The following is a 43,314-nucleotide window of genomic DNA, read 5'->3' on the forward strand; positions in this document are numbered from 1 at the left end:
GCCCCCGTGTTACCTTGAGCACCTTGAGGTCCAGTGGCACCCGTGTTACCTTGAATACCTTGAGGCCCAGTGGCCCCAGTAGCCCCCGTGTAACCATGAGCACCTTGAGGTCCAGTGGCACCGGTAGCACCGGTGTTACCGTGAGGTCCCGGAGCGCCAGTGGCGCCAGTAGCCCCAGTAGCCCCCGCAGGTCCTTGAGCGCCCGTATTGCCGGTAGCGCCTGTGTTGCCTTGAGGTCCCTGAGGTCCAGTGGCCCCAGTAGCCCCAGTAGCCCCCGCAGGTCCTTGAGCGCCCGTATTGCCGGTAGCGCCTGTGTTGCCTTGAGGTCCCTGAGGTCCCTGAGGTCCAGTGGCACCAGTAGCGCCTGCTGGTCCAGTAGGTCCGGTAGGTCCTTGGATGAACGAAGCAGAATTAACTAGAGCAGTTTGTAATGCTGCTATTAATTTAAGGAGCTCTTGAAGTGTGCAAGGGTCAATTCGGAATAATTTTGTAATGTATAGTAAATAGTTAATGAGATTTTGAAGCTCAATAAATACAGCGCTTGCTACAAAGGTTGGATTTCTTAATATAGTTATTAAGTTTTTAATAATAGCTAACCCTTGTGCTTTCAGGGAGGAAGTAGCGTCTAGTGAACAAATAAATTTACTTAGTAGGTTCAATGTATCGATTAGATCTTCAATATTTTGGGGAGATGGATTGGCGAAAAGTTTTGGGATTATTTTTGTTAAGTCAATAATAATCGCACGAAATGTTCTAAGTTGAGCTTTAGTAATTGGGATTGATGGAGTATTTGGGATTCGTCCGGCGCTACTTGGAAAGCATGGTTTGGAGAATTTGTTTTGATTGTCGTTATAACGAGACATTAAATCTCTCCTTTCTCACGAAAATGTGAACGAAACTCATCATAGTAGATGCAGAAATTAGTTAAATGGTCATAGTAAAATCGTTTGTTTAAAGAAAAAATAGAAAAAACACCTTACAATAAGGCGTTTTTTCTATTTTCTGCGTATTGATAATATCGCTTTAATGAAATTTTTGATTTGAATCCAGCGAGTTTTATAATTTCTGATTCAGGAGTTTCTTTTTTTATTAAGTTTAAAATATAGGTGTTACGAAAATGTTGTCCTGAAATTCCTTTACGTAAATTGGCTCTAGCCACTTCGAGGCGAATCATTTTTTGTATAGCAATTTCCGTTAATGCCTTTGGTGCATCATTTTCATATACCCACCTGTATGTTCCGCGGTTAAAATCGAATGCGACAAATAATGGATCATCACTATGGTATTTAGGGCGAACTGGTTCTGGGATGCTTTTGTAATAATTATATAGTTGTTTTTTGTCTTCTTTTGCTAATGTAATTGTTCTTTCTACACCTGCGGTTGCTGGGATTGACAATGTGTTAGTTTCAAAGTGAACGTGATGCATTGTTAATGCTGTAAGTTCCTGTAAGGATAAACCGTAGTCGATCAATAGATTTAAAATAGCGATATTGCGAGCCATTAATAAAGGGCGCACAGGAAGTTGTTTTTCTGAAAGTCCTTCTAATGAAGTGACTATATACTTTAATCTTTTTTCTTCATCAGGTGAAATGAAATCTTCGTTACGAAGTGTACGGTCTGGTTGAATGGATATTTCCATATTCTTCAATGGATTAGGGATGTTTAGAAAATGATGCATTCTATTTAGTACAATAAATACACGATGCATCGTTTTTTCTGAGTAATGTCGATTCGTTTTTAAATCGGAAAAGTAATCTTCGTAGTCTTTTGTACAAAGTGTAGCCCATATATTACTGGAAGGGAGCTTTTTGTTTTTTTCTAACCAATGTCCGAAGTCTTCAACGTCATAAACATAACGTTTAATAGTTGAGGGTTTTCGGCCTTTATTCAATAAAAAAATAGAAAAGGCTTGTATTGTATCATGGAATTCCGTTGTCTCCATAGTCCCACCACCTTAATTATTTCTTATATTATAGCAAACTTTTCTGAAAATAGGCATTTACAAGGGGGACAGGAATAATAATATTTGGTGAGTGGATAAAATGAGGTGATTGTATGGAACAATCGATGCGAAAGAAAAACAACAATCAAATTAATATTGTGTTAAACCATCGAAAGAAAATTTCTTTGCCAGCCGCAGAAAATAAAACGGTAATTTCAAATGAAACTGCAATTAAACATGAAATGCTGCAGAGAATTGAAGAAGAGATGGGGAAGCTTGTTGGGATGGATGATATAAAAAAGATAATAAAAGAAATATATGCTTGGATTTATGTGAATAAAAAAAGACAAGAGAAGGGATTGAAGTCTGAGAAGCAAGTACTTCATATGCTGTTTAAAGGGAATCCGGGTACAGGGAAGACAACTGTTGCTAGAATGATAGGAAAATTGCTGTTTGAGATGAATATTCTATCAAAAGGGCACTTGGTTGAAGCTGAACGTGCTGATCTTGTAGGAGAGTACATCGGCCATACAGCTCAAAAAACAAGAGATTTAATAAAAAAAGCAATGGGAGGTATTTTGTTTATTGATGAGGCGTATTCTTTAGCTCGAGGAGGAGAGAAGGATTTTGGAAAAGAAGCAATTGATACGCTTGTAAAACATATGGAAGATAAACAACATGGTTTTGTATTGATTTTAGCTGGATATTCAAGAGAAATGAATCACTTTCTTTCATTAAATCCAGGGCTGCAATCTCGTTTTCCATTTATTATTGAATTTGCGGATTACTCGGTAAATCAGCTATTGGAAATTGGGAAGAGAATGTATGAAGATCGTGAATATCAGTTATCAAAAGAAGCTGAATGGAAATTTAGGGATCATTTACATGCGGTGAAGTATTCGTCGCAAATTACATCGTTTAGTAATGGGCGGTATGTACGGAATATTGTTGAAAAATCAATTCGTACACAGGCGATGCGGTTGTTGCAAGAAGATGCATATGATAAAAATGATTTAATTGGAATATCGAGTATGGATTTGATGCTCGAAGAGGAGACGCACAGTACATAAACTGTGCGTCGATTTTTGTGTATAAGTTCGTTTACTCTTTTTTGGCTTTTTCTTGGTGTGTTTTATGGAAGTGTTCCATTTTAGCGCTCTTTTCGTGTGCTGAATTAGGATCGTGTCCAAATTGATTTACTGAGCTTTTTTGAGCTCCTTTATTAACGTGGTTTGTCATTTGTATTCACCTCACTTTAAAAATTAGTATAAACATTATATAAAGAAAAAATCGTTAGAAAAGAAAAACCTCTTTACGATATGTAAAGAGGTTAGAGTGCTATTTATGCATTGAACGTTCTTTCGTTTCGATACGTCTGTGCGGTAAATGCCATTTGTAATGAATAGAAACCATGCGGAAGCAAACAATTAAAATGAATAGAATGTAAAGAGCCCAATCGCTAACAATAATTTGAGCTCCAATTAAGAAACCTGCTAAAATTGTCCAAAAGGCATATACTTCAGCTCGAAGAACGAGAGGTTTTCTGCGGGCTAAAAGATCGCGAATGATACCGCCGCCGATACCAGTTAAAACAGCTGCTACAATTGTGGCGCTAATTGGTAAATTTAATTTTTGGGCATATAATGCTCCTTGTACAGCAAATGCCGATAAGCCAATAGCGTCAGTGATATTTTCCCACTTTTTCCAATGTCTAATTAACTTATTTGGAAAAAGAAAAATAATAGTCATTGATAAAAGTGCGATTTGGAATAACATGTCTTGTTGCCAAAACGCGACAATCGGATAACCGATTAATAAATTACGAAGGGCACCTCCCCCAAATGCGGTTGCCATTCCTAAAATATACACCCCGAAAATATCATAATCCTCTTCCATTGCAACAATGGCTCCGCTTAGTGCGAAAGCGATTGTGCCTATGATGCTAAAAATCTCCCATGCCATGAATTTTCTCCCCCGCTAACTAGATGAAATGTGCTTCCTCTGCTATTATATTAGAAGGTTTAAATTTCGAAAAGGATGAGTGAACATATTTGATGGAAGAAAAAGAAAAAGTCATATTAGTAGGCTGTCAATTGCCACAAGATGATGATGAAAAATTTATGCATTCCATGAAAGAGCTTGCATCACTAGCGAAGACTGCACGAGCAGAATTGTTAGTGTCAACAACGCAAAAACGACCAAAGTTTCATCCGGCAACTTACATAGGTAAAGGGAAATTAGAAGAGCTTACAATGTTAACTGAAGAGTTAGAGCCGGATGTTATTGTATTTAATAATGAATTAACGCCGAGTCAAATTCGGAATTTATCCTCAGTATTAGATGCGAGAGTAATTGATCGAACGCAACTAATACTGGATATTTTTGCGCAACGTGCGAAGTCGAGGGAAGGTAAGCTTCAAGTAGAATTAGCTCAGTTGCAATATACAATGCCGCGTCTTATGGGGCAAGGATTGTCCTTATCACGTCTTGGTGGTGGTATTGGAACAAGAGGACCGGGTGAGACGAAATTAGAGACGGATCGTCGTCATATTCGATCGCGTATTGATGAAATAAAGAAACAACTTGCAGTTGTTGTGGAACATCGAAAAAGATATCGTGAGAGAAGAAAAGATAATAAAGTATTTCAAGTGTCATTAATAGGGTATACAAATGCAGGGAAATCGACACTGTTTAATAGATTAACGGAAGCTGATACGTTTGAAGAAAACCTTCTGTTTGCAACATTAGACCCAACGACAAGGAAGATGCCGTTACCTTCTGGTTATACAGTATTACTAACTGATACTGTTGGTTTTATACAAGATTTACCCACTTCATTAATCGCTGCATTTCGTTCAACACTGGAAGAAGCGGGGGAAGCAGATGTCATTTTACATGTAGTTGATTCCGCGGATCCTAACTACATAAGGCATGAAAAAACAGTAAAAAGATTATTATCAGAACTTGAAATTAACCATATTCCTGTTATTACGTTATATAATAAAAAAGATGAATTACATCAAAACTTTATTCCGTTTCCGAAAAGTGATTTCTTAATGACTAGTGCTTTTGAAGAAAGTGATTTATTGCGTATAAAAGAAGCGATAGAAACGAAGATGAAGAAAGAAATGGATCGTTATCGAGTGGAAATCCCTCCGAGTGAAGGTAAGTTGTTAACGCTTTTAAAGACGGAAACTCTATTAGCAAAGATGGAGTTTCTAGAAGATAAATTTGTATATGATTGTGCAGGGTATATTTTTGCTCATTCATCACTTAATGTGCAATTAAAGAGATTTTTAGTGGAAGAAGGAGACAATAAAAATGTTTGATCGTTTGAAAAATGGAGAAAAAATTGCTCCAATCGTAAAAGAAGTAGAGAGTCAGATTACAGAAGTACATAAACGTGCGGATGAAGTAATTGAAAGCAATCAGTTTCGTGTATTAGAAAGTTTTCGTAAACATAAAATTAGTGACTCGCATTTTATCCCGACAACAGGTTATGGTTATGATGATATTGGCCGTGATACGTTAGAAAAAGTATATGCTGATGTATTTGGGGCGGAAGCTGGACTTGTTCGTCCGCAAATTATTTCAGGTACTCACGCTATCTCTACAGCGTTATTTGGTATTTTACGCCCCGGAGATGAGTTATTGTATATCACTGGGAAACCGTATGATACGTTAGAAGAAATTGTTGGTGTACGTGGGAAAGGTGTAGGTTCATTTAAAGAATATAATATCGGTTACAATGCAGTTCCGCTAACTGAAGCTGGGCTTGTTGATTTTGAGGCTGTTGCAGCAGCGATTCATAATAATACGAAAATGATCGGTATTCAGCGCTCGAAAGGTTATGCTACTCGTCCGTCGTTTACTATTTCTCAAATTAAAGAGATGATCGCGTTTGTTAAAGAAATTAAACCTGATGTTGTTGTGTTTGTAGATAACTGTTATGGCGAGTTTATTGAAGAGCAAGAGCCATGTCATGTTGGTGCAGATTTAATGGCGGGTTCGCTTATTAAAAACCCGGGCGGCGGAATTGTTAAAACTGGTGGTTATATTGTCGGGAAAGAACAGTATGTTGAAGCGTGTGCATATCGTTTAACATCTCCGGGAATTGGCGCTGAAGCTGGAGCGTCTTTATACAGTCTGCAAGAAATGTATCAAGGGTTCTTCTTAGCGCCACATGTTGCAGGACAAGCGCTGAAAGGTGCAATTTTTACAGCTGCGTTTTTAGAAAAGTTAGGAATGAACACGTCACCAGCGTGGAATGCACCAAGAACAGACTTAATTCAATCTGTTCAATTTGATGATAAAGACCGTATGATTGCCTTCTGCCAAGCGATTCAATATGCATCTCCAATTAATTCGCATTTTACTCCGTATGCAAACTATATGCCAGGTTATGAAGATGATGTAATTATGGCTGCGGGAACATTTATTCAAGGTGCAAGTATTGAATTGTCTGCTGATGGTCCAATTAGACCGCCATATGTTGCGTATGTGCAAGGTGGCTTAACGTATTCGCATGTTAAAATTGCGATTTGTTCTGCGATTGACGAATTGATTGAAAAGAATTTATTAACAATTTCTTAAAGGGAAGCTGTCGATTTCGGCAGCTTTTTTCGTATAAAAGTAATGATTTATGCGATTAGAAAAAAGAGTGAAAAAATTCATGAAAAAATTTATAAAAAATCATGTAAGAAAAGCTAACATCTATTGACACTAAACATAACATAGTATAAAATGAGAAGCAGTTAAGGCGAAGGAGGAACTGAAAAATGAAAGAAGATAGACGTTCTGCCCCGCTGTTTCCTATTGGTATTGTTATGGATTTAACACAATTGTCTGCACGTCAAATTCGCTACTATGAAGAGCATAATCTTGTTTCTCCAACCCGTACAAAGGGGAATCGTAGATTATTTTCATTTAACGATGTAGATAAGTTGTTAGAAATTAAAGATTTGTTAGATCAAGGCTTGAATATGGCTGGTATTAAACAAGTGTTACTAATGAAAGAAAATCAAACAGAAGCAGTGAAAGTAAAAGAAGAAACGAAAGAAATTTCAAAAACTGAGCTTCGCAAAATACTTCGAGACGAACTACAACATACAGGTAGATTCAATCGAACTTCATTGCGACAAGGTGACATTTCAAGATTTTTTCACTAAAGATAACTGATTCTGAAGGCGATTAGAGGGACTAAGGAGGAATTTATAATGTCTAGATACACAAAAGAAGATATTTTCCGTTTGGCGAAAGAAGAGAATGTAAAGTATATCCGTTTACAATTTACGGACCTTTTAGGGGTAATTAAAAACGTAGAGATTCCAGTGAGACAATTAACGAAAGCTCTTGATAACAAAATGATGTTTGATGGATCTTCGATTGAAGGTTTCGTACGTATTGAAGAATCTGATATGTATTTATATCCTGATTTAGACACTTGGGTAATTTTCCCTTGGACAGCTGAAAAAGGTAAAGTAGCTCGACTAATCTGTGATATTTACAATGCAGATGGCACTCCATTTGATGGAGACCCACGTAACAACTTAAAACGTGTGTTAAAAGAAATGGAAGCTTTAGGATTTTCAGACTTCAATCTTGGACCAGAGCCAGAATTCTTCCTATTTAAGGTTGATGAAAAAGGAAATCCAACATTAGAACTAAACGATAACGGTGGATACTTCGACCTTGCGCCGATGGATCTAGGGGAAAACTGTCGTCGTGATATCGTTCTTGAACTTGAAGAAATGGGATTTGAAATTGAAGCATCTCACCATGAGGTTGCTCCAGGGCAGCACGAAATTGACTTTAAATATGCAAATGCAATTCGCTCATGTGATGACATTCAAACATTCAAACTTGTTGTAAAAACAATTGCTCGTAAACATGGTCTACATGCAACGTTTATGCCAAAACCACTATACGGTGTGAACGGTTCAGGTATGCACTGTAACTTATCATTATTTAAAAATGGTGAGAACGTATTCTTTGATGCAAACGGTGACTTACAATTAAGTGATGATGCTCGTCACTTCATCGCAGGTATTTTAAAACATGCACCAGCATTTACGGCGATAGCAAACCCAACTGTAAACTCATACAAACGTCTAGTACCTGGATATGAAGCGCCTTGTTACGTAGCATGGTCTGCACAAAACCGTAGCCCGTTAGTGCGTATCCCTGCATCTCGTGGTATTAGTACACGCGTAGAAGTACGTAGTGTTGACCCAGCTGCAAACCCATATTTAGTAATGGCTACATTATTAGCTGCAGGTCTTGATGGAATTAAAAACAAATTAACTCCACCAGCAGCAGTAGATCGTAACATCTATGTAATGACAAAAGAAGAGCGCGAAGAAGCAGGTATTGTTGACTTACCAGCAACATTAGCGCAAGCATTAGTTACATTACAATCTAATGAAGTAGTATGCGGTGCACTAGGAGAACACTTACTTGAGCACTTCATCGAAGCGAAAGAGATTGAGTGGGATATCTTTAGAACGCAAGTTCACCAATGGGAACGCGATCAATATATGTCTCTATACTAAGAGGATTGAACCCTTGATACAACTCGTATCAAGGGTTTTTTAATTCCCAATTATTACACTTTTATGTGGTTATAAAATGAAAAACAGCCACATAAAAGCCACGAATTAATAACAAGTAGTGATATCATAGAAAAACATTATCAGATAAACGTAAGTTTTATATAATTTGTGAAATAAAAAAGCCTTGATACTACGGTATCAGGGCTTTTTTAGTGAAGTTATTGGATATATTAACTACTAGATAATGGATTGTTTTTGGTTATTTTAAATCATGTTACTAAGAAAATCTTTTCAAAAGAATTGATTTTATCTTTTTTTAAATCACTTGTGCTATAACTTAATAATTCTTTACTGCCTGTACAACGCGACCAATGATTTTTACATCTTCAGCTGAAAGGTCGTAAGTTTTTGGTTCGTGGATAGGGTCATTACTCAATGGTATTAAAGTAATGATGCTTCCAGATTTTGAAATCTTTTTCACGGTAGCATCATAACCATTGACTTTTACAACAGCAATTTGTCCGTTTTCAACATAAGGAGTTTCCTCTACTAAAACATAAGAACCATCAGGGAATTCGAGATTCATGCTAGTGCCTTTTACAGTAAGATAAAAATACTTTTTACGCTTGTTTAAAAATGTACTTAGCATGGGTAAATAGCCTTCGATATTTTCTTCAGCGAGTATTGGTGTACCGGCTGCTACAGAACCAATGATAGGAATGTAAATAATGTTTGATTGATCGTTTTGGATGGTTTCATAAATAGAAACTTCTTCTTTAACAGTATTGCCCTCTTGTGTTGCGAGTCTTTCTAAATCATCAGTAGTGATTCCTAATCCCTTACAAACTTTTATGACATTATCAACAGATGCTTTACCAATCCCTCTTGATAACATGGATTGCAGTGTTGTGGGGGGGAGACCTATTTTTTCGGCGAAGGCTCTTTTACTATAGCCAGCTTCTTTTATTAGGCGTGTTACAACCTCTGCTTTTTTCATTACTTTCACCATCTTTCGTATTAAAATGTATACGATATTGCGTATTCCTGTATATATCATAACCTAACTAAATTTGTTAGTAAATAGAACAATATACGAAATTGAGTATTTAAATGCGTTTTTTTGTTGACTAAATACGGAATTGAGTTTATATTTAAATGGAAATGAACGCAACATCGTACAAAAAAACAGGTGGTGAGTCGATGTATCCGAATTTGCGTGCAGAGATGGCGAGAAAAAGAATTATGATTACACAAATTTCTTCGCATCTGAAACTTCGCCACGCAACAGTGAGCGACAAAATAAATGGTAAATTTCGTTTTTATTATGATGAAGCTTTTGAAATTAAGAAAACTTTTTTTCCAGAACATAGTTTGGAATATCTTTTTGAATTTGAAGAAAACGAAGCGAATTGAAATCGGAGGAGATTTACTTAAAATGTAATGCTATAAGCGAATTATTGAATGATACTTTAATAAGAGGGTTCATATCAAAGTATTTAATTTAAATTACGATAATTAGTTAATCTGTAAAAAGAAAGTAACGAATTATGTGTAGTGCTAAATTATCTCAATGCAATAAAGATAGTTCAAAATTAGTAGTGAGGAGGAGATGAGGATGGGGCAATTAACTGACTCATCAGTACATAGTTCATTAGTATTTGAAGTTAATGGAAAAGTAGTAACGGATAGTTTGGTAATTGCGAAGATATTCAAAAAAAATCACTTCGACGTTTTGAAGGAAGTTCGAAAACAAATTGTATATGTAGGTGAAGAGTTTGGGGGAGAAAATTTTCACGAGTCCACTTATGTTAATTCAAAGAACAGGCGAACCTCTAAATATGATTTAACAGAAGAAGCATTCACGTTACTTGTTATGGGATATAACAGTAGAGAAGCGGTTGGAATGAAAATTAAATTTATGAAAGAGTTCAAACGAATGAAGCAGTATATACAAAATCAACAAAATGTGCCAAAGGATCCAATGGGGGTTTTAAAGTTAACATTTGCTGCGTTAGAAGGACATACTCAGGAGATACAAGAAATAAAGTCTGAGGTGAAGGGGTTGCGAGAAAATACTCCGCTTTATGCTATCGAGTGTGAAGAGATAACAAGGGCTGTAAAAAGGTTAGGTATTATGTTATTGGGAGGTAAAAATTCAAATTCTTATCAGGATATCGGTCTTAGAAGGAAGTTATATAGAGATATTTATAGTCAGTTACATCGGGAATTTGGTGTGAATAGTTATAAAGCTATTAAACGTTATCATTTGGATAGAGCAATACAAATTATTAATGAAGAATATTCAATTCCAACTGTTTTAAATGAAGAAATTACAGTTAAAAACTCACAAATAAATATGGCAGACATTCAGTAGGAGGAAAGAACATGCAAAGAAAGATTTTAGTAATTACTAGTAGTTTAGCAGGGTTACCAACTGTCAGTGAATTTAAAACAAAAGAAGATGCAAAAGAGCAGGTTAGAAAGCTTATTCAAAAAGGAATGAGTCAAAATGTGATTCGTATAACACAAGAAATTCCTATGAATATCGAAATTCAAGTGGATGTTGAATTTGAGGAATAAGAGAGGTTTAGAAGAAAATAGATATGGATAGCATGATTGTTTTGAATGAATGCATAAGAAAAGAATCCGTTGCAGCGGATTCTATAAGAAAAAATATCTCTAGATAAGTATAACATTGAATACCGTTTTTGAGAATTTATGAGGTGGCTAGTATGGGGATTATTCGAGTGAAAAAAGATAGTAATTATTCCGTTATAAATAATACTGGTTTAAAAGATGAAAGGTTGTCATGGAAAGCGAAAGGGATCTTAGCCTATGCGCTTACATTACCAGACGATTGGACTTTTCATATTAGCGAATTAGCTCGACATGCTAAGGATGGAGAAGATTCGCTCCGTACAGGTTTTAAGGAATTAAAAGAATTAGGTTATGTAAAACGTTATCCTGTTCGTGACGGGAATACGAAAAAAATTACAAAGTGGGATACGGAAATTTACGAAACGCCACAAAGGAACATGCCACAAGTGGAAAACCAAGATGTGGTAAAGCCATATGTGGAAAATCAGAAACTACTAAATACTAATAGACTAACTACTAATAAACGAAATACAAATATACAAAATACTAATCATTATGATGATATGGATAAATTAGAATCTCGTGTATTCATCAATGAGAGGGTTAAAGTAAGTTGTAACTTTATTAAGGGGATGGGCATTCCGTTAAGTGAAATTGCAATTGCAGAGTTGGGGGATTTTTGTAATTTGTTTAGTGATGAGTTAATTCAGCATGCAATTAATAAAGCTGTTGATGAGAATGCACCAAGATGGAACTACATTAAGGCTATATTGAGGAATTGGAAGGAGAAAGAAGTTAAAACATTAGTTGATGTGGCCATACTAGATAGGTGTTTCGAAATGAGTAAGAAAAAGAAATATAAAGGGACAGGTAGGAAGTATTCAAATAGAAAAGAGATTGTACCCAATTGGTTATATAAAGATGATGAATCAACAAATCTAGAAGAGGAAAGAAAAACTGTACAGTCTATTGATGAAGAGCGTGAGAGATTACAAGAAGTGTTAAATAAATATAAGTCATAAGGAAAACCGTTAGATGATTTTGTTATTTTAAAATATATTATCTTAATAAAATAATAATGCATTTATATTCTTCAAAGATTCCCGATGCATAGTGAACAGTATTATAAAAATAGTAGTGAATGCTTGGATCAAGTATGAACGATTTGTAATTTCAGTTTATTTCTTAAATTTCTATGGGGACTGTTAGAAGTCTTTTCAATAGGATTCAGGAATTAATTAAAAATATCGAAATTCTAAAGATAATGAACTGATCAATAGAGGATAAAAAATGTTAGGGAAGGGTTGTGTTTATAAAATGAAAGATGATTTACAAGTAATAAAGATTGAAAAAGCTAATAAGCATATTCATTCTATTAAATTAGTATTAAGAGACTTTGTAAAAGGAATGGAAGTGGGTGAATCAGTAAGTGTTCGAGTGGCTCAAAGATTATAAGAAGTTAGAAGAAGAAATTGCTTATTTAGAATACAACTTAGACAAATCAAAAGCCGAATTGAAGCGTTGGATTAGCGGTGATTTGCAAAATGTACGATTAACCGCTGAATCGGAAGGGGCTAAGGTAGAAGGACGGATTGAGGCAATTGAATATGAATTAGCTTATAAGATGAATGAAGAGTATGATTTAAGGCTTTTGATTAATAAGTTTACAGGACTGGATCATCAAATACTTAAAATGAAATATGTTGATGGGATGACTTTAGAACAAATTGCGTTTGAATTACATTATAGTACAGGCTATATACGCCGAAAACACGCTGAAATAAGGAAGATTGTCAAGTTTTTAGATGGATTTTAGTGTTACCTTTTTGTAGGATACATGCAGTGTACAGAAAGTATTGAAAAAGTGATTTATAGTAGTAATATAAGATTTCGACGAAAGGGCAACTATTTTTATGGTTGCTCTTTTTGTTGTGAAAGAAGGTGAGTAACATGAAGTGATTTGATGGATTAATGGGTCTTTAGCTTCTAGTTATATTTAGTAAAGTAGTAGTTTTACAGGCGAAAATAATAGAAAAATAAGGAGATGTTTAATGATGAGTTTATTAGCTGCTTCAGTTAAAACAAAGAATCTGCCACAACAAGTGTTACGTTGGCAATCAATGGTAGAAAGTGAATGTTCAGCACAAGGTGTGTCTGAATTAGTTCCCTATGTACTTGGGATTATTATGGTGGAGAGTGGAGGAAACTCTGAAACAACACCTGATATTATGCAGTCCAGTGAATCACAAGGTTGGGCGATGAATACAATTAAAAATCCTAAAGATTCAATTTATTATGGAGTAAAGCATCTAAAAGGAGCTTTTGATGATGCAAAGAAAAATGGCATTACAGATTTAAGTGCCATTGTTCAATCATATAATTTTGGACGAGCTTACCTTCGCTGGTTAGCTTCTAACAATAAACAACATTCATTACCGGTGGCAGATCAGTATTCTAAAACGGTTGTTGCGCCATCACTTGGAAATACGACTGGTGCTATGGTGAAATATAGTAACCCTATCGCTGTTGCTTACAATGGTGGCTATCGATATAAAAATGGAGGGAATTTCTTCTACTCTGAAATTGTTAAGCAATATGTGGATTTTGATGGAGGAAATGGTGGCGGTGATAATAAGCCATTACAACCAAAAGGACTAGGAATTGCAACGTCTAAATACCCAGAAGGATCGGGTATCAATTTATATAGTGGTCCTGGAAAAGATGCTTGGTTCACAGGTAATGTCATTAATACAAAAATGCCATATTTAATTATAGATGCTGCTTGGTATGGTGGAAATGAAAAAATGTTGTGCCTAGGTTGGGAAGCATGGGCAAAAGAAGAACACTTTGAAGTGCAGTGGTTCCATGCTTATTCAAAATATCCAGCAGGTTATGGTATTAACACATATGATGGTCCAAATGGAAATTATAAAGGAAATGTAGATGGATCTTATCCATATGGCGTTTTTGCGAGAAAAGATGGTTATATCGATATTGGACAAAATACATGGGTAAAAGAAGAACATTTTAATGTAAGGTAATAACAAAGGATCTCTTTTTCTTTGATTATAAATATTAAATTTGAACATTAAGAAAAAATCTTATAAAAGGTGCTTTTTTAAGTGCCTTTTTATATTACTTATAAATAGAAAGGAAGATTATTATGGCAAAATTTATTTATCCAACAGATACAACGAGAGTAACAAGTGGTTTTAGGGGGAGCAGACCAGATCATCATGGGATAGACCTTGCTGAATCGGGCTATCATCCAATTTATGCAGCGGCTAGCGGACGAGTTAGTCGTTCTTATGTTTCATCCAGTTATGGTGAATGTATTATGATTGTGCACACTATTGATGGGATTACATGGGAAACGGTATATGCCCATATGCGTAGTGGTTCTCGAACAGTAAAAGAAGGTGATTCTGTTACACAAGGACAAACTATTGGGATTATGGGGAACACAGGGGATTCTAGTGGTCAACACTTGCATTTTGAATTGCATAAAGGGTCTTGGAACGTTAATAAGAGTAATGCTGTGAATCCATTAGATTACTTAGGAAAAGGAGAAGGTGGTGGTACAACTGATCCTTCTAATAAACCACTACAACCAAAAGGATTAGGAATTGCAACGTCTAAATACCCAGAAGGATCGGGTATCAATTTATATAGTGGCCCTGGAAAAGATGCTTGGTTCACAGGTAATGTCATTAATACAAAAATGCCATATTTAATTATAGATGCTGCTTGGTATGGTGGAAATGAAAAAATGTTGTGCCTAGGTTGGGAAGCATGGGCGAAAGAAGAGCACTTTGAAATAGAGTGGTTTCATGCTTATTCAAAATATCCAGCAGGTTATGGCATTAACACATATGACGGTCCAAATGGAAATTATAAAGGAAATGTAGATGGATCTTATCCATATGGAATTTTTGCAAGAAAAGATGGTTATATCGATATTGGACAAAATACATGGGTACAAGAAGAGCATTTTAATGTAAGATAATATCTTTAAATCTGCACGTATTAAGTAGGATGAAAAAACTTGTTATCATACCTCTTGAGATGAGAGTAATATCTGTAAAATGCTGGGCGGAATATAGAGTGGAAGTTTTGAAAGAGCAACTGATGTAAAAGGTTGCTCTTTTTCCTTTTTGAATATGAGGATTATAACCCATTATATAAAATGCGGCATGTATGAGCATTTAATTTCTAGATGGACTTAATAATTCAATGGAATTTTACATGATAAAAAATAAAAGAAAAAGGAGATGTTCAGTAATGGAAATTAGAAGAAAATTAGTGGATCCAAGTAAATATAGTATAAAGTGTCCCAATACAATGACACCAGAATTCATTACAGTACATAATACGTACAATGATGCATCAGCAGAAAATGAGATATCGTATATGATTGGAAATAATAATTCAGTGTCGTTTCATGTTGCAGTAGACGACAAAGAAGCAGTGCAAGGTATTCCGTTTGATCGTAATGCTTGGCATGCCGGTGATGGTAACGGGAATGGTAATCGTAAATCTATCGGGGTTGAAATTTGTTACTCTTTAAGCGGTGGAGATAGATATTATAAAGCAGAAGATAATGCAGCAATTGTTATTGCTCAGCTAATGAAACAATTCAATATACCGATTAGTAACGTACGTACACATAAATCGTGGAGTGGAAAGCATTGCCCACACCGAATGCTCGATGAAGGAAGAGTGGATCAATTCATTGAGAAGATAAACAAAGCATTTAACAAAGATAATAATAAACCACTACAACCAAAAGGACTAGGAATTGCAACGTCTAAATACCCAGAAGGATCGGGTATCAATTTATATAGTGGCCCTGGAAAAGATGCTTGGTTTACAGGTCATGTCATTAATACAAAAATGCCATATTTAATTATAGATGCTGCTTGGTATGGCGGGAATGAAAATATGCTTTGCTTAGGTTGGGAAGCCTGGGCAAAAGAAGAACACTTTGAAGTGCAGTGGTTCCATGCTTACTCAAAATATCCCGCAGGTTATGGCATTAACACATATGATGGTCCAAATGGAAATTATAAAGGAAATGTGGATGGATCTTATCCATATGGGATTTTTGCAAGAAAAGATGGTTATATCGATATTGGGCAAAACACATGGGTAAAAGAAGAACATTTTAATGTGAGATAAGGATATGAGAGTAGGATCACTCGTATGATTCTCTTTAATTTTTGAAAAGGAGATGAGAACGATGGAAGAACAAATCTTCAATTCAATGATTCAACAAGGAGCATTCGCAGCTTTATTTGTATGGATGCTGTTTACTACGCAAAAAAAGAATGAACAGCGCGAAGAACAATATCAAAAAGTTATTGAAAAAAATCAACAGGTCATTGAAGAACAAGCAAAAGCATTTAGTTCGTTGTCGAAGGATTTATCAGATGTTAAGCGAAAAATCTTGGGGAACGATGATGAGAAATAAAATATGGTATTAAAGTATTTGTCACGTATGCAGGTTCTCAAATAGGAATTCGATTAATATATAATAATGAGAAAAAGCCCTAATACCGATAAGTATTGGGGCTTTTTCTCATTAGCTATAGTGAATAAGGTGTGGTGGATTCTTCAAGAGGAAAGAGTGAATGAAGTTTAATATTAATGTAAATGAAATGAAACCTTGAATGCTGCTCAGTTATAACGCAGTCTTATTCAGAATTTCGTTAGTTCATTTTCTAAATTTAGGGAATAAATATAGCTTAGTACCTTGCAATAAATAATACTAAGTGGTATATTATGGATAAAGTAGGTACCGTGTATTGAACAGTACTGAGATAGGGAAGGAGGATGGCGCTTGAACGTTCAGTTTAAAAAAGGTGTGCTTGAACTTTGTGTATTAGCACTTGTAAAACGTAAAGATAGTTACGGTTATGAACTTGTTCAGCAAATTTCTAATAAATTTTTAATATCGGAAGGGTCAGTATACCCTTTATTACGTCGTTTGACGAAAGAAGGGTATTTTCAAACGTATTTAAAGGAATCTACGGAAGGGCCACCTCGTAAATATTATCAATTAACAGAGCAAGGGGAGACGCAATTTCATTTGTTAGTAACAGAATGGCGTGATTTTGCGAAAGGGGTACAAGAAATTATTGAAGGGGTGGAATGGGATGAGTAAAGAAGGGTTTCTTAAAGAATTATCAAGTTATCTTAGAAAGTTACCAGAGGAAGAGAGGCAAGATATTTTATTGGATTATGAAGAGCACTTTCAGTTTGGACTAGAAGAAGGGAAAACTGAATCGGAAATAATACAGGGCCTTGGTTCTCCGAAAGTAATCGCGAAAGAATTACTTGCGATGTATCGCTTTGATGAAATGAAAAAAAATCCATCGACTTCAAATGTGACAAGAGCTGTTATGGCAGCGATTGGACTTAGTTTGTTTAATTTTATTATTGTGTTAGGCCCGTTAGTCGCAATTATTGCTTTTATATTTTCTTTTTGGATCGGTGGTATTGCTAGTGTAGTAACACCATTTTTCGTTATTGGAAAAGTATTTATGGGTACTTTTATATGGTTGGATCTTTTCGTTAGTATAACGTTTGTTGGAGTAGGTTTATTGTTATGTATTATCGCTTTTTATAGTACAAAGTGGTTTAAGAGATTGTGTGTACGATATGTAATATGGAACTTCAAAATGATAAAAGGAGAGTAAATGATGAAAAAACTATTTTTAATCGCTATCGCTTGTATCATTATTGGAGTAATAGGAATTTCCCAAACATATGAAAAAGCAGTACAGACTGCTGAAAAAGGCGATAAAGAAAATGTAATTAAAAACGAAACATTAAAAAATATAGAAGTTAAGTTAGATGCCGGGGATATTATTGTCCAAAAATCTCCTGACTCTTCTTTTTATGTAAAGCAATCGGGAGATGTACGTAAACAAGAGATTCGTATCGCAGAAGATGGTGACACATTAAAAGTTATTGGGGAAAGAGAAAAAGGTGCTTCATTTGATTTTTCTTTTTACGATTTTAGGTTTCAAACGTCTAAATTGACTCTCCTTGTGCCCGAACGCTCTTACCAAGATGTAAAAGTAAATTCATCTGCTGGACAAATCGAAATGAGTGATGTGAAAAGTGATAGCGTAAGTGTTAGAACACTTGCTGGAGAAGTAGAGTTGAAACAAGTAACGGCTAAGAATGTGGAGGGATCGACAAAAGCTGGTGAGGTGAACTTTAAGAAGGTATTAGGGAAAGTGACCGCAAAAACAACAAGTGGGGAAATAAATATTCAAGATCATGATTCTAAGTATAATCTAGAAGCAATTTCAACTGCGGGAGATATAGATATTACTTTATCGGAAAAACCACAAGATGCGGTAATTACTGGGCAAAGTGCTGCGGGAGATGTAACAATTTTTAATGAAGAAAATAAAAATGTAACAATTGGAAATGGTAGTAAAAAGATTAGCGGTAAAACGGCTGCTGGAGATGTGACGATTGAAACTCGTTAATAAGAAATAGAATGCATGGAAATCTATCAAAATACAAAAAGAAGATAATTACCGTATGTAAATAAGGTAATTATCTTCTTTTTATTATTTTTAATGTAAATCACGATATACGCCAATTACTTTCCCGATAACTGACACTTGTTTTAAAATGATAGGTTCTAACGAAGAATTTTCTGGTTGTAGACGGAAATGGTCTTTTTCTTTATAGAAACGTTTAACAGTTGCTTCGTTATCTTCTGTTAAAGCGACTACAATTTCACCATTATATGCAGACTGTTGTTGGCGAACAACAACTAAATCTCCATCGAAAATACCAGCTTCAATCATACTATCTCCAGAAATACGTAACATGAACACTTGGTCTGCTCCAGCAACAATACTAGCTGGAAGTGGGAAATGTTCCTCTACGCTTTCGACCGCCGTAATTGGTAAACCAGCAGTAACTTTTCCGACAATTGGAACTTGAATAACAGATTGTGTTTCCGTATCCATTCGGTCTTCGCCTAAAATTTCAATGGCACGTGGTTTTGTTGGATCGCGTCGAATGTATCCTTTTTCTTCTAATCGTGATAAATGTCCGTGCACTGTAGAACTAGAAGCGAGGCCGACTGCTTGACCAATTTCACGTACGGAAGGTGGATATCCTTTTTCTTGTACTTTTAGCTTAATAAAGTCGAGAATGTCTTGCTGGCGTTTCGTTAACTTTTCCATGTTTTCTAACACCTCGTTTTCTTTCATTTTTCTTATTAATAAGTATAACATGTGAAAAAACATTCTACAAACATAAGTTCGAACAAATGGCGGATTTATGTTACACTATAGGGAAATAATAGGGAGAAAGAGGGGTTCAAAATGAATGCAATTATTTATGCACGTGTGAGTACAACGAAAGAAGCGCAAGAAACATCATTGTTACGTCAAAAAGATGAATTATTGCATTTAGCTGAGCGCTATCAAATGAATGTTACTAAGGTGATTGAAGAGCAGGCTAGTGGATATACAATTGAACGTGACGGTATATTAGAGGTGTTGGATACAATTCGAGACGAACAAATTGATGTGTTACTTATACAAGATGAAACGCGCCTTGGTAGAGGAAATGCGAAGATCGCATTAATGCATTGCTTACATAAAGAAGGCATAAAAGTATATACGCATACACATAATGGTGAATTACAATTATCGGATTCTGATTCGATGGTATTAGATATTATTGGTATTGTTGAAGAATATCAAAGAAAGATTCATAACTTGAAAATTAAACGAGGCATGCAACGTGCAGTAGAAAAAGGTTATCGTCCAGAAAATAATTTAAAAAATCGTCATTTAAGTGTAGGAAGAGAGAAAAAAGAAGTGCCAATTGAGGAAATTGTACGTTTGCGAAAAAGTGAACTCACGTTTGAAGAAATCGCAGCAACATTACGTGGATTTGGTCATAATGTTTCAAAGGCGACTGTACATCGTAGATATGTAGAGTATACGAAGCAATTGCTTGATAAAGAAGAGTAACTATTGTATGATAATAATCAGTTTTGATTAGAAGGGGGATTCGAGATGATTAATCACGAACTCGTTGAACGCATTAACTTCTTAGCGAAAAAAGCAAAAGCTGAAGGTTTAACTGAAGAAGAGCAACGTGAGCGTCAATCGCTACGTGAACAATATTTAAAAGGATTTCGTCAAAATATGTTAAACGAACTTAAAGGTATTAAAGTTGTTAACGAAGAAGGTACAGATGTTACACCGACGAAATTAAAAGCTTTAAAAAAGCAAGATAATGCAAAATTAAATTAAAAGATGGGCGAAGCCCATCTTTTTTATTTGTAAAAATCGTTATTTAATAACTTTCCAGTTGTTATTAACAGTTGCTTCTATCGTTTTATGTTCCAATATATAATTAGCGATAAGTTCAGACATATCTATGGGTATATCTTTTACTACCGGTTTGTTTTGAAACATAAAAAAATTTCCCCCGCCACTTGCACGATAATTATTCATTACAACGTCATATTCTTCATTCATATTAAGAGGAGCACTGTTATGCTGTAAAGATTCTACTCTTTCACCAATTGGTTTTGAAATGTTTAATACGTATGAAATCCCTTCCCACATATCATAATTATAATGTTGTGGCTTTGGTTCTATGTAGATAGGACTTACGGTGATTGATCCATCTGTTTTTAATGTGAAATAAGAAGCAGAGAGTTCAAGAGCATCTTTTATATCTGCTCCAGTTATTCTAATTACTTTTAATGTGTTTGGATAAATATAATTAGAAACGATATCACGCATTGTTACATGTTCAGGGAAACCTGAAGATGTATTATGGAACAAACTTGTACAAGAAATTGATACATTAGCTATATTCATCTGTATTTTATTTATGAATTCGATAAAAGGATGATCATGCAAACGAGTTTGCATAGCATCTGAAATTTGCATGTCCCCCTGAATGATTCCAATAGGTTGATCAAGCCACTTTTGTGTTTTCTCTTCGTAATCGGCTACCAATGAAAGTACATCTTGGTCCGCCTCAACTCCTTGTACAGATAATAATTCAGAAGAACTCTCTTTTTTCACCCATTTATGTTTTGTTTTTTCGAATGTTATTTTTACTTTTCCAACTGAGTGTCCATTGCATCCAGTCTGTAAAATTGTTACACCGTTAGCCATCGTATGAGAAATTTCTCGGTGTTGATGACCTGTTAGTAAAAGATCTATACCTTCAATTTCATGGCACATTGCATATCCTTGGTTTTCTCCTGTTAACACTTCAGTCGGTACCCCGGTTTGTAAATCTCGTTCAACTCCCCCGTGATACGCTACGACTAGTAAATCTGGTTTCTCATGTTTGCGAATGTAAGAAACCCATTCTTTTGTAGTCTTTAATGCATCTTCAAATAGTAAATCTTTAATGTGATGGGGTTGTTCCCAATTGGGAATGTAATGCGTTGTCACTCCTAAAATAGCAATTTTTATATTTGATTCAATATGTTTTATTACATATGGTTTCCCGAAATAAGGTTTTTTACTGTTTTTATCTAAAATGTTTGCTGATAGGTACGGGAAGTTCGCAGTAGTCACAGCATTATTTAATATATCCATCCCGTAATTAAATTCATGATTGCCGATAATTGCAGCGTCATACTGTAAGTAATTCGCTAATAAGGACATTGGGTTTTTTTTGTTTTTTTCGTATGTAACATAATGATAAGTAAATGGTGTGCCTTGAATAAAGTCGCCATTATCAATTAAAAGAACGTTTGTATTTTGGGAACGTTCTTTTTTTATAAGAGTAGAAATTTTAGCTAAACCAAGTTCTGCTGGGGAGTTATCTTGGTAGTGAATAGGATAAACAGTGCCATGTATATCGCTTGTTAATAAGATGTTTAAAGTTACAGTTTGATTTTGTTCCAATATGACTCACCTTTTCTATTGTTATCTTCCAATTCATCATATCAAATATGTGAAGAGAATTTTAATGTGAGTGTATAGAATGTGTAAAGATTCTGTAAATAATCAATTATTTGTAAAAATATGTGATATATTTCTTCATGTTTATGAAAGGTTATTTTATAACAATGAAAAATGGAGGCATTAACATGTTGAAAAAAGTTTTTGCAATGAGCACAACAGTTGTACTAGCAGCGGGATTATTAAGTGGCTGCGGGACGAAAGAGTCAAGTGCAAGTAAAAATGAAGATACGAAAAAAGGGTATGTACCGAAGACTTTAAATGTTCAATTTGTTCCTTCTCAAAATGCGGATACGTTAGAGGCGAAGGCAAAACCGCTTGAGAAGCTATTAAGTGATAAGTTGAATATTCCAGTAAAAGTTAGTATTTCAACGAACTACAATACAATTGTAGAAGCGATGGCATCTAAACAAGTAGATGTAGGATTTTTACCGCCAACAGCGTACGTATTAGCACATGAAAAGAAGGCTGCAAATGTAATTTTACAAGCACAACGTTTTGGAGTAGATGATGAAACGGGAGCCCCTACAAAGGATTTAGTAGACTTTTATAAATCTGAGTTTGTTGTTAAAAAAGACTCTAATATGAATAGTGTAAAAGATTTAAAAGGTAAAAAGATTGGTTATCAAGATGTAACATCATCAGCAGGGTATGTATGGCCTGCAGCTGTTCTATTAAAAGAGGGAATTGATCCGTTAAAAGATGTGAAACCTGTTACATTAAAAGGTCACGATCAGTCGCTTATTGCTCTTTTAAATGGTGACGTAGATGCGGCTGTTGTATTCCAAGATGCTCGTAATATTGTAAAAAAAGATTATCCGAATATATTTGGTCAAACGAAAATAGTGAAATTTACTGAGAAAATTCCGAACGATACAATTTCTGTACGATCTGATTTAGATGCAGAGTGGAGCAAGAAATTACAAGATGCTTTCATTGAAATTGGAAAGAATGAGGAAGGTCACAAAATCATTAAAGAAGTATATTCACATGAAGGATATGTTAAATCTGATGATAGTAAATTTGATATCGTTCGTGAATATGGGAAGAAAGTAAAAACGCAATAATACATATGGAAATGGCAGCTAGCTGAAAGGGGATGTTTTCAGTTAGTTTGCCGTTTTGAATACATAGAAGGTAGGTAAGATGTGTGATAGAGTTTCGAAATGTCTCCAAAGTGTATCCAAATGGTACAAAAGGATTGAATAATATAAACTTGAAAATTCAAAAAGGTGAGTTTGTTGTAATGGTCGGATTATCTGGAGCTGGAAAATCTACACTTCTCAGATCCGTAAATCGTCTTCATGAGATTACCGAAGGAGAAATCATTATTGAAGGTGAGTCTATTACTGCTGCAAAAGGAACAGATTTACGACGTATGCGTCGGGATATTGGTATGATCTTTCAAAGTTTTAATCTTGTAAAGCGATCAACAGTATTAAAAAATGTATTAGCTGGTCGTGTTGGATATCATTCCATATTGCGTACAACGTTAGGTTTGTTTCCGAAAGAGGATGTGGAGCTCGCATTTCAAGCGTTAAAAAGAGTGAATATTTTAGAAAAAGCATATGCACGTGCTGATGAATTATCAGGAGGACAACAACAACGTGTATCGATTGCTAGAGCATTGGCGCAAGAAGCGAAAATCATATTGGCAGATGAACCTGTTGCGTCGTTAGATCCACTTACGACAAAGCAAGTATTAGATGACTTAAAGAAAATTAATGAAGATTTTGGAATTACAACAATTGTAAACTTACATTCTATTGATTTAGCTAGGCAATATGCGACGCGTATTATTGGATTACATGCAGGCGAAATTGTTTTTGATGGTTTAGTAGAAGAGGCAACTGATGAAAAGTTTGCTGAAATTTATGGGGACGTAGCTCAGAAAAGCGAATTATTAGAGGTGGCAGTAAAATGAATGACGTGACGATATATTCAAATGAAATACCGAAGCCGCCGAGTAAATTGAAACATATGTTAACGTTTATTTTAGTTATTTTAATGCTGTGGAGTAGTAGTGTACAGGTAGATGCATCATTTTCAAAACTGGTAGATGGTTTTCCAAATATGGTAGATCTATTGAAAGAAATGGTGCCACCTGATTGGAGTTATTTTCAAGTTATTACAACAGTGATGTTAGATACAATACGTATGGCGATTATTGGGACGACTTTAGGGTCGATTTTAGCTATTCCACTGGCACTGTTTGCGGCAAGTAATGTGTTTACTAGTACATTTTTATACAGTCCAGCTCGATTGATTTTAAATTTTATTCGAACGATACCAGATTTATTATTAGCGGCAATTTTCGTAGCTATTTTTGGAATAGGACCACTTCCGGGTATTTTGGCTCTTACTTTTTTCTCAATTGGGCTTGTGGCAAAATTATTGTACGAGTCAACTGAATCAATTGATCCAGGCCCGTTAGAGGCGATGACAGCAGTAGGAGCAAATAAAGTGCAATGGATTGTTTATGGGGTAATTCCGCAAGTGAAAGCACATTTTGTCTCCTATGTTCTATATACATTTGAGGTGAACGTACGTGCAGCAGCTGTCTTAGGTTTAGTAGGAGCGGGTGGTATTGGATTATATTATGATCGTACACTTGGATTTTTACAATATCAACAAACTGCATCTATAATTATTTATACCCTTATTGTTGTTTTGTTAATTGACTACATTAGTACATTGTTGCGGGAGAAACTATAATGAATAGAACGACGATGATTGTGCCAAAACCGAAGAAACCGAGTATATATCGCTGGATTATTTTAATAGCACTTACAGTTGTATATGTATGGGCCTTTTCAGGAGTGCCATTAGAGGGGATAAAGGACACAGCAGGTGAAATCACGAAAGCAATTATGACAGGGATATTGAATCCAGACTGGTCGTATGTATCTTTGCCAGATGGTGAAGATTTATTACATGGATTAATTGATACGTTGGCAATTGCGATATTAGGTACATTTATTTCTGCATTTTTATCTGTTCCGTTTGCCTTTTGGGCGGCAACGAATATGAGCAGTGGGAAATTAACTTCAGGATCTGGAAAATTTGTACTTAGTTTTGTTCGTACGTTTCCTGAATTAGTTATGGCTCTTTTATTTATAAAAGCTGTTGGTCCAGGCTCTTTTGCAGGAGTATTAGCCTTAGGATTACATTCTATTGGAATGTTAGGAAAACTATATTCAGAAGGAATTGAAAACATAGATAAAGGACCCACGGAAGCGTTACTAGCAACAGGAGCAAACCGTTTTCAAATACTTTGGTATGCAGTATTGCCACAAGTGTTACCAGACTTTCTATCGTATACGTTATACAGGTTCGAAATTAATGTACGATCTGCTGCGATTTTAGGGGTTATCGGAGCAGGAGGGATTGGTACACCTTTAATTTTTGCGCTGAGTTCACGGAATTGGTCTCGTGTTGGTATTATTTTATTAGGTATTATTTTAATGGTAATTATAATTGATTTGATTTCAAGTTCGATTCGGAAAAGGATTGTTTAACTTATTTGAAAAGCATCGAAGTTAGATGCTTTTTATATTTTTAAAAACGTATTTAAAAACGTAAGTATAGAAGAAATTTGTATAAATATACAGATAATTCTCTTTCTTTTTAAAATAAAAATAATGAAAAAGTATGTCATATTGAATACCCATACATTCCCGGAATCATTGATTTTTTTATAAAAAATCAAAAAAACATCAACATATTTGTCGATACATGTTGTATAATCTTGCGTGGGAAGCTATCATATAAATGTATAAAACGTTTACTAATATAAGCGAAGGGAAGAATAGCATGTCACATTCAATCGAACAACTTTCTATCAACACGATTCGCACATTATCCATCGATGCGATTGAAAAAGCAAACTCTGGTCACCCAGGAATGCCAATGGGTGCAGCACCAATGGCTTATACATTATGGACTCAATTTATGAAACACAATCCAAATAACCCAACGTGGTTTAACCGTGATCGTTTCGTATTATCTGCAGGTCATGGTTCAATGTTATTATACAGCCTACTTCACCTATCTGGTTATGATGTAACAATGGATGACTTAAAGAACTTCCGTCAATGGGGAAGCAAAACTCCAGGACATCCTGAGTATGGTCATACAGCTGGTGTAGATGCAACGACTGGTCCACTTGGACAAGGTATTGCAACTGCTGTAGGTATGGCAATGGCAGAAAGACATTTAGCTGCTAAATATAACCGTGATGCGTATAATGTAGTAGATCATTATACATACGCTATTTGTGGTGATGGAGATTTAATGGAAGGCGTTTCTGCTGAAGCATCTTCATTAGCTGCTCATTTACAATTAGGTCGTCTTGTTGTGCTTTACGATTCAAACGATATTTCATTAGATGGCGATTTAAATCGTTCATTCTCTGAAAGTGTAGAAGATCGTTACAAAGCATACGGATGGCAAGTAATCCGTGTTGAGGATGGAAACGATATTGAAGCAATCGCGAAAGCAATTGAAGAAGCGAAAGCTGACGAAAAACGCCCAACGCTAATTGAAGTAAGAACGACAATTGGTTTCGGTTCTCCAAACAAATCAGGAAAATCAGCTTCACATGGTTCTCCACTTGGTGTAGAAGAAACAAAATTAACGAAAGAAGCATATGCTTGGACTGCTGAGCAAGACTTCCATGTAGCAGAAGAAGTATATGACAACTTCCGTAAAACAGTACAAGATGTTGGTGAAACTGCGCAAGCTGAGTGGAACACGATGCTAGGTGAATATGCGCAAGCATACCCAGAATTAGCAAACGAATTCCAAGCAGCAATGAACGGTCAACTTCCAGAAGGTTGGGAGCAAAACTTACCAACTTATGAATTAGGATCAAAAGCAGCAACTCGTAATTCTTCTGGTGCTGTAATTAATGCAATTGCAGAGTCTGTACCATCATTCTTCGGTGGATCTGCTGACCTTGCTGGTTCTAACAAGACATACATGAATAACGAAAAAGACTTTACAAGAGATGATTACAGCGGTAAAAACATTTGGTACGGTGTACGTGAGTTCGCAATGGGTGCAGCAATGAACGGTATTGCACTACATGGCGGTTTAAAAACTTACGGTGGTACGTTCTTCGTATTCTCTGATTACTTACGCCCAGCAATTCGCCTTGCAGCATTAATGCAATTGCCAGTAACGTATGTATTCACACATGACAGTATCGCTGTTGGTGAAGATGGTCCAACGCATGAACCAATCGAGCAATTAGCAGCGCTTCGTGCAATGCCAAATGTTTCTGTTATCCGTCCTGCTGATGGTAACGAATCTGTTGCAGCTTGGAGACTAGCTTTAGAATCTACAAACAAACCAACTGCTTTAGTATTAACTCGTCAAGACCTTCCAACATTAGAAGGTGCAAAAGAAGATACGTATGAAAAAGTAGCAAAAGGTGCATATGTAGTTTCGGCAAGCAAGAAAGAAACGGCTGATGTAATCTTACTTGCAACTGGATCTGAAGTAAGCCTAGCTGTTGAAGCTCAAAAAGCATTAGCAGTAGACGGCGTTGACGCAGCTGTTGTCAGCATGCCATCTATGGATCGCTTCGAAGCTCAAACTGCAGAGTACAAAGAATCTGTATTACCAAAAGCAGTAACAAAACGTTTCGCAATTGAAATGGGTGCTACATTCGGATGGCACCGTTACGTAGGTCTTGAAGGAGATGTGTTAGGTATCGATACATTCGGTGCTTCTGCTCCTGGTGAGAAGATTATGGAAGAGTATGGATTTACTGTAGAGAACGTTGTTCGTAAAGTAAAAGAAATGCTTTAATGATTTCAGAAAAATCTCTCCAGCATGGAGAGGTTTTTCTATGTAAATGAGTTTTTTCGACAGAAAAAGTTTTTTATCTCTCCGCAGTCAGACAATCATTGCAAACTTTCTTATATATAATGAAGAGAAAAGGTTGTCCAGATTGGGAGTGGAAAAATGAAAACGTATGAATTGTATTTAATTCAAGAGGATATTGCGAAAGCTTATTTTGGTCGTGAATATTTGTTTTTTGATTTATTTGCTCGATTTTCAGAATCTGGGTCCCTTTCGGAGAAAAAAGTGTTATATAAGCAAATGATGTATATAACGATGCCATTGCAAGTAATGAAAATTCATCATAAATTAGAACAAGCTTTGCGCGTTCTTGGTAAATATGATAGAACACATCATACACATACACTTTATACGGGAGCGGAGTACGGCGAAATAATGGTGAAACCGCACTATATTCGTATGAATACCTCTGGAAATGTCTCTATGGAAACGACATTCTTTGAGGTGTTAAGAAAGTGTGAATTAACATTTTTAGCGATGGATTATGAAAATACAAAGTACGGATGGCTGAATCCTCTAAAACAAGTACGAACATATGTGTAAAAAATGTCGAATTGTATCTTGTCTTATTGAAAAGGTTTTAGTACACTGTAAGGTAGACAACATGAAGGAGGAAAATATATGCCAATTTGGTTAGGTATTCTAGTGGGCGTAGTAGCACTAGTAGCAGGCGTGGCGTTAGGATTTTTCATTGCCCGCAAATACATGATGAATTACTTACAAAAAAATCCACCAATTAACGAACAAATGTTAAAAATGATGATGATGCAAATGGGACAAAAACCTTCCCAAAAGAAAATCAATCAAATGATGAGCGCGATGAACAAGCAACAAATGAAATAAGCGCTAAAAGACACTCGCTAAGAGTGTCTTTCTTTTTGTTAGTTATAGTTTTTAAAACTTTTAAAAATTCTGTATTTTTGGTAAACTGAAAACATCGCTCATTTTAAGGGAGGAGGAAAAAAATGAAAGTATTTATGAATTTAGCGTGTTTTTTTAAACAAGAAAAACGAGCGTACATAACTGGAATTATTTTATTGTTTGGCGTTGCACTTCTAGAACTTGTAGCACCAAAAGTAATTGGAATCGTTGTAGATGAAATTAATGATGGAACATTGACGACCGATAAGTTACTAAAATGGGTTGTATTATTAGTAATTGTAGGTATTACGATGTACATATTACGTTACATATGGCGTATTATGATTTTCGGGTCTTCATTAAAATTAGCTCGCCAATTACGAAAAAATTTATATGAACATTTTACAAAGATGAGTCCATCTTTCTATCAGTCAAATCGAACAGGTGATTTAATGGCACATGCGACCAATGATATTCAAGCGATCCAGCAAACTGCTGGAGCGGGTGTTTTGACGCTTGTTGACTCATTAGCTGTCGGAGGATGTGTACTCGTAGCGATGGGTTTTACAATTAGTTGGAAGTTAACATTATTAAGTTTAATTCCAATGCCGATTGTAGCCATTTCGACAAATTATTATGGAACGTTATTACATAAAAGGTTTCATAAAGCACAGCAATCGTTTTCGGAAATCAATGATAAAGTGCAAGAGAGTATGAGTGGGATGAAGGTAATCCGGTCTCTTGGACAAGAGAAAGAAGATTTGCAGGCGTTTCGAAAAAAATCAGAAGATGTTGTACATAAAAATGTGTTAGTTGCACGTATTGATTCGTTATTTGATCCGACAATCTCTCTTATCGTTGGATTTTCTTTTTTAATCGCAGTATGTTATGGATCGGTATTAGTTGTAAGAGGTGAATTAACAGTAGGTGATCTCGTTACATTTACGACATATTTAGGTACCCTCGTTTGGCCAATGTTAGCGTTTGGGTGGTTGTTCAATATTATGGAGCGTGGGCGTGCATCATATGACCGTGTAGAAAAAATTCTTTCACAAAAATCAGATGTAGTAAATAGCGAAAATGCTGTACATACAATAGCGAGCGGTAATGTTTCGTTTGCCGTTGATTCATTTTCGTATAAGAAAAATGAATTGTTACATTTAACCGATATTCACTTTGATTTGAAGAAGGGTGAAACACTAGGAGTTGTAGGACGTACAGGCGCAGGGAAAACGACTTTATTAAAATGTTTAATCCGTGAGTATGATCATTTTAATGGTGAATTAAAAATTGGGAAGCGAGATATTCGAGATATAACACTTCATGGTGTCCGTTCTGCCATTTCATACGTGCCGCAAGATCATTTTTTATTTTCAGCAAGTATTGGTGAGAATATTGCCTTTGGAAAGGCGGATGCTACATATAATGAAATTACCGAAGCTGCAGAGATTGCTTGTATTCATAATGACATCCTCCAATTTTCAGAAGGATATGAAACAGTAGTAGGGGAAAGAGGTGTTTCGTTATCTGGTGGTCAAAAACAGCGAATCTCTATTGCTCGTGCTTTATTAACAAATGCTGAAATTTTAATTTTGGATGATTGTTTATCAGCAGTAGATGCAAAAACAGAAGAGACGATTTTAAGTGCCTTAAAGAGGGAAAGAGCAGGGAAAACGACGATTATTACTGCACACCGATTAAGTGCAATTCAGCATGCCAATCTTATTCTTGTTGTTGATGAAGGTAGAATTGTACAAAGAGGTACACATGAGGAATTAATGAAGGAAAACGGCTGGTATAAGGAAATGTATGAAAGCCAGCAATTAGAAGCTTTAGTCGAGAAAGGAGGCGTATGATGGTAGAGAAGAAGCGAAGTGATTTAAGTAGATTGCTTTCCTATATGAAGCCATATAAAGGGTTGCTATCTTTAGCATTTATCTTTTTAGTTGGTGCGACAGTAACGGAAATGATGGGTCCTTTTTTAATTAAACAATTCCTCGATGAACACCTAGTACCGCGGGATTTTGAACGATCAGCGCTCGTTACTTTATTTGTAATTTACATAGTTGCTCATTTATTAAAAGTATTATTTACGTATTTAAATCTATTGTACTTTCAGAACATTGCTTTTAAGATTGTTCAAGATATGCGAGTTGAAGTATATGAACATGTTCAAAAGCTGTCATTAAGTTTCTTTGATCGTACGCCAATTGGTACGCTCGTATCTCGTATAACGAATGATACGGAAGCGATTAAAGATTTTTATGTCAGTGTATTATCAACATTTGTGAAAAATGTAGTCTTTTTAGTAGGCATTTTAGTAGCGATGTTTTTATTAGATGTAAAATTAGCGCTATTTTCTCTCGTATTAATTCCGATAATGTTTGCGATTATGGTATTATATCGCCGGAAAAGTGCAGCTTTTTATTTAGAAGTACGTAATCAACTAAGCGTGTTAAATGCAAAGTTGAACGAGTCCATACAAGGAATGAATATTGTTCAAGTGTTCAGACAAGAAAAACGTATGAGAAAAGAGTTTGAAGAAGTGAATAATAAACATTATAGTGCAGGGCGACGTACTTTGAAGTTAGACGCATTACTTTTACGACCAGCTACGGATTTAGTGCATATTGTAGCTATTGCGTTAGTACTAGGTTTATTTGGGATTGATGCTTTAAAGAGCCCTGTTGAAGTAGGAGTTTTATATGCTTTTGTTAACTATATACATCGTTTCTTCCAACCTGTAAATGAGATGATGATGAAATTGTCCTTTTTCCAACAGGCACTTGTTTCGTCATCACGTGTATTTCATTTAATGGACGAGAAAGATTTAGCACCGGTTCAAAAAGGCAATGAGAATCCTCAAGTCGTGGATGGAGATATTGAATTTAAAAATGTTACTTTTTCATATGATGGAAAGCGTGACGTTTTAAAAAATGTATCATTTCACGTGAAACAAGGGCAAACGGTTGCTTTTGTTGGGCATACTGGTAGCGGAAAAAGTACGATTATGAATTTGTTAATGCGATTTTATAATATTAAGTCAGGAAATATTGTAATAGACGGTGTAGATTTAGAAAAATTTGAAGAACGAGAAATTAGAAAGAAAATAGGACTCGTATTGCAAGATGCATTTTTATTTGCTGGAAATGTAAAGCAAAATATTCGTATGTATAATGAAGAAATTACGGATGAAGAAGTAAAAGAAGCTGCTCGATTTGTGCAAGCGAATACGTTTATTGAAAAGTTACCAAAACAGTATGAAACAGAAGTAGTAGAAAGAGGTGCAGCATTTTCAAGCGGTCAACGACAATTAATTGCTTTTGCTAGAACGATAGCAACGAATCCGAAAGTATTAGTATTAGATGAAGCAACAGCTAATATCGATACAGAAACAGAAGAGGCTATTCAAACAGCGTTGCAACAAATGCGAAAAGGTAGAACGACGATAGCCATTGCGCATAGGTTATCTACAATTCAAGATGCAGATCAAATTTTTGTGATGCATGATGGAGAGATAGTAGAAAGAGGAACACATCAAGAATTACTAAGTGAGCAAGGTTTGTATTATAATATGTACTTGCTACAAAATAAAGTGAGTTTGCAAAAGGCCTTGTAACACAAGGTCTTTTTTATTTTGTATACAAAATATGTTTACTCTTTGTTTCTATAGCATAAATGTCGTGTCCTCTTATGAAACTTGTACATATTGTATGTATACGAAGTAAAAAAATTGATAGGAGATTTTATATGTAAAACAGATCAAGTTCAAATGTTACGTTTATTGATGTGTCTCATTGGGAAGGGAATATTGATTGGAATGCAGTGAAGGCATCTGGAATTCCAGCAGCGTATGCAAAAGCGACAGAAGGTGTAAACTACATTGATCCTACTTTTACTAAAAATGTACAAGCAGCCCGAAGTGCGAATGTATTAATTGGTGCATACCATTTTGCACGTCCAGAACAAAATGATGCAATTTCAGAGGCGAAATATTTTGTGAGTATATTACAAAGTAACCAGACAGACTTAATGCCAGTTCTGGATTTAGAATCACCAACAGATCCGAGCAACAGTAATTTAACTGGTAACGCTATATCGAATTGGGCAAGAAGCTTCATAAATTATGTGAAACAGGCTACTGGAAAAGATGTAATGTTATATACAGGAGTTTGGTATATTAATGAGTTCAGAATTAGCGGATTAAGTGATATACCGCTTTGGATTGCTAAATACTCGAGTACAACGCCTGCTGATGCTGGTGGATGGACAGCGTGGACAGCGTGGCAGTACACAGATTCTGGACAAATTTCAGGCGTAGGAAATTGTGATGTATCAGCTGCAGTTTCATTAGAAGCTTTAAAAGGGAATGGAGCAAGTGGTGGAGGTAATGTTTCCCCGCCTAATAATGCAACTCCAGTGTACGGGGTTGCTATAATTAATGGAGATAATGTGAATTTGAGAAGTGGACCATCTTTACAGTCTAGTGTAATTCGCCAATTGAATCGTGGCGAAACATATGAAGTTTGGGGAGAACAAGATGGATGGCTTTGTTTAGGGACAAATCAGTGGGTATATAATGATCCGAGTTATATTCAGTATAAACATTATGTGGCGACTATTACTGGTGATAATGTAAATTTGCGTGATGCTCCATCATTAAATGGAAATGTTATAAGATAGTTACATCAGGGTGAATCGTATCGAGTATGGAGTAAGCAAGATGGATGGCTTTGCTTAGGGACAAATCAATGGATATACTACGATCCGAGTTATATTCAGTATGGTGTACAATAGAGTGAAAATAAAAGGTGCCCCGTCAGAGGTGCCTTTTATTAAAAATATACAACTTTTACAAAGTCTATATCGAAACCATAGTATACTATAGTAGAAATATTTATAAAAAATAATCGAAAATGAAATAAAGGAGTAAAAATATGAATTATGTGCTAATAGGTGCGATTTTAATATTATTAGCTGTAGCATTTGTGCTGTTTTATAAAAATAAACAGTTAGAATCAGAGAGTCAGCAAGTAGAATTTGAAAAGAAACAAGCGATTGAAACGTATAAAAATGAAATTGCAGCTACAGTGATAGAGCATAAAGAACAACAAAATAATTTAAAAAATATGGAACAGAAAAAATACAATGATTTACAAGTAAGTGCAAATAGAGAAATTGAAAATATGCGTATGATGAAAAATCAATTAGCTATGCAGCATAGTAAAGAACGTAGTGAAATGCAAAATAAACATAATAACGAAATACATATGTTTCAAAAATTAATTGCAAATTTACGAGAATATACTAAAAACGGTGCTGAAATGAATACGTACGAAACATTACATTATATGAAGCGAGGATTCATAGAGCAAGGTATCATATTAGATGCTGAAATTCAAGTCATGCCGAATGTTTTTATTAAAAATAATAGTGAAATAAACGATAATAGAATCCATCATCTCATCTTGTGCAAAACTGGTATTTATCTACTGGAGACGAAAGAATGGAACGAGAAATTAATTCATGGTTTAACGAAAGAAAATGCTGGTATATATTCATTTATGATTGATGAAATGGGTAAGTATCAACAAGAAGTTGATAAAGAAGAGACATTTGAATATATAGTAGGTAAAGATTCGTCAACTATACAAGTGAAAAATGAAGGGAATCCAGTATATAAGGCGAAGAAACTATCTAAAATTTTATACAATTGTTTGAATGAAATGCAGGCTAATAGTATAAAAGAAAAGGTAAAACCAGTTGTATATTTTTATAATAAAAATGGAAAAGCAATAGTAGACCTTTCTAGTGAGGAAACACCTAGATTAAAAGATCGGGAGCAAATTGTAACGTTCTTCAGAAATGAAATCTTAACAGGGACAGTAGTATATACAGAGCAAGAATTAGAACAGATTCGAGAAATGATTAGCCGGATGAACTATATAGTGAGTTAAAAGGGGAGATCTTTCTGAACGATATGCTGCGTAGCATTTTGTATGGCTATTTTTGTTTGTATATAGTAATGTACATTGTATTTATATTCGTCATTGATATGGTCCATATACCCTTAAGGGTAAGGAGCATTTTGGTAGTATTCATACCATTTGTTTTATTAGTCATGATTCAAAGGGTTATTTTATATGTTTCTAAAAATCGTAATGAAGAAAAGAAGCAAATGTTGGGGGTTTTAATAGTAGCACTCATACCATTAATAGTGTGCACTGTACAATTAAGTGTAAATGAATATACATCAAAGTTTAATCAGAATAGATGGTTAAATCATGCAGATAAGCGGGTACATATGGTAGATGATCTATTACAAAAATATAAATTAATAGGGAAATCAAATGAAGAAATTACACAATTGTTAGGAGCCCCAACGGAAACGAGAAGTGGGGAAGAAGGAGTTATCACTTTGTATTATCTTGGGACTGAACGTGGCTTTATTCCAATAGATAGCGAACAGCTTGTTTTACAATTTAATAGAGATGGTAAAGTTATGGAATATACGGTGTATAAAGATTAAAGAAACGTGGAGGGAAGCTATATGTTATAGCTTCTTTTTTATTTTTCAATATGTCAAGGAAGGGGGAGAAGGTTTTTGAGTGGAATAAGGAATGAAAGCGGAGGTGATGCATATATATAGATGCATTGGGTGATTATTCGCCCGATTGCTGAGGGTTAATAATCAATAAGTACGGACAAAAAACCTACTGATGAAAGTTTCACTTTATCATATTGTATAAATGAAAAGGAGGTAAGACGGTGAAAGCAATCCCGACTGATGTCCTGAGTAAAGAATTGATGGAAAGAGAAGGAGTTATATCTATTACAGTAAAGGAATTTGAAAAGATAGAAGTAGCTGGAGTAGTAGTCGCTGGTCCAGCGGTTATTTTGATTAATCAAGATTAAGTACATATCATTGAAATAAAAAGCATCCGTTTAGGATGCTTTTTATTTGTATGTAAGGATAAATATGATGGATAATTGTGTTACTGGAGGGAAAGTCTGTGGCAATTATTATAACAATGTTAGTAATGGGTATTTTATTAGGATTTGTTGGAGCTGGAGGAGCTGGGTTTATTATCGCGATACTCACTTTAGTATTCCATATTCCTATTCATGTTGCTCTTGCAACATCTTTAACCGCAATGGCGTTTACGACATTATCAGGTGTTGTCAGTCATTACCGTGAAGGCAATGTAGCACTTATTATAGGCGGGATTGTTGGGGGATTTGGCGCAATTGGCTCTTATATTGGTTCTAAATTTGGTTCACTTATACCAGCTCATCTTCTTCATTGGTTTACAGCTGGGATGTTATTTTTATCGGCAATTTTTATGTTTATTAAATTAATTATGTTCCAAAACAAAGAACAGTCGTCTTTATATAAACATAAAGAGTTTCCCGTTAACTACTTGTTGAAATGTATATGCCTTGGATTAGTTACTGGAATGATGGCTGGTTCATTTGGGATTGGTTCTGCACCGTTTATTCAACTTGGATTAATGGTTCTATTGGGACTAACGATTCAGCAATCTGTAGGGACAACGATGCTTGTTATATTACCGATTGCAATTGGAGGCGGGCTAGGATATAGTTCGGAAGGATATTTAGATTATATATTGTTATTGCAAGTATTAATTGGGACCATGTTAGGGGCATATATTGGCGCGAAGTTTACAAATTATGCACCGCGAATGCTTTTGAGGTTTTCGATGATTATGACACCGGTTTTAGCTGGATGTATGCTATTGATGGAATAAAGTGAAATTATAATAAGTAGGGGGGACTGCTTACAAATAGCGGGATAAAATTAATATAGCAAACTATTAATATATTTTACGAATGAATTATGTAGGTAATTCATATTTCCCATATAAAAGGATTTGTTTTAATATTATGAGTGTAAAGTTCGAGTATTCGAAGTACTACTTGAATTATATCCCTATCCCTTTTCTAAAAATGCGAACAAGTTTTGCCCTATTCTATTCAATAGTTAATTGCATAGAAATATATTGTTCGATGACCATTATGGAACGTACATAATGGGAAAATCCCGATCCTTAAAGAGGATGCCCCTAATCTTCATGTGAAAATATGATCGGATAAGAAAGCTGACCAATTGATGGTCAGCTTTCTTTTTGTTCAAAAACTATTTCTTCTTTAATTTCTGTTTGTAATAATAAAGCTTTTCCGAAACGACGTTTACATTCTGCACGCACTTTTTCAATGGCTAGTAGCTGAGTAGTGGCGGGAACGGTGACAATAGCTTGGCGAGGCTTTCGATTTTTTTCACAAAAGACACATTCCACAACATAATTAGAAATCATATTTTCATCCTTCCAGTTTTAATTTCTAAAAAGGGATTGTCTATGAAGTTGATGTAATTTTTCGTCATTGTTTTATTATTTTCCTCTTTTTTTCAAGGGGAAAATAAAAAAGAGGGCGAATTTTAGTAGGGGAGGGATGTTTATGGAGAGATGGATAGGTAGTGCAGCGGTATGTGTAAATGAAAGAAATGAAGTTTTAATGGTACTGCAGGGAAAAGAGGGAGAAGAAAAAAGGTGGTCTGTCCCAAGTGGAGGACTTGAAAAGGGAGAGACACTAGAAGAATGTTGTATTAGGGAAGTTTGGGAAGAAACAGGTTACAATGTGGAAGTTGTAAATAAAATATATGAAAAAGAGGGTATTACATACGGTGTTCCAGTGTATGTCCATTATTATTTTGTTAAACAAATAGGCGGTAATATGAAAATCCAAGATCCTGATGAGTTAATACATGAAATTGCTTGGAAAGGGATACATGAAGTTGAACAATTGTGTTTAGCTTTTCCAGAGGATTATGAATTGCTGTGCCAATATATAGATAAAGAAGCAAGTATGTAAATACTTGCTTCTTTAATGTATCCAAGACAAGAAAAGCGGAACGATAACTAAACTAGCGCCTGCTGTTAAAAGCATAGATAAACTTGCAATTGTTCCTTCCACAGGACCGATTTCGAATGCTTTTGATGTACCGGTTCCATTTGCGCTTGTTCCTAACATAATACCTTTTGCGATTGCTGTTTTAATACGGCAAATACGTATGAGAGAAGGACCGAGCAATGCTCCTGTTAAGGCAGTTAAAACGACAAATACAGCAGTTAATTGTGACATGCCACCAATCATTTCTGAAATAGCCATTGCGATTGGTGTTGTTACGATATGTGGCGCTAAACTATGTTCTAGTGATGAATCAATTTGAAAATAATTTGCTAGTAGTGCTGAAGTAATGACTGATAAAAACGAACCGACAATGACATTAAGTAAGATAGCCATTCCATGTTTCTTTAATAAATCAAAGTATTTATAGATTGGCCATGCAAAAGCAACTGTTGCGGGTTTTAATAATTCAGTTAACCAGTGACCACCAGATTCATATGTTTCATAAGGTGTATTTAATCCGAGCAATAAAGCAATTAAAATAATGGGACAGACGAGAAGAGGAGAAAGTAGACTCCAATTCCAACGTTGATACATTTTTTTTGATATCCAATATGTGAATAGTGTTAATAGTAAACAAAGAAATCCGATCATTGCGTTGATCCTTTCCGCTTTAGTAGCAATTCTGTTAAAAGTCCTGTAACTAAGGTAACGCAAAGAGTGCTAATCATAATAATTAAAATGAGATCGATTCCATATTGTGTTAGTGTATCTCTGTAACGTATGACAGCGACTGCAGAAGGGATGAAAAATAAAATAAGTTCTTTTAATAAAAAATCTGCTCCGTCCTGTATCCATTCTTTTTTAACTAGGTTAAATTTTAATGAAATTAATAATAAAAAAATACCGATTATACTTCCTGGAACTGGGAGGTGTGCCTGTTTTGCAATCCATTCACCTGTCCAAGCGAAAGAAAATAGTAATAAAATTTGTCCGCTTAACTTCCACCATTTCATACAGTAACCACCTCTTTCTTTTTTTACATAAAAATTGTAAAAAAGAATTAACAATTTCTACTATACGTTCATTCGAAATATTTGTCTAATATATAAATTATATGGTATTAATATATTAGACGTATTAATCGAAAGTGAAAAGGGTGTCCAAAAATGGAATTACGGCATTTGCAATATTTTGTTGTTGTGGCAGAAGAGTTACACTTTGGACGGGCAGCTGCTCGTTTACAAATGACACAACCACCACTTAGTCAACAAATACAGCAATTAGAAAAAGAAATGGGAGTTACATTATTTTCAAGAACGAAAAGAAAGGTTGAACTAACAGAAGCAGGAGAAATGTTTTTAAAAGAAGTAAAAAAAGCGTTTGAACAAATTGAAAAAGCAGTAGAAGTTGCACAAAGTGCACAAAGGGGAGAAGTAGGATCACTTTCAATTGGTTTTGTAGGTGCGGCGATATATGATATTTTACCATCAATTGTTAGGGAATATAGAAAGAAATTTCCGAGAGTGTCTGTTGCATTACATGAATTGTCAACACCAGATCAAGTTCATGCACTTCATGATAACCGTATCGATATTGGCTTTTTACGTCCACCAATTCCAACACAATTATTAGAATTAGAGCCAATTCAAAGGTTATCTTGCACCTTATGTTTACCAAAGGCACATCCACTTGCAGAGAAAGATGAAATACATATAGAAGATTTACGAGATGAGCCGTTTGTATTTATTACGAGACCAGTATGGCCAGCTTTGTATGATACAATTTTATCTCTTTGCAGAGAAGTTGGATTTAGTCCACGCATTGTACAAGAAGCAACAGAGTATCAAACAGTTATGGGGCTTGTAGCAGCAGGGATTGGAATTACAGTAATACCCGTATCGGCAAATAAGTTATATAAAACAGAAGTTGTATATAAAGAGTTATATGATTCTAATTTTGTGGCAGAAATGTCAGTGGCTTACAAAAAAATGAATAGTAATCCAGAGCTGCTAGAGTTTTTAAAAATTGCAAGAGAGAAGAAAAGAATAGAAGTAGAAGATGAATAATAGTAGTAACAGAAAATGGATTTAATTCAAATCCATAAAAGTACACCTTATTAAACAATAAAGCGGAAATGCAACTTAAGTTGCATTTCCGCTTTATTGTTCTTTTTTTAGCTCGATACTAAATAGATAAACGTGTTCATTTTCTTTTAAGAGTAGATCAATACCTGTTTCTTCATCAATGGTAGGAACGCTTACAGTTTCTTTACTGGTTTGAATTACAGCAGCTAAAGTTGTTTTTTGATTGTATTTTAAATTTTTTATAGATTGAATTGTAGTAGTTGCAGAGCTATTTACGCTTCGTGGTTCTTCTTCATGAACAAGCGTTGAACCACCTTCAATATTCATATACCACTGCCTTTTTTCTTGTATATCTTTATCGAATTGGAAATGTGGTGGTAAAAAAGAAAGCTTTACTTTCTTTTTTGAAAAATGTGAGGTAGCTATATTAGCAATTTCTTTTGTTTTTTTACCATTGTTATAATAATCAATTGTAGCATTTATTTCATCTTTATCATTTTTAAGCGTAACGTTATAAAACATGCTATTTCTTTCTTGAAAAGGAGTCATTTGTAAAATAGAAGCTTGCTCTTTTGTTAATTTGTATGGCTCAACAATGGCAATTTCATTGTTTTTTAGTTGGCTACAACTTGTGAGTAATAATAAAGACAAGATTGATAGTAATTTTATACGCATGCAATCTCCTCCTTTTTACAATTATATTCTAAATGTGATTTTTTTATCATTTCGTTTTCTAGGACTAAAGACTTAGAAGAAATTCCGATTGTAGTGCGATGTTTAAAATGTCATATTTTTATACACTAGTAGTATAGAATGTGTATGTAATAAGGTAGGGGAAGAATGTTATGTCTTTATGTCGGTTAGCGAGAAAAAATATTAGAACATTTGCTACCAAAAGGATGAAGCAATTTATGTGGATTGCTATGAGTACTATGATTTTGTTTTTTATGATATCGTTACAATTTAATGAAGGAGCTATTTTGAAAGTAGGGGATGCATTTGTATTTCAAATGTATTTTTACACACTTTTTATTGTATTAATTTTCATATGTATTTTTACTACATATAAAATGATGTACTCTCTTTTGCATGTGAGGAGGGAGGAGTTTACATCTTATGTAGCAGAAAATATGAAAAGAAAAGAGGTACTATGTGTATTATGTCAGGAGCAATTATTCATTTATGGAGCAGCATTTGTTTTCGGATTAATTAATGGGATGCTATTTTTGAAATTATTCACGGTTATCTTTATGAAAATCGCAGGGATACAAGGAATAAATAGTGCGCCAATTACAATATATGCAGTTGTAATTATTAGTATAATTATTATGACTGTCGTTTTAATATCGATGATGCAATGTTATCGATTTGTTCGAAGTTTAAAGGGTGAAAATTCGTTGCGGTTTAAAGAAAGGGCATGAGAAATCATGCTTTTTTCTATTTTACACATAAAAATAATCATGTTACAGTGAAAAGACCTGACAAAGAATGGGAAGGAAAGGTTGTATAGAATGACAAATGAACAATCAATTGTAAAAGTCGATCGGTTAACGAAGCGAATCGGATCAAAGACACTTGTACAAAATATTAGTTTTGAAGTGAAAAAAGGCGAGGTTGTCGGTTTACTCGGACCAAACGGTGCTGGAAAAACGACTTTAATGAGAATGATGGTTGGTATGATCCGTATGACAGAAGGTGAAGTATGGATTGATGGTCAATCTGTGAAACAGCAATTCGAAAAAACCGCTGCGAAAATTGGAGCGGTAATTGAGACACCTGAATTTTATCCTTTTTTGAGTGGCTATGAAAATTTAACATATTTCGGACGAATGAATGGTAATGTGACTGAAGAACGTATCGATGAAGTAGTGAAATTGTTAGGGATGGGACAAGTAATTGATCGCAAAGTAAAAGCGTATTCACTCGGCATGAGACAACGTTTAGGAATCGCTCAGGCGCTTATTCACAATCCAGACGTGTTGATACTAGATGAACCGACAAATGGATTAGACCCTAGTGGAATACATGAAATGAGAATGTACATAAAAAAAATTGCACATGAACAAGGAAAAGCTGTACTTGTATCAAGTCACTTACTTTCAGAAGTTGAATTAATGTGTGACAGAGTTATCATTATTCAGCACGGGGAATATGTGGCTACGCAAAATATTCAGCATAGCCAAAGCGAAGAGATGGAGACGATCCGTATACGTGTAGATGATGCGAATAAAGCAGCGGAAATATTAGGGCATGATGTTTTAGTAAAAGATAATGAATTACTTATTAATGTAAAAGATGAAGAAATCCCAAATGTTATTCGTACATTGCTTGAGAAAAATATTCAAGTGTATCGTGTATATGAAGAAAGAAAAACGTTAGAAGAGCAATTTTTAGAATTAACAGGGGGAAAAGATATTGTTTAATTTAGTATATAATGAACTGTATAAAATATTTAAGCGGAAGCGAACGATTATTCCATTTGCAGTTATTGCAGTATTAATAATCGGATTAGGATGGGTTACGGTAAAGTATTTTGAACCGGAAACAAAAGGATGGAAAGTAGATTATACAGAACGTACTGTAGAAATTGAGAAAAAGCTTGGCATGAAAAAAGAAGCTATTTTAGCAGAAAAATCAGGGGATGAGCTTGTAAAAGAATACCAGCTTAAGATGAAGCATTTAGATACGGATACAGCACCGGCAAGCAGTTCTCCACTTTCTTTCATGAGAGATACAGGTTTTATCGTATTTCCAATTTTGCTCCCCTTTATCCTCGTGTATGCAAGTACAATTTTTGCGAATGAATATAGCTGGGGAACATATAAATTTTTAACAATCCGTCCGGCGAGTCGATTTAAAATTTTAACAGCAAAGTTTTTAGCAATCGTTATATTTGCAGCTTTATTGTTTATATTTAATATGATTTTCTCCGCTTTATGTGGACTTGTTATTTATAAATTCCAACAACCTGCATGGAGTGAGTTTATTTTCCAAGATGGAAATATAATAAAACAAAATATTTTTGTGGAAGCAAGTAAATATTATGTTTTATCATGGTTACCAACGGTTGTGTATGCATCGTTTGCATTTATGATTTCTGTGTTAACGAGATCTAGTGGAGGTGCAATTGGTATTTCACTATTCCTTGCTTTATCAGGCAATATTGCGTTATTAGCAGCCACTAGATATAACTGGGCGAAATATTTATTGCCAGCAAACACAGATTTATATAGTATTTCAAAGAATGGAAGTTTTATTGATGGAGTAACATTCCCGTTTGCATCATGTATGTTACTACTTTATTTGTTCGTATTTTTATGTATTTCATATACTGTGTTTTTAAAACGTGATTTAACTTAATAAGAAAAGCCGTTCAGGGTGCTGAGATGCACTGAAGTGCACCCCAATTGTTAGACACAGTCTAACAATTGGAGGTGCATTTTTTATGGCTAAATTTTCTTCAAAAGAAAAAATCCAAGCGGTGAAACGATATTTAGATGGTA

The 43,314-nt window shown here is 35.0% G+C and carries 49 protein-coding genes and 1 pseudogene; 39 read left to right on the top strand and 11 right to left on the bottom strand.

Annotated elements, in window-relative coordinates; genetic code table 11:
* The coding region (locus MR143_RS30095) for a collagen-like repeat preface domain-containing protein (protein ID WP_242281235.1) at positions 1-863 on the bottom strand (863 nt) is incomplete at its 3' end.
* Positions 864-976: 113 nt separating this feature from the next.
* Complete coding sequence (locus MR143_RS30100) at positions 977-1,942, bottom strand: tyrosine-type recombinase/integrase (RefSeq protein WP_000450324.1); 966 nt, start codon at positions 1,940-1,942, stop codon at positions 977-979.
* Positions 1,943-2,055: 113 nt separating this feature from the next.
* Here MR143_RS30100 and spoVK point away from each other — a divergent pair, with 113 nt between their 5' ends.
* The gene (gene spoVK, locus MR143_RS30105) at positions 2,056-3,012 is read left to right on the top strand and encodes a stage V sporulation protein K (RefSeq protein WP_000438174.1); all 957 of its coding nucleotides are present in this window, start codon (positions 2,056-2,058) and stop codon (positions 3,010-3,012) included.
* A 31-nt stretch (positions 3,013-3,043) separates the two neighbouring features.
* Here spoVK and MR143_RS30110 read toward each other — a convergent pair whose 3' ends face one another.
* Positions 3,044-3,181, bottom strand: a complete 138-nt coding sequence (locus tag MR143_RS30110) for a hypothetical protein (protein ID WP_000181501.1) — start codon at positions 3,179-3,181, stop codon at positions 3,044-3,046.
* A gap of 99 nt (positions 3,182-3,280) precedes the next feature.
* Complete coding sequence (locus tag MR143_RS30115; protein ID WP_000312267.1) at positions 3,281-3,904, bottom strand: trimeric intracellular cation channel family protein; 624 nt, start codon at positions 3,902-3,904, stop codon at positions 3,281-3,283.
* Positions 3,905-3,996: 92 nt separating this feature from the next.
* On the opposite strand from MR143_RS30115, the gene hflX reads away from it, so the two are divergent.
* From hflX to glnA, 4 genes are all read left to right on the top strand, one after another.
* A complete protein-coding gene (gene hflX / locus MR143_RS30120) occupies positions 3,997-5,271 on the top strand; it encodes a GTPase HflX (RefSeq protein ID WP_242281238.1) in 1,275 nt (424 codons plus the stop codon).
* The gene (locus MR143_RS30125) at positions 5,264-6,535 is read left to right on the top strand and encodes a methionine gamma-lyase family protein (protein WP_000460290.1); all 1,272 of its coding nucleotides are present in this window, start codon (positions 5,264-5,266) and stop codon (positions 6,533-6,535) included. The genes hflX and MR143_RS30125 overlap by 8 nt, the downstream gene beginning before the upstream one ends.
* Positions 6,536-6,720: 185 nt before the next feature.
* A complete protein-coding gene (gene glnR / locus MR143_RS30130) occupies positions 6,721-7,110 on the top strand; it encodes a transcriptional repressor GlnR (RefSeq protein ID WP_000656783.1) in 390 nt (129 codons plus the stop codon).
* Positions 7,111-7,158: 48 nt separating this feature from the next.
* A complete protein-coding gene (gene glnA, locus MR143_RS30135; RefSeq protein WP_000092763.1) occupies positions 7,159-8,493 on the top strand; it encodes a type I glutamate--ammonia ligase in 1,335 nt (444 codons plus the stop codon).
* Between the two features lie 337 nt (positions 8,494-8,830).
* Here the strand turns inward: glnA and MR143_RS30140 are convergent, their stop codons facing one another.
* Positions 8,831-9,490: a LexA family protein gene (locus MR143_RS30140; protein ID WP_000708857.1), complete on the bottom strand. Its 660-nt coding sequence runs from the start codon at positions 9,488-9,490 to the stop codon at positions 8,831-8,833.
* Between the two features lie 203 nt (positions 9,491-9,693).
* Between MR143_RS30140 and MR143_RS30145 the strand changes: the two genes are divergently transcribed.
* The 13 genes from MR143_RS30145 to MR143_RS30205 all read left to right on the top strand — a co-directional run bounded on the left by MR143_RS30145 (position 9,694) and on the right by MR143_RS30205 (position 18,593).
* Positions 9,694-9,906 carry a hypothetical protein gene (locus MR143_RS30145; RefSeq protein ID WP_000283431.1) on the top strand — a complete coding sequence of 71 codons (213 nt, stop codon included), beginning with the start codon at positions 9,694-9,696 and terminating at the stop codon, positions 9,904-9,906.
* 202 nt (positions 9,907-10,108) lie between these two features.
* A complete protein-coding gene (locus MR143_RS30150; protein ID WP_000531300.1) occupies positions 10,109-10,867 on the top strand; it encodes a phage regulatory protein in 759 nt (252 codons plus the stop codon).
* An 11-nt stretch (positions 10,868-10,878) separates the two neighbouring features.
* A complete protein-coding gene (locus MR143_RS30155; protein ID WP_001189064.1) occupies positions 10,879-11,073 on the top strand; it encodes a hypothetical protein in 195 nt (64 codons plus the stop codon).
* A 152-nt stretch (positions 11,074-11,225) separates the two neighbouring features.
* Positions 11,226-12,113, top strand: a complete 888-nt coding sequence (locus MR143_RS30160) for a DnaD domain protein (RefSeq protein WP_000511417.1) — start codon at positions 11,226-11,228, stop codon at positions 12,111-12,113.
* A 268-nt stretch (positions 12,114-12,381) separates the two neighbouring features.
* A complete protein-coding gene (locus MR143_RS30165) occupies positions 12,382-12,546 on the top strand; it encodes a hypothetical protein (protein WP_000900734.1) in 165 nt (54 codons plus the stop codon).
* Positions 12,521-12,907 (top strand): DUF1492 domain-containing protein, encoded by a 387-nt coding sequence (locus tag MR143_RS30170; protein ID WP_000464427.1) that lies wholly within the window; start codon positions 12,521-12,523, stop codon positions 12,905-12,907. Before MR143_RS30165 ends, MR143_RS30170 begins: the two co-directional genes overlap by 26 nt.
* A gap of 238 nt (positions 12,908-13,145) precedes the next feature.
* The gene (locus MR143_RS30175) at positions 13,146-14,132 is read left to right on the top strand and encodes a lysozyme family protein (protein ID WP_033690184.1); all 987 of its coding nucleotides are present in this window, start codon (positions 13,146-13,148) and stop codon (positions 14,130-14,132) included.
* Positions 14,133-14,254: 122 nt separating this feature from the next.
* Entirely contained in the window at positions 14,255-15,097 is an 843-nt protein-coding gene (locus MR143_RS30180) for a M23 family metallopeptidase (RefSeq protein WP_001051372.1), read from the top strand.
* A gap of 275 nt (positions 15,098-15,372) precedes the next feature.
* Complete coding sequence (locus tag MR143_RS30185; RefSeq protein WP_000405939.1) at positions 15,373-16,269, top strand: peptidoglycan recognition protein family protein; 897 nt, start codon at positions 15,373-15,375, stop codon at positions 16,267-16,269.
* 61 nt (positions 16,270-16,330) lie between these two features.
* On the top strand, positions 16,331-16,561 hold the full coding sequence (locus MR143_RS30190) for a BhlA/UviB family holin-like peptide (RefSeq protein WP_000392444.1): 231 nt from the start codon (positions 16,331-16,333) through the stop codon (positions 16,559-16,561).
* Positions 16,562-16,930: 369 nt separating this feature from the next.
* Positions 16,931-17,254 (top strand): PadR family transcriptional regulator, encoded by a 324-nt coding sequence (locus MR143_RS30195; protein ID WP_001102628.1) that lies wholly within the window; start codon positions 16,931-16,933, stop codon positions 17,252-17,254.
* A complete protein-coding gene (locus MR143_RS30200; RefSeq protein ID WP_000031383.1) occupies positions 17,247-17,789 on the top strand; it encodes a DUF1700 domain-containing protein in 543 nt (180 codons plus the stop codon). The genes MR143_RS30195 and MR143_RS30200 overlap by 8 nt, the downstream gene beginning before the upstream one ends.
* Positions 17,790-18,593 (top strand): DUF4097 family beta strand repeat-containing protein, encoded by an 804-nt coding sequence (locus MR143_RS30205; protein WP_002181226.1) that lies wholly within the window; start codon positions 17,790-17,792, stop codon positions 18,591-18,593.
* Between the two features lie 90 nt (positions 18,594-18,683).
* Here MR143_RS30205 and lexA read toward each other — a convergent pair whose 3' ends face one another.
* Entirely contained in the window at positions 18,684-19,304 is a 621-nt protein-coding gene (gene lexA / locus MR143_RS30210; protein ID WP_000413738.1) for a transcriptional repressor LexA, read from the bottom strand.
* 141 nt (positions 19,305-19,445) lie between these two features.
* Here lexA and MR143_RS30215 point away from each other — a divergent pair, with 141 nt between their 5' ends.
* Both MR143_RS30215 and MR143_RS30220 read left to right on the top strand, forming a co-directional pair.
* Positions 19,446-20,102, top strand: coding sequence for a YneB family resolvase-like protein (locus tag MR143_RS30215; protein WP_000991471.1), 657 nt, complete (start codon positions 19,446-19,448; stop codon positions 20,100-20,102).
* A 45-nt stretch (positions 20,103-20,147) separates the two neighbouring features.
* Positions 20,148-20,387, top strand: coding sequence for a DUF896 domain-containing protein (locus MR143_RS30220; RefSeq protein ID WP_000607015.1), 240 nt, complete (start codon positions 20,148-20,150; stop codon positions 20,385-20,387).
* Positions 20,388-20,426: 39 nt separating this feature from the next.
* Here MR143_RS30220 and MR143_RS30225 read toward each other — a convergent pair whose 3' ends face one another.
* Positions 20,427-22,010 (bottom strand): bifunctional metallophosphatase/5'-nucleotidase, encoded by a 1,584-nt coding sequence (locus tag MR143_RS30225; RefSeq protein ID WP_242281236.1) that lies wholly within the window; start codon positions 22,008-22,010, stop codon positions 20,427-20,429.
* Positions 22,011-22,195: 185 nt separating this feature from the next.
* Here MR143_RS30225 and MR143_RS30230 point away from each other — a divergent pair, with 185 nt between their 5' ends.
* The 14 genes and pseudogenes from MR143_RS30230 to MR143_RS30295 all read left to right on the top strand — a co-directional run bounded on the left by MR143_RS30230 (position 22,196) and on the right by MR143_RS30295 (position 36,565).
* Positions 22,196-23,134, top strand: coding sequence for a phosphate/phosphite/phosphonate ABC transporter substrate-binding protein (locus MR143_RS30230; protein WP_000915056.1), 939 nt, complete (start codon positions 22,196-22,198; stop codon positions 23,132-23,134).
* 83 nt (positions 23,135-23,217) lie between these two features.
* Positions 23,218-23,991 (top strand): phosphonate ABC transporter ATP-binding protein, encoded by a 774-nt coding sequence (gene phnC, locus MR143_RS30235; protein WP_000569248.1) that lies wholly within the window; start codon positions 23,218-23,220, stop codon positions 23,989-23,991.
* Positions 23,988-24,782, top strand: coding sequence for a phosphonate ABC transporter, permease protein PhnE (phnE, locus tag MR143_RS30240; protein WP_001000777.1), 795 nt, complete (start codon positions 23,988-23,990; stop codon positions 24,780-24,782). Before phnC ends, phnE (MR143_RS30240) begins: the two co-directional genes overlap by 4 nt.
* Positions 24,782-25,585 carry a phosphonate ABC transporter, permease protein PhnE gene (phnE, locus tag MR143_RS30245; protein WP_001082388.1) on the top strand — a complete coding sequence of 268 codons (804 nt, stop codon included), beginning with the start codon at positions 24,782-24,784 and terminating at the stop codon, positions 25,583-25,585. The genes phnE (MR143_RS30240) and phnE (MR143_RS30245) overlap by 1 nt, the downstream gene beginning before the upstream one ends.
* Positions 25,586-25,880: 295 nt before the next feature.
* Positions 25,881-27,881: a transketolase gene (gene tkt, locus MR143_RS30250; RefSeq protein ID WP_000019769.1), complete on the top strand. Its 2,001-nt coding sequence runs from the start codon at positions 25,881-25,883 to the stop codon at positions 27,879-27,881.
* A 156-nt stretch (positions 27,882-28,037) separates the two neighbouring features.
* A complete protein-coding gene (sirA, locus tag MR143_RS30255) occupies positions 28,038-28,478 on the top strand; it encodes a sporulation inhibitor of replication protein SirA (RefSeq protein WP_000860645.1) in 441 nt (146 codons plus the stop codon).
* Between the two features lie 78 nt (positions 28,479-28,556).
* Complete coding sequence (locus MR143_RS30260) at positions 28,557-28,778, top strand: YneF family protein (protein ID WP_001123317.1); 222 nt, start codon at positions 28,557-28,559, stop codon at positions 28,776-28,778.
* A gap of 122 nt (positions 28,779-28,900) precedes the next feature.
* Entirely contained in the window at positions 28,901-30,652 is a 1,752-nt protein-coding gene (locus tag MR143_RS30265) for an ABC transporter ATP-binding protein (protein WP_242281237.1), read from the top strand.
* A complete protein-coding gene (locus tag MR143_RS30270) occupies positions 30,652-32,415 on the top strand; it encodes an ABC transporter ATP-binding protein (RefSeq protein WP_000229522.1) in 1,764 nt (587 codons plus the stop codon). Before MR143_RS30265 ends, MR143_RS30270 begins: the two co-directional genes overlap by 1 nt.
* A 170-nt stretch (positions 32,416-32,585) precedes the next feature.
* Positions 32,586-33,593: pseudogene (locus MR143_RS30275) on the top strand (GH25 family lysozyme).
* Positions 33,594-33,733: 140 nt separating this feature from the next.
* Positions 33,734-34,753 (top strand): NERD domain-containing protein, encoded by a 1,020-nt coding sequence (locus MR143_RS30280; RefSeq protein ID WP_001110270.1) that lies wholly within the window; start codon positions 33,734-33,736, stop codon positions 34,751-34,753.
* A 23-nt stretch (positions 34,754-34,776) separates the two neighbouring features.
* Entirely contained in the window at positions 34,777-35,325 is a 549-nt protein-coding gene (locus tag MR143_RS30285) for a hypothetical protein (RefSeq protein WP_199717657.1), read from the top strand.
* A gap of 239 nt (positions 35,326-35,564) precedes the next feature.
* Positions 35,565-35,711 carry a BC1881 family protein gene (locus MR143_RS30290; protein WP_000644411.1) on the top strand — a complete coding sequence of 49 codons (147 nt, stop codon included), beginning with the start codon at positions 35,565-35,567 and terminating at the stop codon, positions 35,709-35,711.
* A gap of 98 nt (positions 35,712-35,809) precedes the next feature.
* Positions 35,810-36,565 (top strand): sulfite exporter TauE/SafE family protein, encoded by a 756-nt coding sequence (locus MR143_RS30295; RefSeq protein WP_000974657.1) that lies wholly within the window; start codon positions 35,810-35,812, stop codon positions 36,563-36,565.
* A 366-nt stretch (positions 36,566-36,931) separates the two neighbouring features.
* On the opposite strand, the gene MR143_RS30300 is transcribed toward MR143_RS30295, so the two are convergent.
* On the bottom strand, positions 36,932-37,132 hold the full coding sequence (locus MR143_RS30300) for a DUF3903 domain-containing protein (protein ID WP_000625227.1): 201 nt from the start codon (positions 37,130-37,132) through the stop codon (positions 36,932-36,934).
* 142 nt (positions 37,133-37,274) lie between these two features.
* On the opposite strand from MR143_RS30300, the gene MR143_RS30305 reads away from it, so the two are divergent.
* Positions 37,275-37,688 (top strand): NUDIX hydrolase, encoded by a 414-nt coding sequence (locus tag MR143_RS30305; RefSeq protein WP_000442982.1) that lies wholly within the window; start codon positions 37,275-37,277, stop codon positions 37,686-37,688.
* A 12-nt stretch (positions 37,689-37,700) separates the two neighbouring features.
* On the opposite strand, the gene MR143_RS30310 is transcribed toward MR143_RS30305, so the two are convergent.
* Positions 37,701-38,378 (bottom strand): LrgB family protein, encoded by a 678-nt coding sequence (locus MR143_RS30310; protein ID WP_000578962.1) that lies wholly within the window; start codon positions 38,376-38,378, stop codon positions 37,701-37,703.
* The gene (locus MR143_RS30315; RefSeq protein WP_000872376.1) at positions 38,375-38,740 is read right to left on the bottom strand and encodes a CidA/LrgA family holin-like protein; all 366 of its coding nucleotides are present in this window, start codon (positions 38,738-38,740) and stop codon (positions 38,375-38,377) included. The genes MR143_RS30310 and MR143_RS30315 overlap by 4 nt, the downstream gene beginning before the upstream one ends.
* A gap of 153 nt (positions 38,741-38,893) precedes the next feature.
* On the opposite strand from MR143_RS30315, the gene alsR reads away from it, so the two are divergent.
* On the top strand, positions 38,894-39,793 hold the full coding sequence (gene alsR, locus MR143_RS30320) for an acetoin biosynthesis transcriptional regulator AlsR (RefSeq protein ID WP_000423234.1): 900 nt from the start codon (positions 38,894-38,896) through the stop codon (positions 39,791-39,793).
* A gap of 93 nt (positions 39,794-39,886) precedes the next feature.
* Here alsR and MR143_RS30325 read toward each other — a convergent pair whose 3' ends face one another.
* A complete protein-coding gene (locus tag MR143_RS30325) occupies positions 39,887-40,486 on the bottom strand; it encodes a hypothetical protein (protein ID WP_001220627.1) in 600 nt (199 codons plus the stop codon).
* Between the two features lie 170 nt (positions 40,487-40,656).
* Between MR143_RS30325 and MR143_RS30330 the strand changes: the two genes are divergently transcribed.
* The 3 genes from MR143_RS30330 (at position 40,657) to MR143_RS30340 (ending at position 43,171) form a co-directional block, all read left to right on the top strand.
* Positions 40,657-41,232, top strand: coding sequence for an FtsX-like permease family protein (locus MR143_RS30330; protein ID WP_000050625.1), 576 nt, complete (start codon positions 40,657-40,659; stop codon positions 41,230-41,232).
* A 90-nt stretch (positions 41,233-41,322) separates the two neighbouring features.
* On the top strand, positions 41,323-42,234 hold the full coding sequence (locus MR143_RS30335) for an ABC transporter ATP-binding protein (protein WP_000180624.1): 912 nt from the start codon (positions 41,323-41,325) through the stop codon (positions 42,232-42,234).
* A complete protein-coding gene (locus MR143_RS30340; protein WP_000482759.1) occupies positions 42,227-43,171 on the top strand; it encodes an ABC transporter permease in 945 nt (314 codons plus the stop codon). The genes MR143_RS30335 and MR143_RS30340 overlap by 8 nt, the downstream gene beginning before the upstream one ends.
* The last annotated feature ends 143 nt before the right edge of the window (positions 43,172-43,314 follow it).

Source organism: Bacillus cereus group sp. BfR-BA-01347 (assembly GCF_022663835.1).
In the GTDB taxonomy this organism is placed as follows: Bacteria; Bacillota; Bacilli; order Bacillales; family Bacillaceae_G; genus Bacillus_A; species Bacillus_A thuringiensis_K.

What these genes read in the sequence shown, in the direction of transcription:
- MR143_RS30100 (WP_000450324.1), bottom strand. Translation starts at nt 1,942, where the DNA reads ATGGAGACAACGGAATTCCATGATACAATACAAGCCTTTTCTATTTTT.
- spoVK (WP_000438174.1), top strand. Translation starts at nt 2,056, where the DNA reads ATGGAACAATCGATGCGAAAGAAAAACAACAATCAAATTAATATTGTG.
- MR143_RS30110 (WP_000181501.1), bottom strand. Translation starts at nt 3,181, where the DNA reads ATGACAAACCACGTTAATAAAGGAGCTCAAAAAAGCTCAGTAAATCAA.
- MR143_RS30115 (WP_000312267.1), bottom strand. Translation starts at nt 3,904, where the DNA reads ATGGCATGGGAGATTTTTAGCATCATAGGCACAATCGCTTTCGCACTA.
- hflX (WP_242281238.1), top strand. Translation starts at nt 3,997, where the DNA reads ATGGAAGAAAAAGAAAAAGTCATATTAGTAGGCTGTCAATTGCCACAA.
- MR143_RS30125 (WP_000460290.1), top strand. Translation starts at nt 5,264, where the DNA reads ATGTTTGATCGTTTGAAAAATGGAGAAAAAATTGCTCCAATCGTAAAA.
- glnR (WP_000656783.1), top strand. Translation starts at nt 6,721, where the DNA reads ATGAAAGAAGATAGACGTTCTGCCCCGCTGTTTCCTATTGGTATTGTT.
- glnA (WP_000092763.1), top strand. Translation starts at nt 7,159, where the DNA reads ATGTCTAGATACACAAAAGAAGATATTTTCCGTTTGGCGAAAGAAGAG.
- MR143_RS30140 (WP_000708857.1), bottom strand. Translation starts at nt 9,490, where the DNA reads ATGAAAAAAGCAGAGGTTGTAACACGCCTAATAAAAGAAGCTGGCTAT.
- MR143_RS30145 (WP_000283431.1), top strand. Translation starts at nt 9,694, where the DNA reads ATGTATCCGAATTTGCGTGCAGAGATGGCGAGAAAAAGAATTATGATT.
- MR143_RS30150 (WP_000531300.1), top strand. Translation starts at nt 10,109, where the DNA reads ATGGGGCAATTAACTGACTCATCAGTACATAGTTCATTAGTATTTGAA.
- MR143_RS30155 (WP_001189064.1), top strand. Translation starts at nt 10,879, where the DNA reads ATGCAAAGAAAGATTTTAGTAATTACTAGTAGTTTAGCAGGGTTACCA.
- MR143_RS30160 (WP_000511417.1), top strand. Translation starts at nt 11,226, where the DNA reads ATGGGGATTATTCGAGTGAAAAAAGATAGTAATTATTCCGTTATAAAT.
- MR143_RS30165 (WP_000900734.1), top strand. Translation starts at nt 12,382, where the DNA reads ATGTTAGGGAAGGGTTGTGTTTATAAAATGAAAGATGATTTACAAGTA.
- MR143_RS30175 (WP_033690184.1), top strand. Translation starts at nt 13,146, where the DNA reads ATGAGTTTATTAGCTGCTTCAGTTAAAACAAAGAATCTGCCACAACAA.
- MR143_RS30180 (WP_001051372.1), top strand. Translation starts at nt 14,255, where the DNA reads ATGGCAAAATTTATTTATCCAACAGATACAACGAGAGTAACAAGTGGT.
- MR143_RS30185 (WP_000405939.1), top strand. Translation starts at nt 15,373, where the DNA reads ATGGAAATTAGAAGAAAATTAGTGGATCCAAGTAAATATAGTATAAAG.
- MR143_RS30190 (WP_000392444.1), top strand. Translation starts at nt 16,331, where the DNA reads ATGGAAGAACAAATCTTCAATTCAATGATTCAACAAGGAGCATTCGCA.
- MR143_RS30200 (WP_000031383.1), top strand. Translation starts at nt 17,247, where the DNA reads ATGAGTAAAGAAGGGTTTCTTAAAGAATTATCAAGTTATCTTAGAAAG.
- MR143_RS30205 (WP_002181226.1), top strand. Translation starts at nt 17,790, where the DNA reads ATGATGAAAAAACTATTTTTAATCGCTATCGCTTGTATCATTATTGGA.
- lexA (WP_000413738.1), bottom strand. Translation starts at nt 19,304, where the DNA reads ATGGAAAAGTTAACGAAACGCCAGCAAGACATTCTCGACTTTATTAAG.
- MR143_RS30215 (WP_000991471.1), top strand. Translation starts at nt 19,446, where the DNA reads ATGAATGCAATTATTTATGCACGTGTGAGTACAACGAAAGAAGCGCAA.
- MR143_RS30220 (WP_000607015.1), top strand. Translation starts at nt 20,148, where the DNA reads ATGATTAATCACGAACTCGTTGAACGCATTAACTTCTTAGCGAAAAAA.
- MR143_RS30230 (WP_000915056.1), top strand. Translation starts at nt 22,196, where the DNA reads ATGTTGAAAAAAGTTTTTGCAATGAGCACAACAGTTGTACTAGCAGCG.
- phnE (WP_001000777.1), top strand. Translation starts at nt 23,988, where the DNA reads ATGAATGACGTGACGATATATTCAAATGAAATACCGAAGCCGCCGAGT.
- phnE (WP_001082388.1), top strand. Translation starts at nt 24,782, where the DNA reads ATGAATAGAACGACGATGATTGTGCCAAAACCGAAGAAACCGAGTATA.
- tkt (WP_000019769.1), top strand. Translation starts at nt 25,881, where the DNA reads ATGTCACATTCAATCGAACAACTTTCTATCAACACGATTCGCACATTA.
- sirA (WP_000860645.1), top strand. Translation starts at nt 28,038, where the DNA reads ATGAAAACGTATGAATTGTATTTAATTCAAGAGGATATTGCGAAAGCT.
- MR143_RS30260 (WP_001123317.1), top strand. Translation starts at nt 28,557, where the DNA reads ATGCCAATTTGGTTAGGTATTCTAGTGGGCGTAGTAGCACTAGTAGCA.
- MR143_RS30265 (WP_242281237.1), top strand. Translation starts at nt 28,901, where the DNA reads ATGAAAGTATTTATGAATTTAGCGTGTTTTTTTAAACAAGAAAAACGA.
- MR143_RS30270 (WP_000229522.1), top strand. Translation starts at nt 30,652, where the DNA reads ATGGTAGAGAAGAAGCGAAGTGATTTAAGTAGATTGCTTTCCTATATG.
- MR143_RS30280 (WP_001110270.1), top strand. Translation starts at nt 33,734, where the DNA reads ATGAATTATGTGCTAATAGGTGCGATTTTAATATTATTAGCTGTAGCA.
- MR143_RS30285 (WP_199717657.1), top strand. Translation starts at nt 34,777, where the DNA reads ATGCTGCGTAGCATTTTGTATGGCTATTTTTGTTTGTATATAGTAATG.
- MR143_RS30300 (WP_000625227.1), bottom strand. Translation starts at nt 37,132, where the DNA reads ATGATTTCTAATTATGTTGTGGAATGTGTCTTTTGTGAAAAAAATCGA.
- MR143_RS30305 (WP_000442982.1), top strand. Translation starts at nt 37,275, where the DNA reads ATGGAGAGATGGATAGGTAGTGCAGCGGTATGTGTAAATGAAAGAAAT.
- MR143_RS30310 (WP_000578962.1), bottom strand. Translation starts at nt 38,378, where the DNA reads ATGATCGGATTTCTTTGTTTACTATTAACACTATTCACATATTGGATA.
- MR143_RS30315 (WP_000872376.1), bottom strand. Translation starts at nt 38,740, where the DNA reads ATGAAATGGTGGAAGTTAAGCGGACAAATTTTATTACTATTTTCTTTC.
- alsR (WP_000423234.1), top strand. Translation starts at nt 38,894, where the DNA reads ATGGAATTACGGCATTTGCAATATTTTGTTGTTGTGGCAGAAGAGTTA.
- MR143_RS30325 (WP_001220627.1), bottom strand. Translation starts at nt 40,486, where the DNA reads ATGCGTATAAAATTACTATCAATCTTGTCTTTATTATTACTCACAAGT.
- MR143_RS30330 (WP_000050625.1), top strand. Translation starts at nt 40,657, where the DNA reads ATGTCTTTATGTCGGTTAGCGAGAAAAAATATTAGAACATTTGCTACC.
- MR143_RS30335 (WP_000180624.1), top strand. Translation starts at nt 41,323, where the DNA reads ATGACAAATGAACAATCAATTGTAAAAGTCGATCGGTTAACGAAGCGA.